This window comes from Streptomyces sp. NPDC091287, assembly GCF_044768525.1.
Taxonomy (GTDB): Bacteria; Actinomycetota; Actinomycetes; order Streptomycetales; family Streptomycetaceae; genus Streptomyces.
Genome location: NZ_JBIVUV010000011.1, coordinates 1 through 57,671, shown reverse-complemented (window position 1 = coordinate 57,671; position 57,671 = coordinate 1). Strand labels below are relative to the sequence as shown.

General features: G+C 70.2%; 40 protein-coding genes and 1 pseudogene (1 of these 41 running past the window's edge). 19 read left to right on the top strand and 22 right to left on the bottom strand.

Going from position 1 to position 57,671, the window contains the following annotated elements:
• The 3 genes and pseudogenes from ACIQRW_RS19770 to ACIQRW_RS19760 all read right to left on the bottom strand — a co-directional run.
• Positions 1–8,049: pseudogene (locus tag ACIQRW_RS19770) on the bottom strand (LamG-like jellyroll fold domain-containing protein) (it extends 2,563 nt beyond the left edge of the window).
• A 109-nt stretch (positions 8,050–8,158) separates the two neighbouring features.
• Positions 8,159–9,673: a DUF6056 family protein gene (locus ACIQRW_RS19765; protein ID WP_403761816.1), complete on the bottom strand. Its 1,515-nt coding sequence runs from the start codon at positions 9,671–9,673 to the stop codon at positions 8,159–8,161.
• A gap of 8 nt (positions 9,674–9,681) precedes the next feature.
• Positions 9,682–11,286 (bottom strand): glycosyltransferase, encoded by a 1,605-nt coding sequence (locus tag ACIQRW_RS19760; protein WP_403761814.1) that lies wholly within the window; start codon positions 11,284–11,286, stop codon positions 9,682–9,684.
• 410 nt (positions 11,287–11,696) lie between these two features.
• On the opposite strand from ACIQRW_RS19760, the gene ACIQRW_RS19755 reads away from it, so the two are divergent.
• Positions 11,697–13,805: a TPM domain-containing protein gene (locus tag ACIQRW_RS19755; protein WP_403762312.1), complete on the top strand. Its 2,109-nt coding sequence runs from the start codon at positions 11,697–11,699 to the stop codon at positions 13,803–13,805.
• Positions 13,806–13,863: 58 nt separating this feature from the next.
• Positions 13,864–14,577 (top strand): PspA/IM30 family protein, encoded by a 714-nt coding sequence (locus ACIQRW_RS19750; protein ID WP_403761811.1) that lies wholly within the window; start codon positions 13,864–13,866, stop codon positions 14,575–14,577.
• 49 nt (positions 14,578–14,626) lie between these two features.
• On the opposite strand, the gene ACIQRW_RS19745 is transcribed toward ACIQRW_RS19750, so the two are convergent.
• From ACIQRW_RS19745 to ACIQRW_RS19725, 5 genes are all read right to left on the bottom strand, one after another.
• Positions 14,627–17,194: a SpoIIE family protein phosphatase gene (locus ACIQRW_RS19745; RefSeq protein WP_403762309.1), complete on the bottom strand. Its 2,568-nt coding sequence runs from the start codon at positions 17,192–17,194 to the stop codon at positions 14,627–14,629.
• Between the two features lie 214 nt (positions 17,195–17,408).
• A complete protein-coding gene (locus ACIQRW_RS19740) occupies positions 17,409–17,852 on the bottom strand; it encodes an ATP-binding protein (protein WP_403761808.1) in 444 nt (147 codons plus the stop codon).
• A gap of 149 nt (positions 17,853–18,001) precedes the next feature.
• The gene (locus ACIQRW_RS19735; protein ID WP_403761805.1) at positions 18,002–18,406 is read right to left on the bottom strand and encodes an NUDIX domain-containing protein; all 405 of its coding nucleotides are present in this window, start codon (positions 18,404–18,406) and stop codon (positions 18,002–18,004) included.
• Positions 18,407–18,735: 329 nt separating this feature from the next.
• On the bottom strand, positions 18,736–18,936 hold the full coding sequence (locus tag ACIQRW_RS19730; RefSeq protein ID WP_403761802.1) for an SPOR domain-containing protein: 201 nt from the start codon (positions 18,934–18,936) through the stop codon (positions 18,736–18,738).
• Positions 18,937–19,162: 226 nt separating this feature from the next.
• Positions 19,163–19,915, bottom strand: a complete 753-nt coding sequence (locus ACIQRW_RS19725) for a GntR family transcriptional regulator (protein WP_403761799.1) — start codon at positions 19,913–19,915, stop codon at positions 19,163–19,165.
• A 401-nt stretch (positions 19,916–20,316) separates the two neighbouring features.
• Between ACIQRW_RS19725 and ACIQRW_RS19720 the strand changes: the two genes are divergently transcribed.
• Positions 20,317–21,726 (top strand): glycoside hydrolase family 18 protein, encoded by a 1,410-nt coding sequence (locus tag ACIQRW_RS19720; RefSeq protein ID WP_403761796.1) that lies wholly within the window; start codon positions 20,317–20,319, stop codon positions 21,724–21,726.
• Between the two features lie 118 nt (positions 21,727–21,844).
• Here ACIQRW_RS19720 and ACIQRW_RS19715 read toward each other — a convergent pair whose 3' ends face one another.
• A complete protein-coding gene (locus ACIQRW_RS19715) occupies positions 21,845–23,431 on the bottom strand; it encodes a S8 family peptidase (protein ID WP_403761793.1) in 1,587 nt (528 codons plus the stop codon).
• Positions 23,432–23,668: 237 nt separating this feature from the next.
• Here ACIQRW_RS19715 and ACIQRW_RS19710 point away from each other — a divergent pair, with 237 nt between their 5' ends.
• The gene (locus tag ACIQRW_RS19710) at positions 23,669–24,778 is read left to right on the top strand and encodes a threonine synthase (protein WP_403761790.1); all 1,110 of its coding nucleotides are present in this window, start codon (positions 23,669–23,671) and stop codon (positions 24,776–24,778) included.
• Between the two features lie 290 nt (positions 24,779–25,068).
• Positions 25,069–27,777, top strand: a complete 2,709-nt coding sequence (locus tag ACIQRW_RS19705) for a discoidin domain-containing protein (RefSeq protein ID WP_403761787.1) — start codon at positions 25,069–25,071, stop codon at positions 27,775–27,777.
• A gap of 55 nt (positions 27,778–27,832) precedes the next feature.
• Here ACIQRW_RS19705 and ACIQRW_RS19700 read toward each other — a convergent pair whose 3' ends face one another.
• The 4 genes from ACIQRW_RS19700 to ACIQRW_RS19685 all read right to left on the bottom strand — a co-directional run bounded on the left by ACIQRW_RS19700 (position 27,833) and on the right by ACIQRW_RS19685 (position 31,926).
• Positions 27,833–28,822: a hypothetical protein gene (locus tag ACIQRW_RS19700; protein WP_403761784.1), complete on the bottom strand. Its 990-nt coding sequence runs from the start codon at positions 28,820–28,822 to the stop codon at positions 27,833–27,835.
• Entirely contained in the window at positions 28,812–30,137 is a 1,326-nt protein-coding gene (locus ACIQRW_RS19695) for a hypothetical protein (protein WP_403761781.1), read from the bottom strand. The genes ACIQRW_RS19700 and ACIQRW_RS19695 overlap by 11 nt, the downstream gene beginning before the upstream one ends.
• Positions 30,138–30,341: 204 nt before the next feature.
• On the bottom strand, positions 30,342–31,439 hold the full coding sequence (locus tag ACIQRW_RS19690; protein ID WP_403761778.1) for an SPFH domain-containing protein: 1,098 nt from the start codon (positions 31,437–31,439) through the stop codon (positions 30,342–30,344).
• Positions 31,440–31,488: 49 nt separating this feature from the next.
• The gene (locus tag ACIQRW_RS19685) at positions 31,489–31,926 is read right to left on the bottom strand and encodes an NfeD family protein (protein WP_365543534.1); all 438 of its coding nucleotides are present in this window, start codon (positions 31,924–31,926) and stop codon (positions 31,489–31,491) included.
• Positions 31,927–32,072: 146 nt separating this feature from the next.
• Here ACIQRW_RS19685 and ACIQRW_RS19680 point away from each other — a divergent pair, with 146 nt between their 5' ends.
• Both ACIQRW_RS19680 and ACIQRW_RS19675 read left to right on the top strand, forming a co-directional pair.
• Positions 32,073–32,339, top strand: a complete 267-nt coding sequence (locus ACIQRW_RS19680) for a type II toxin-antitoxin system Phd/YefM family antitoxin (RefSeq protein ID WP_403761775.1) — start codon at positions 32,073–32,075, stop codon at positions 32,337–32,339.
• Positions 32,332–32,595, top strand: coding sequence for a type II toxin-antitoxin system RelE/ParE family toxin (locus tag ACIQRW_RS19675; RefSeq protein ID WP_403761771.1), 264 nt, complete (start codon positions 32,332–32,334; stop codon positions 32,593–32,595). The genes ACIQRW_RS19680 and ACIQRW_RS19675 overlap by 8 nt, the downstream gene beginning before the upstream one ends.
• A gap of 354 nt (positions 32,596–32,949) precedes the next feature.
• Here the strand turns inward: ACIQRW_RS19675 and ACIQRW_RS19670 are convergent, their stop codons facing one another.
• Positions 32,950–36,546, bottom strand: a complete 3,597-nt coding sequence (locus ACIQRW_RS19670) for a Z1 domain-containing protein (RefSeq protein WP_403761768.1) — start codon at positions 36,544–36,546, stop codon at positions 32,950–32,952.
• Positions 36,547–36,714: 168 nt separating this feature from the next.
• Between ACIQRW_RS19670 and ACIQRW_RS19665 the strand changes: the two genes are divergently transcribed.
• Positions 36,715–36,903, top strand: coding sequence for a hypothetical protein (locus ACIQRW_RS19665; protein ID WP_403761765.1), 189 nt, complete (start codon positions 36,715–36,717; stop codon positions 36,901–36,903).
• 216 nt (positions 36,904–37,119) lie between these two features.
• Here the strand turns inward: ACIQRW_RS19665 and ACIQRW_RS19660 are convergent, their stop codons facing one another.
• From ACIQRW_RS19660 to ACIQRW_RS19645, 4 genes are all read right to left on the bottom strand, one after another.
• A complete protein-coding gene (locus ACIQRW_RS19660) occupies positions 37,120–39,387 on the bottom strand; it encodes a hypothetical protein (protein ID WP_403761762.1) in 2,268 nt (755 codons plus the stop codon).
• Positions 39,353–41,143 (bottom strand): hypothetical protein, encoded by a 1,791-nt coding sequence (locus ACIQRW_RS19655; RefSeq protein WP_403761759.1) that lies wholly within the window; start codon positions 41,141–41,143, stop codon positions 39,353–39,355. Before ACIQRW_RS19655 ends, ACIQRW_RS19660 begins: the two co-directional genes overlap by 35 nt.
• 87 nt (positions 41,144–41,230) lie before the next feature.
• Complete coding sequence (locus ACIQRW_RS19650) at positions 41,231–41,728, bottom strand: NUDIX domain-containing protein (protein WP_403761756.1); 498 nt, start codon at positions 41,726–41,728, stop codon at positions 41,231–41,233.
• A 35-nt stretch (positions 41,729–41,763) separates the two neighbouring features.
• The gene (locus tag ACIQRW_RS19645) at positions 41,764–43,119 is read right to left on the bottom strand and encodes a tetratricopeptide repeat protein (RefSeq protein WP_403761753.1); all 1,356 of its coding nucleotides are present in this window, start codon (positions 43,117–43,119) and stop codon (positions 41,764–41,766) included.
• A gap of 203 nt (positions 43,120–43,322) precedes the next feature.
• On the opposite strand from ACIQRW_RS19645, the gene ACIQRW_RS19640 reads away from it, so the two are divergent.
• From ACIQRW_RS19640 to ACIQRW_RS19620, 5 genes are all read left to right on the top strand, one after another.
• Positions 43,323–44,072 (top strand): hypothetical protein, encoded by a 750-nt coding sequence (locus ACIQRW_RS19640; protein WP_403761750.1) that lies wholly within the window; start codon positions 43,323–43,325, stop codon positions 44,070–44,072.
• A gap of 79 nt (positions 44,073–44,151) precedes the next feature.
• The gene (locus tag ACIQRW_RS19635) at positions 44,152–45,063 is read left to right on the top strand and encodes an aminoglycoside phosphotransferase family protein (RefSeq protein ID WP_403761747.1); all 912 of its coding nucleotides are present in this window, start codon (positions 44,152–44,154) and stop codon (positions 45,061–45,063) included.
• Positions 45,064–45,756 carry an SAM-dependent methyltransferase gene (locus ACIQRW_RS19630; RefSeq protein WP_403761744.1) on the top strand — a complete coding sequence of 231 codons (693 nt, stop codon included), beginning with the start codon at positions 45,064–45,066 and terminating at the stop codon, positions 45,754–45,756.
• Positions 45,757–45,771: 15 nt separating this feature from the next.
• Positions 45,772–46,293, top strand: a complete 522-nt coding sequence (locus tag ACIQRW_RS19625; protein ID WP_403761742.1) for an HAD domain-containing protein — start codon at positions 45,772–45,774, stop codon at positions 46,291–46,293.
• A 303-nt stretch (positions 46,294–46,596) separates the two neighbouring features.
• Complete coding sequence (locus tag ACIQRW_RS19620) at positions 46,597–47,283, top strand: hypothetical protein (protein ID WP_403761739.1); 687 nt, start codon at positions 46,597–46,599, stop codon at positions 47,281–47,283.
• A gap of 99 nt (positions 47,284–47,382) precedes the next feature.
• On the opposite strand, the gene ychF is transcribed toward ACIQRW_RS19620, so the two are convergent.
• Positions 47,383–48,471, bottom strand: a complete 1,089-nt coding sequence (gene ychF / locus ACIQRW_RS19615) for a redox-regulated ATPase YchF (protein WP_403761736.1) — start codon at positions 48,469–48,471, stop codon at positions 47,383–47,385.
• A 523-nt stretch (positions 48,472–48,994) separates the two neighbouring features.
• Here ychF and ACIQRW_RS19610 point away from each other — a divergent pair.
• Positions 48,995–49,546 carry a DUF6542 domain-containing protein gene (locus ACIQRW_RS19610; protein ID WP_403762306.1) on the top strand — a complete coding sequence of 184 codons (552 nt, stop codon included), beginning with the start codon at positions 48,995–48,997 and terminating at the stop codon, positions 49,544–49,546.
• Positions 49,547–49,598: 52 nt separating this feature from the next.
• Here ACIQRW_RS19610 and ppgK read toward each other — a convergent pair whose 3' ends face one another.
• Both ppgK and ACIQRW_RS19600 read right to left on the bottom strand, forming a co-directional pair.
• Positions 49,599–50,351, bottom strand: coding sequence for a polyphosphate--glucose phosphotransferase (gene ppgK, locus ACIQRW_RS19605; RefSeq protein WP_403761733.1), 753 nt, complete (start codon positions 50,349–50,351; stop codon positions 49,599–49,601).
• A gap of 38 nt (positions 50,352–50,389) precedes the next feature.
• Positions 50,390–51,379 (bottom strand): 4-hydroxy-3-methylbut-2-enyl diphosphate reductase, encoded by a 990-nt coding sequence (locus ACIQRW_RS19600; protein WP_403761730.1) that lies wholly within the window; start codon positions 51,377–51,379, stop codon positions 50,390–50,392.
• A 93-nt stretch (positions 51,380–51,472) separates the two neighbouring features.
• Here ACIQRW_RS19600 and ACIQRW_RS19595 point away from each other — a divergent pair, with 93 nt between their 5' ends.
• From ACIQRW_RS19595 to ACIQRW_RS19580, 4 genes are all read left to right on the top strand, one after another.
• On the top strand, positions 51,473–52,954 hold the full coding sequence (locus tag ACIQRW_RS19595) for an APC family permease (protein ID WP_403761727.1): 1,482 nt from the start codon (positions 51,473–51,475) through the stop codon (positions 52,952–52,954).
• Between the two features lie 205 nt (positions 52,955–53,159).
• Complete coding sequence (gene xseA / locus ACIQRW_RS19590) at positions 53,160–54,371, top strand: exodeoxyribonuclease VII large subunit (RefSeq protein ID WP_403761724.1); 1,212 nt, start codon at positions 53,160–53,162, stop codon at positions 54,369–54,371.
• Positions 54,372–54,538: 167 nt separating this feature from the next.
• Positions 54,539–54,784, top strand: coding sequence for an exodeoxyribonuclease VII small subunit (locus tag ACIQRW_RS19585; RefSeq protein ID WP_403761721.1), 246 nt, complete (start codon positions 54,539–54,541; stop codon positions 54,782–54,784).
• 306 nt (positions 54,785–55,090) lie between these two features.
• Positions 55,091–55,681 carry a malonic semialdehyde reductase gene (locus tag ACIQRW_RS19580; protein WP_403761718.1) on the top strand — a complete coding sequence of 197 codons (591 nt, stop codon included), beginning with the start codon at positions 55,091–55,093 and terminating at the stop codon, positions 55,679–55,681.
• An 81-nt stretch (positions 55,682–55,762) separates the two neighbouring features.
• On the opposite strand, the gene ACIQRW_RS19575 is transcribed toward ACIQRW_RS19580, so the two are convergent.
• Positions 55,763–56,311: a DUF4245 domain-containing protein gene (locus tag ACIQRW_RS19575; protein ID WP_403761716.1), complete on the bottom strand. Its 549-nt coding sequence runs from the start codon at positions 56,309–56,311 to the stop codon at positions 55,763–55,765.
• Positions 56,312–56,470: 159 nt separating this feature from the next.
• On the opposite strand from ACIQRW_RS19575, the gene glpX reads away from it, so the two are divergent.
• Positions 56,471–57,502 carry a class II fructose-bisphosphatase gene (glpX, locus tag ACIQRW_RS19570; RefSeq protein ID WP_097870696.1) on the top strand — a complete coding sequence of 344 codons (1,032 nt, stop codon included), beginning with the start codon at positions 56,471–56,473 and terminating at the stop codon, positions 57,500–57,502.
• Positions 57,503–57,671 lie beyond the last annotated feature (169 nt).

Below are 57,671 nucleotides of genomic sequence, written 5' to 3'. Positions count from 1 at the left end.
TCGGCGATGTCCTGGGCCGCCTTGTCGTAGCGGGTCGTCCAGGTGCGGTCCGCGGGCGCCGGGTGGGCGGGGGTCGCGGGCTCGACCGTGGATTCGGGCAGGTTCCAGGAGTTGAAGGTGTACGTCGTGGTGTTGTTACGGCCGTCCGTCAGCCGGGTCCGGTTGCCCTGGGCGTCGTAACCGAACGTCGACGTGATGGTCCTGCCGTCCTTCACGGGCTCGACCTGTTCGGTCATACGCCCCAGGGCGTCGAAGGCGTAGGTGGTGCGGGCCCGGGTCGCGGAGATCCCCGCGGTCCGGTTGCCGTCGGCGTCGAACTCCGCAGCCACCGTGCGCAGCGCGCTCTGCCCGGTGCCGTGATCGGCGGCGGCGGTGATGTTGCCGAGGGCGTCGAACGTGAAGGTGCTCCTCCGGTCGGTCGGGTCGATCGTCTGCGTCTGGCGGCCGAGCCTGTCGTAGCCGAGCCTGGTGACGCCCTGGCCCGGGTTGGTCGTCGTCGTGGCCTCTCCCGCCGCGTTGTAGGTGGCGCGGGTGGTACGGCCGCCGGGGGTGGTGGCCGAGGTCTGGTTGCCCGCGTCGTCCCAGACGTAGCGGGTGGTCAGGTTCTGGAGGGACGGGTAGCGCTCGACGGTGGTGTCGGTGACGCGGCGGCCGAGTTCGTCGTACGTGGCTTCGGTCCGGGCGCCGGTGGGGCCGGTCGCGGAGAGCTGGAGGCCGGTCGGGGTCCAGGTGAACTCGGAGACGCCGGCGCCGTCGAGGTCGGTGGAGACGGTGCCCGTCAGGCCGGACGGCTCCTGGCCCAGAGTGGTGGGCAGGGTCCCGGCCACGGGGTCGGTGCTGGAGATCAGGTTGCCCAGCTGGTCGTAGGCGTAGCGGCTGGTGCGGCCGAGCGGGTCCGTCGTCGTGGCGGGCCTGCCGAGCGCGTCGTAGGTGGTCGTGCTGACGGCGCTGAGCTTCGTCCCGCCCGGCGGGGTGTAGTCGGGCAGGGTGACGGCGGTGGGCGATCCGAGGTTGTCCACCGCGGTACGGGTGACGGCTCCGCGTGGGTCGCGGCTGTCGGTCGCCTCGCCGAAGGTGTTGTAGCCGGTCAGGGTGGTGGGCCGGGCGGGAGTCGCCGTCCCGCCCTTCTCCTCGACGGAGACCTCGGGCGCGCGGGTCTCGACGAGCCGACCGAGCGCGTCGTGCCGGTAGGTGGTGGTGTATGCGGCGGGGTCGGCGCCGTCGGCGTTGCCGCGCGGTGTGACGGTGGTGCGGGCGAGCCCCCGCTGGTCGTAGCTGCCGGTGGTGATGTGCGTGGACGTGCCGTCGCTGAGCTCCTCGCGGACGACGTTGCCGGCGTCGTCGTACGCGGCGGTCCTGGACAGCCGCTTGCCGGTCGCGTCGACGGGGCTGCTCTCCTTGGTGACCCGGTCGTCGTCGTCGTACTCGATGTCCGTGATCCGGTTGAGGTCGTCCGGGTCGAGAACGGTGCGGGTGGTCCGTCCCGTGGCGTCCACGGTGTGGTTCACCGTGGTTCGGCCGCCGCCGGTGACCTGGCGCGTCAGATGGCCCGCGCCGTCGTAGCCGTTGGCCTCCAGGGTGATGTCGCGTCTGCTGCCGTCGGCCCGGGTGACCTGGCGGGCCGTGCTCGTCGCCGGGAGGCCGTCGTCGAAGTAGGTGAAGGCCGTGGTGGCGCCCATGGCGTCCGTCGAGGAGGCCAGGCGGCCCGCCGGGTCGTAGGCGTTGGAGAGCAGGACCAGGTCCCGGGCCTCGTCGCCGGGCGCACCCGTCCAGTCCTTCAGGACGGTCTCCGCGTGGCGGCCCTGCGGTGTGTAGGCGTAGGTGTGGCGGGTGCCCACGGGGTCGGTCGTGCCGGTCACCCGTCCCAGGGCGTCGTGGGTGGACGTCGTGATGTTGCCCTCCGCGTCGGTGACGGTGTCGTTCCGGCCGTGGAGGTCGTAGTGGTAGCCGGTGGTCCGCGGGGCGTCACCGCCGGAGGTGTCCTTCACGGACTCGCTGAGCAGGTTTCCGTCCGGGTCGTAGGTCCTGGCGATCTCCGCGGTGTGGGTGCGGCCGGTGAGTTCGTTCTTCACGCCGACACCGGACTCGGAGACGGTCCGCGACATCTCGTCGTGGGCGAACGTGGTGGTGACCCCGTCGGGGAAGGCGTCGGATATCTGCTTCTCCGCGACCTTCCGGCCCAGACCGTCGTAGGTGAACTCGGTCGTCAGACCCGACGGCGAGACGATGCGCGCGAGGCTTCCGGTGGCGAAGTACTGGTGGGACGTGACCGCGCCACCGGGGGTGGTCTTCCGGGCGACCAGCCCCGCCGGGGTGGTCCCGCCGCCGACGGCCGGTTCGGTTCCGGTGGTGTAGGTGGTGGTGCTGCCGCGCGCGTCGGCGAGCGTCGTGGTGCTGGGCAGACCGAGCGCGGTGTAGGTCAGGGTCGTCCGGTAACGGTTGTCGTCGGGGCCGCTGGAGCGTGCGTCGCGTACCGCGACGGGCTTGTCGTTGCGCGGGTCGAGGGCGTCGTCCGGGTTGAGGTGGTGGTCGGTGTAGGTGGTCCAGCAGGAGTCGGCGTCACGACACACCGTGCGGGCGACGGTGTTGCCACGCTCGTCGTGGCCGGTGATGGTCGCGTGGCCGTTGGGGTCGGTCACGGTGTGCCGGAACCCGCCGGTGTCGTAGCGGTAGGTGGTCGTGGCTCCGTCGGAGTCGGTGACGGCGGTGGGCCGCATGCCCTTGAGCGCGTCGTACGAGGTGCGCACGGTGTTCTGGAGGGGGTCGGTCACGCTGATCGTGGCGGCCAGCGAGGAGAGTCCCGAGCGCTGACGCGCCTGGTAGTGGTCCGCGACCTGGTCCGCCGTCAACGCCTTGCGGTACAGGGCCGCTTCGTCGATGCGGCCGGTGAACCGGTAGGTGCCGCTCGGGACGCCCATCCAGCCGGAGCTGGCGTAGCCGCCGCCGAGATAGGAGTAGGCCAGGGCCTGGTCGGTGATCGTGCCGGCCAGAGTGCCCACGAGCACGCCGTCCAGGTACAGGGACTGCGTGGTGCGCGCTCCGGTGAGCACGACGTGGTGCCACTCGCCATCGGTGACCGATGAGGTGGAGGTGATCGGGTTTGCTCCCGGGCTGCCCGTCAGATACCACTCGCCCCGCAGTTTCCCGGCCTCGTCGATGTTGAGCGCGGGGCGCCAGGAGGTCGGTACGTCACCCAGCTTGGCGTTCTGGAAGCCGAGCAGCACACCGGGCTTCGTCGTGTTGAACCACAGTTCGGCGGTGAGGTCGGTGGTTCCGGCGAGCAGGTTGCCGGGCACCGAGACCGCGCCGTTCCCGGAGAGCTGCACCGCCTGGCCGTCACCGACGCCGAAGATGCCGGTGGCCCCGGGGGCCGCGCCCGTGTAGGTGCCGTTGCCCCCGGCGGCCGTGACCCTGCTGACGGCGGTGGTCGCGCCCTTGCCCTCGTCCAGCGGCCAGTACGCCGTCGGCGCGTCCCCGACGATCTGCCCCCGGTAGTGCGTGCCGTCGCCGGCGATCAGGGCGGAACGGGCGGCGAAGTGCTTCCTCACCGTCGCCGCGCTCATGGTGTGCTCGTACAGCGCGACCTCGTCCATCTGACCGGTGAAGTGGTAGGTGCCGCTCGGTACGCCCATCCAGCCGGAGCTGGCATGGCCGGCGCCGAGGTAGGCGTAGGGCCGGCCCTGGTCGGAGATCACGCCGGCCTTCGAGCCGACCAGCTCACCGTCCAGGTAGAGGGACTGCTGGTCGACGGCTCCGGTGAGCACGACGTGGTGCCACTGGTTGTCGGTCACCGATGTGGTCGAGGTGATCGGGTCCGCGCCCGGGTTCCCGGCCAGGTACCACTCGCCCCGCAGCTTCCCGGCGGTGTCGATGTTCAGCACCGGCCGCCACGAGGTCGGGGTCTCGCCCAGCTCGGCGTTCTGCAGCCCGAGCAGGACGCCGGACTTGGCGGTCCTGAACCACATCTCGATGGTGGGGGTGTTCGGGCTGGTGGGCAGGTCGTTCGGCAGTTGGACGTAGGAGTCGACTCCGCCGTCGAAGGTGACGGCGGTGTCGTCGCCGTCGGCGAAGACCCCTGCGGAGCCCAGGGAGACACCGTCTCCGTACGAGCCTTCGGACCCGTCGCCCACCGTGCTCACCGCCTTGGAGCCGGTGGCCTCGCCGAGCCGCCAGTAGCCCTCGGGGGCGAAGGCGCGCACCTCGTCGGCGTACGAGACGGATCCGGCGGAGAACTCGGGAGCCGACACCTTCCACGTCCCGCCGTTCTTGTCGGTGTGCTCGGTCAGCCGTCCGGTGGCCGTGTCGTAGACGGCGGCGGCATGGGCCCTGCCGGAGGGGAGCGTCACCTCGGTGATGCGCCCGGGCCGCGAAGTGGTCCTTGACGGTGGCCGCGTCCAGCGGGTGTCCGTAGACGGCGACTTCGTCCAGGGAGCCGTTCAGGCGGTGCGTGCCCGCGGCCACGCCCATCCAGCCCTCGTTGCCCCAGCCCGCGCCGAGCAGGGCGGTCTGGTTGTCGCGCATGCTCACGGTTCCGGCGAGGCTGCCGACCTTGGCGCCGTCGAGGTAGAGCGTCTGCGTTGTGCCCTGGCTGGTCAGCACGGCGTGGTGCCAGGCGTTGTCGGTCACGGTGTTCGTGGAGACGATCGGCTTCGTGCCCCCGTGCTCCACGGTGTAGAACTGGCCGCGCAGCTTGCCCGCGCCGTCGACGTTGAGGAAGGGGCTGTACCGGTTGGGCTGCGATCCCGCCCCGGCGTCCTGGAGGGTCGCGAGCACACCGGACGAGGTGGTCCTGAACCAGAGCTCCACCGTCAGGATGTCGGACGACTCCAGCGCCTGTTCGGGGAGTTCGACGACCGAGTCCTGGCCGTCGAACGATGCCGCGGAGTCACTCGTTCCCGCGATCGCGGGCCCGGCCCCCAGGGTGACGTCCTGGTAGAGGGCGTCGTTGAGGCCGGAGCGGGAGGGAGCGCTGCTGCGCGCGATGGACCCGTCCGTCTCGCCGAGGGCCCAGTAGGACTCGGGGCTCGCGTCGAGCACCATGGAGTGGTAGAGCGATCCGTCCTCATAGGTGTAGACGGTGCAGCGCGACGTCGAGGTGGGCGGGCACACCTTGGTCAGCCGGTCGCCCGTGTAGCCGTAGGTCCAGGCGAGCCCCGGCTTCCCGGCGCCCACCGGGCTGGTGGTCACCGAGCCGATCCGGCCGCCGGTCCAGGTGAAGGAGAGGGAGCGGCCCGAGAGCTGGTCCGTGACCTTGCTCAGGGTGCGGCTGGCGCCGGTGCCGGAGTAGGTGAGGGTCTGGGCCCGGCCCGCACCGTCGGTGACCGACGTCAGCAGGCCCGTGGTGTCGAACCGCAGGGTCGTTCCCGTGCGCTGGCGCAGAAGCCAGCCGGACGCGTCGGCGACGAGGTCGGTGGTGCTGCCCGACGGCCCGGCGAGTGTGCCGTCGGGGTTGCGGCCGAAGCGTGCCTGCGAGCCGTCGGCGTGCGTGATCAGGACGGTGCCGGCGGCGGGTTCCTGGACCAGCCGCATGTCCCAGCGGGTCGCCCAGCCGATGCCGAAGGCGTTGGTCCTGCGCGGGTCCAGGGAGTTGTAGGTACGCGTGACGGAGAGTTCGGGGCCGACGGTCGACACGGCGGCGTCGGTGGCGGCCGTCACGTAGTTGCCCGACCGTGCGCCGATCTCACCGGTCCCGTCGGCGCCGCCGAGGTGGCTGGTCACCGCGGGCTGCGGGACGGCCGTCGTGACGAGTGACGCCCCCGGCAGGGCGGACGTCGCGCTGCCGTCGTACACGTAGGCGTACCAGGCGTACGTCCTGCCCCAGGACAGCCAGCCGGCCGGTACCGTCCACCGCTGGTTGGCGCTCCGCGTTCCCTTCTTGCAATTCTTGCGGCTGTTACTCCCTTCGATCTCGCACACCTCGAAGGTGTACTGGAGCGCCGACTTCGGGTAGCGGTCCGCGTCACTGCCGTTCGCCCAGAGCGCCGGGGTGAGGGAGTCGACGGGCGTACCGCTCGGAGGGGAGGTCGCCGTCAGGTTCGGGGGTATGTTGACCGCGGATATCTTGACCGACGCCCCGGGCACACCCGCCGAGGTGAAGCGGCTGACGCCGAGGTCGGTCATGGTCCACTCGATGGTGTACGAGGCGGGGGCCAGCGGAGCGATCTTGGCGTCCACCGTGACGCTCGCCCCGGGCGCTACCGCGCTCGGCATCTCCGTGTACGCGATCTTCGCGCTGTCGGTGATCTCGGTGCCCGCGGCGTTGTACAGGTTGTAGCGCAGTTTGTAGTCGCCGCCCTTGGGCCAGGTCGCCTGCCCCCGGTTGGTGAGCGTGATCTTCATCGAGCCCTGGGTGGTGGCGGTGACGGGAGCGGTGAAGTCCCCGAGTCCGTAGGTCGCCCCGTACGGCGTCCAGGTGACGTCCAGGCTGGGCTTTCCGTTGGGGTAGTCGTCCGATCCGAACTGCTTCCAGCCCTTGGAGTCGGACGTCGACGCCTTCACGGCCAGTCCGTAGTTCTTCTTCCGGCCGTGCGTCCAGTCGTCCACCAGCTTGCGTCCGGCCGAACCCAGCTTGATCGATTCCCACTTGGCGCCGCCGCAGGGGTAGGCGGTCTGGCCCGCGGGCCGCCAGCCGTGCGCGAAGCTCTTGGAGGCGAGCGCCGAACCCGTGGACGGACCGGGGTACTTGGTCGTGGTCGACTCGGCCCAGTTCGAGGTGATGGGGTGGACCGTCACCGGGCGGGCGGTGCAGGAGTAGGAGTACGTGTTGTAGAGGGCCAGCCCGGCGTTGACCACCCAGGCGTTCTTGAGCGTGGTCTCCAGGCCGGAGAAGCGCAGGAACGCGGCCGCCTTGTGCCCGCCGCCGTCGTAGGTTCCGGTCTTGAGGACCGTGTCACTGGAGAAGTTCTGGTTGTACGGGGACTGGACGTACGTACCGGAGGTCGCCGCGACGGACTTCAGCGAGGGGTCCACCCGGACCGGGAACACCCGGTCGGGCGCGTGGAGCCACTCCTCGTCCAGGTCGACCACCAGGACCTGCCCGCCGGCCTCCTCCACGAGGCTGAACCGCACCCCTGAGGAGATCTCTCCCTGACCGGAGTTGTCCTCGCGCCGGGAGTCCTCCATCCAGCCCGCGGGCATCCACGCCTGTTCGACGCCCTGGGCGTCGGTGAACGACACCCCGCCGTGGTCCGCGATGCTCGCGGTGAGTCCCTGGACGTGGAGCGGGAAACGCCAACGCGACGGCGCGTCCTTGCTCCGCAGGATCATCGTCTCCTTGAGCGATCCGCTTCCGGCGACGAACTCCAGGTCAGAAGCCTCGTGCACGTCGGGATACGTGATGACGCTGCCGGACACCCGCCCGCCGGACGGCTGGGCGTCCTCGACGCCGTAGCCCACCGACAGCCGGTCGCCCAGCTCCATCCGCACCACGGGGCCGGCTGCCGCGTCCGGGGCGAACGTCAGCGGCGCCTCGGCGGACCTGGTCTGCCAGCCCGGGCCCTCGTCACTCCCGCTCATGGTGCGTGGACCGGCGTCCTCGGCACGCACGAGGGAGGAGTCGGCCTTCTGCCAGCTTCCGCTTTCCGTACGGAAGTTGACCGGCTCGTTGTAGAAGCGGGTGGTGTAGGTCCCGTCCTCGTTGCGGAAGGTGGACTCGCGCTCCTTGCGCGCGTCCTCCACCTCGACACTGCGTTCCGCATCGAATCCGGCGGGGGCCACCGGGTCGGGCGGGTCCACTTCCACCACCGGCCCCGGGTCGGGCAGCACCATTTCGCGCTCCTGCGGCCGCCGCTCGGTCGAACCTCCGTCGAGCGGAAGTTCACCCGGTGCGGCCACGGGCTCGCCACGCCCGCCGCGCACCGTGGCGTCGGTGGCGTCGGTGGAGGCCCGGTGACTGCGCCCGTCGGCCGATCCCCATTCCTGGTCAGGGGCTTCCCCTGTGGGGACGCGCACAGCATCCGTGCGGTCGAACGCGACTGCGGCGTGCTCCGTTCCCACCAGCCCCGTCAGCACCAGAGCAACAGCGAAAACGACCGGACGCAACGCACGCACCGAGAACTCCCCCGCAGATCAACAGAACATGAGAGTTCTATGAGAAGGGGTTCCGCTTGAACAAGATCTACGAGTTTTCCGTGACGATCATGTGATCATTGGACATTTTCTAGGAGCTGCGTCCCTCGACCCCGTCCGTGACCCGGTCGAGCCCGTAGAGGTCGGCGACGCAGCCGCCGGGCCAGTACGAACGCCCGCCCTGGCTGAACGGCTCCAGCATGTTGCTGATCACCAGGCGCTCGTACGGCAGGACCCGCCTCCCGGCCTCCGCCCCCTCGCGGAGCCGGCGGTCCTGGGCGTCCCACTTCTCGGCCCGGGCCCGCATCGCGGTGTCCAGGTTGCCCAGCGCCACGGCCGGGCCGACGCAGACCAGGACGCAGAGCGCGGCGCACACCGCCTTCGCCGGGGCGGTGCGGCGGGTGTGCCGACGGAGGGTCAGGCCCAGCAGGGCGCCCGCGCCGACGAGCAGGACCACGTACAGCAGGAGGTAGTCGTTCCACAGCCGGTTGGCGCTCGGGTCGCTCACCCGGTCGCCGAACACCGGATAGGCGATGACCGTGCAGAGGTAGCCGGAGACGAGAAGCGCGAGCACTCCGGCGGCGGCGAGCAGGGGGCTGTGCGCGGGCGGGCGGGGCGGTGTCCCGTCCGCCCGTCGGCACAGCAGCCCCAGCAGTACGCCTACCGCGACCGCCCCGGCGTACTGCCAGGTCGTGGCCACGGTGACGGCGATCTCGGCGAACGCGCGCAGCGACGCGGTGAGGGAGTCGGGGGCGAGCAGGGAGGTGGTCTCCGCTCCGAACCGCTCCCTTCGGCGCGTGGAGCCGGGTGAGGTGATGAGGACGAGCGCCCCGGCCGCCGTCCCGGCGATTCCCGCCGCACACCAGCGCCGGACGAACCCCCGTTCGAGGGCGGGGACGACGCGGCCGGACAGGAGGAGCGCGGCCAGGAGCACCGTCACGACGACGATCGCCGTCTCCTCGGACAGCGTGGCGAGGAAGGCGCCCATGAGCGCGGCGACGGCGAGCGCGACCGTCCGCCCCCGGCGGGAGCGGGCGAGCAGGAACGGGATCAGGGCGGCGCAGGCCAGGACGGGCGGCAGGGTGTGCGAGACCGACGCGGCGGGCCAGTAGAACGTCTTGTACGTGTTCGGCGTGACGAACAGGAAGAGCGCGGTGGTCAGGGCCGCGAGCAGGAGCGGCAGCCCGCGCGGGGTGCGCAGCCGGGCCCGGCGCAGGGCCAGGACGGCCACCGCCCAGAGGACCGCGAGCACCAGAACCCCGCTGACCAGGGGGAACCACTGGTGCCCCGCGACCTGGAACCTCGCGTACGCGCCGACCATGAGGGCGTTGGCGACCCGCCCGTTGTCGTCGAAGTAGAACTTCCCCACGAGGCCGGTGATGCCGTCGTCCCGTACGGCGGGCAGGAAGCACCAGTCGTCCGCGCCGGGCCTCACCCACCGCCCGAACCAGGACGCGGCGGCGAGCAGGGCGAGGGGTGGGAGCGCGAGGGCGCTCACCCAGAGAGCGGTCCAGGAGCGGTCCGAGGGGCGCCCGGTCGGGTCCGACGTCTCCTCGCCCCTGCGCGGTCTCTCCGGGGCGGCGGTCACGGGAACGTCGTCGGACATCGCGGACGTCACCTCTCCTGGGACGAGCGGGTGGGCAGCGGTTCGGGCGCCGGACGGCCGGGCAGCGGTTCGGCCTGCGGCACCGCCGTGGCGGCCTTGTGCTGGCCCGAGGTGATCGCCCATCGGGCCAGCAGGAACGAGACCGGGGTGACGAGGACGCCCGCCGCCAGCGCGGCGAGGTTCTTGTCCATCCCTAGACCGCTCACCGCCCCGTAGAGCAGCGCTCCGGACGCCACCAGGTTGACCAGACTGGAGAGGGGGTAGCGGACGAACGCGTGCCAGGTCGGTCTCGTCCGGCAGGTGACGTAGGAGTTGAGCAGGAACGAGCACACGATGCTGACCGCGTAGCCGATGACATGGGCCGTCAGGTAGGGGATCCAGCGGTTCAGCGAGGCGTAGACCCCGAGGTAGACGGCGGTGTTCACGCAGCCGATGAGGATGAAGCTGCCGAACTGGCGGACGGTACGGGACCGGCCGGGGGTGCCGGTCGCGGCGTCCGGGGCGGGGGCTCCGGTCGCCGCCGCGGGGGCGGGGGCTCCGGTCGCCGCGGCGGGGGCGGGGGCTCCGGTCGCCGCGGCGGGGGCGGGGGCTCCGGTCGCCGCGGCGGGGGCGGTGGTGGCGGCGTGCCCGCCCGGGCCTCCGGTGAGTTGCGGGCGCGGCGGCGGGCTGTCCGGCAGGGCCCGCCGCGTCGCGTCGGTCTCCCGCACGACGTAGGGCGGGCGGTGCTTCGCCTCGTGGTAGATGCGGCCCACGTACTCGCCGATGACCCCGAGCGTCACCAGCTGGATGCCGCTGAGGGCGACGACGGCGGTGAGGAGGGTGGCGTAACCGGGGGTGTCCGCGCCGTGCAGGACGACGCCCACGACCGTCCACAGGGCGTAGACCAGGGCCGAGACGAAGACCCAGAAGCCGGTGTAGATCGCGAGGCGGAGCGGACGGTTGTTGAAGGAGAGCAGTCCGTCGATGCCGTAGTTCAGCAGCCGTCTGCTGCCCCATTTCGACCGGCCCGCCACCCGCTCGCTGTTGCGGTAGCGGAAGGTGACCGTGTCGAAGCCGATCCAGGAGAAGATCCCCTTGGAGAAGCGGTTGCTCTCGGGAAGGGACAGGACGCTCTCCACCGCCCGCCGGGACAGCAGCCGGAAGTCCCCCGACCCGTCGATGAGCTCCACGTCCATGCAGCGGCGGACGAGCGCGTAGTAGGTGTGGCTGAGGGTGCTGCGGAGCATGCCCTCGCCCGCGCGGTCGCGGCGCGGGATGACCTGGTCGTAGCCGTGCCGGTGCAGTTCCAGCATGCGGGGGATCAGCTCGGGCGGGTGCTGGAGGTCGGCGTCCATGATCACCACAGCCGCTCCCCGCGACATGCGGAGGCCGGCGAGCATGGCGGCCTCCTTGCCGAAGTTGCGGCTGAAGGCGGTGTAGTGGACCCGTGGGTCGCGCGCGGCGAGGGCGCTCAGCAGGAGGCGGGTGCGGTCCCGGCTGCCGTCGTCCACGTAACAGATCTCGAAGCTGTCCCCGAGGGGTCCCAGGACGCCGATCAGGGCGGCGTGGAAGGCCTCGATCACTTCGGCCTCGTCGAAACACGGCACGACGACCGACAGCTGAAGGCCAGTCACACGCCACCTCCGGACTTCGGGCCCCTCGTGGGTGCCGGGCCTCACCGGCGCGGCACCGTCGGCCTCCGGCACCGGGCTCCGGAACGCGCCACGTCCGCCCCATCTGACGACGGGCGGCGGCCTCCGTCTCTCCGTACACGCGCGGGGGTGTCTCTTTCCCGCGCCCTTTCATGCGAACAGCCGACGCGGGTCGGCAGAACGCCGGGTCGCGGGGGCGAAAAAGCGCACATAACCTCGCAAAGGTGATATCTCCTCGACTGCCACGGATCCGGAGCACCGCCCCCGGCAGCGTCCGGCTTCCGGGCCGGGCCCGGCTTCCCGGCCGGTCCACCGGGTTCCTCGCCGGGCCTCCCACCGGGTCTCTCGCCGGGCCGTCCTCCAGGTCTCCCGCCGGACCGCCCCTCACCGGCCTGCTCGCCGGGCCTCTCACCGGCCTCCTCGCCGTGCTGTCCGCCGTGTGCTGGCTCGTGCTCCCCGCCGCCGCGACCGCCCGCGCCGACGACCCCGTCGAGCTGTCCCGGGACGGGCAGATCACCGACCGGGTGGGGGCGCTGGGCGACCGGACGGGGCGGGTGGAGGACGCACTCGACCGGTTGTACGCCGACGAGCGCATCCAGCTCTTCGTGGTGTACGTACGTGATTTCTCCGGCCGGTCCGGACAGACGTGGAGCGACGAGACCGCCAACCGCAACGGCCTGGGCCAGGACGACGTGCTGCTCTCCGTCGCCACCCACGACCGGCAGTACGCCTACTCCGTCGACGCCGGCTCCCCGCTCACCGACGAACAGCTGCGGGACGTGGCGGGCACCGCGATCGAACCCGCGCTGCGGGAGAACGACTGGGCGGGGGCCGCGATCGGCGCGGCCGACGGCTACGGCTCCGTACTGGCCGGGCGCCCGGTGACCGCCCCCGCCATCACCCCGGGGCCCGCCGACCCGGGAACGGGCGGCTCCGACTCCACCGGCGCCCGCGACTTCATCCTTCCGGTGGCCGTCGTGGTGGGCGTGGGCGCGGTCGGCGCCTACGCGTACGCCCGGCGCAAACGGCGCACGACGACCCGCACCACCCCGGCGGCCGCCGGCTGGGGGCGGGGCGCGGGGGCGGGCGGTGCGCCGGAGCCGCCGACGCCGCTGCCGGAGCTGGACGGGCAGGCCAAGGAGGTGCTGGTGGACACCGACGACGCGGTGCGCACCAGCGAGGAGGAACTCGGCTTCGCCACCGCCCAGTTCGGCGAGGAGGCGGCGAAGCCGTTCACCGAGGCGGTCGCGCGGGCGAAGGACGAGCTGACGCGATCGTTCCGGTTGCGCCAGCAGCTCGACGACGCCTTCCCCGAGGACGACGCGACCCGCCGCCGGATGCTGGAGGAGATCCTGCGGCGGTGCGCGACCGCGAACGAGGGCCTGGACACCGTCGCCGAGGACTTCGACCGGCTGCGCGCCCTGGAACGTACCGCTCCGGAGGCCCTGGCCACCGTGGACGCCACGCACCGCGACCTCGCCGGGCGGGTCGCGGCGGCCGAGTCGGGCGTCGCCGGGCTGCGCGAGCGGTACGGGGAGGGCGCCGCCGCACCCGTGGCGGCCGATGTCGAGCAGGCGAAGGACCGGCTCGTCTTCGCGGCCTCGGCCGTGGAGCAGGCCCGTACGGCGGTCGAGGGCGGCGAGAACTCCCGGGCCGCGGTGTACATCCGGGGAGCCGAGGGCGCGGTGGGCCAGGCGGGCACGCTGCTGGACTCGGTGGACCGGCGGGCGGCGGAGCTGGGCGAGGCCGCGCGGAAGCTGCCCGCCGCGCTGACCGAGACGGAGACCGACCTCGCGGACGCGGGCGGGCTGCTGGAGGGGACCCCCGAGGGCGCGTCGACCGCCGATCTGCGCGGCCGGATCGCCCGCGCCGAGGCCGTGCTCACCGATGTCCGGGCCGCGACGGCCGCGGGACCGTACGACCCGATCGACGCGCTGCGCCGGGTGGAGGAGGCGGACGCGGCCCTGGACGAGGCGCTGGCGGGAGCCCGGGACCAGGAGCGGGGCGAGGCGAAGGCCCGCTCCCTCCTCGATCAGGCGATGCTCACCGCGCGGTCCGCGATCGGGGCGGCGGCCGACTACATCACGACCCACCGGGGCGCGGTCGGCAGCCAGGCCCGTACCCGGCTCGCGGAGGCGCAGCGGCGGTGGGAGCGGGCGCGGGAGCTGTCGGCCACGGACGCCCAGGGGGCGCTGGCCGAGGTGCGGCAGGCGGACGCGCTGGCCGGGCAGGCGATGAGCCTGGCCGAGCAGGACGTCCGCGGCTTCGGCTCCATGCAGGGGCCCGGCTCCGTGCGGGGCGGAGGCGGCGGCATGGGCGGGGCGGTACTCGGCGGCATCATCCTCGGCGGGCTGTTCGGGGGCGGCGGCCGGGGCGGGGGCCTGGGCGGCGGCTTCGGCGGAGGGTTCGGCGGCGGCCGGTCCGGCGGTTTCGGGGGCGGGCCGGGCAGCTTCGGAGGGGGCGGAACACGGGGCCGCCGGGGCGGTGGCGGCCGCTTCTGACGACCGGCAGGGCAGGACCACAGCACATGACCCGTCTCGATCACCAAGGAGCCATCCCATGTCCAAGCAGACCATCCTCGGCCGCGTCACCCAGCTCGCGAAGGCCAACATCAACGCCCTCATCGATCAGGCCGAGGACCCGCAGAAGATGCTGGACCAGCTGATCCGGGACTACACGAACAACATCGCGGAGGCCGAGCAGGCGGTCGCGACCACCATCGGCAACCTCCGGCTGATGGAGCAGGACCACAAGGAGGACGTCGAGGCGGCGGCCGAGTGGGGCGGCAAGGCGCTGGCCGCCAGCCGGAAGGCCGACGAGCTGCGCGGGGCGGGGTCGGTGGCGGAGGCCGACAAGTTCGACAACCTGGCGAAGGTCGCGCTGGGCCGCCAGCTCCAGTCCGAGCAGGAGGCGAAGACGGCCGGGCCCACGATCGCCTCGCAGAGCGAGGTGGTGGACAAGCTGAAGTCGGGGCTCGACCAGATGAAGGCCAAGCTCTCCCAGCTGAAGGCCAAGCGCGACGAGTTGGTGGCGCGTTCGAAGTCCGCGCAGGCGCAGAACCAGATGATGGACGCCGTGAAGAACATCGACGTCCTGGACCCGACGAGCGAGCTGAGCCGCTTCGAGGACAAGGTGCGACGCGAGGAGGCGAAGGCGCTGGGCAAGCAGGAGCTGGCGGCCTCCTCGCTGGACGCCCAGTTCGAGGAGTTGGACGGCCTGGGCGACAGCGCGGAGGTCGAGGCCCGGCTGGCGGCCCTGAAGACGGGGGCGTGACGCGGGGTGCGCCGGGCAGCTCCCCGTGCCCTCCCGAGCCGGGTGGGGGTCAGTACATGCTCAGGAGCTGCTCCACGGAGAGTTCGGCGGCCGGGGCCCCGTCCGGCAGGGCCAGTTCGAACCAGACGGTCTTGCCGCGCGGGGTGCGGCGCGAGCCCCAGGCGGCGCTGAGCAGGCCGACGAGCTGGAGGCCGCGTCCGCCTTCGTCGGTGTCGCGGGCGCGGCGGCGGCGCGGCTGGACGAGACCGGCGTCCCACACCTCGCAGACCAGGGTGCGGTCGCGCAGCAGCCGGAGCCGGATCTCGCCCTCGCCGTAGCGCAGGGCGTTGGTGACCAGTTCGCTGACGAGGAGTTCGGTGGTGTCGACCAGGTCGTCGAGGTCCCAGGCGACCAGCTGGGAGCGGGCCAGCTCACGGGCGCGCCCCACGGAGCGGGGTTCGCGCGGCAGCGTCCAGTCCCCGACCGCCTCCTCGGGGAGCCCCTGGATGCGGGCCATCAGCAGGGCGATGTCATCCTCGCCGTGCCGGGTGTCGAGGGTGCTGAGGACGTGGTCGCAGGCGTCCTCCAGCTCCATCTGCGGACCGGTGAGGACGGCCCGCAGGGCGTCCAGGCCCTCGTCCAGCGGCTGGTCGCGGGACTCCACGAGGCCGTCGGTGTAGAGGGTGAGCAGGGCGTTCTCCGCCAGCTCGACCTCGACCTCCTCGAACGGCTCGCCGCCGACGCCCAGCGGCATGCCCGGTGGTACGTCGATGAGCCGGGCGGGCCGGCCGGGCTCCACGACGGCCGGGGGGAGGTGCCCGGCGTTGGCGAACGTACATCGCCGGGTGACCGGGTCGTAGACCGCGTACACACAGGTCGCGAGATACACCTCGGAGAGGTCCGCCTCGCGGGACTTCTGCGCGGCGCGGGAGGGCCACTGCGCTCCCCCGCTGCCGCCGAGGCCCTCGCTGCGCTCGCCGGCGCCCGGGGAGCCGAGGCCGCGGGCGACCTCGTCGAGGGCGGAGAGCACTTCGGCGGGCTCCAGGTCGAGGAGGGCCAGGGTCCGCACGGCGGTGCGCAGTTCGCCCATGGCGACGGCGGCGCGCAGGCCGCGGCCCATGACGTCGCCGACGACGAGGGCGGTGCGGTGGCCGGGCAGCTCGATCACGTCGAACCAGTCGCCGCCGACCTCGGTGGCGGTGTTGCCCGGCAGATAGCGGCAGGCGATGTCGAGGCCGGCGGCCTCCGGGTCGCCGGGGGGCAGGAGGCTGCGCTGGAGGATCAGGGCGCGCTCGTGCTCGCGGCGGTAGAGGCGGGCGTTGTCGATGCAGACGGCGGCGCGGGCGGCCAGTTCGGTGGCCAGGGCCCGGTCGCGCTCCCCGAACGGCTCGCTGCCCTTCGTCCGGGAGAACTGGACGAGGCCGACGACGGTGTCGTGCGCGACCATCGGCACGGCGAGCGTCGACTGCACGAAGCCCATCTCGTCGCCGGGTACGTCCTCGACCCGGCCGGAGCGCAGCGCCATGGCGCACGGCGAGCCGAAGGGGAAGCGGTGGACGGAGCCGAGGGCGGGCGGCAGATCGTCCGGGCCCGGGGGCCCGCTGCCGGCCACGGCGGTGGGCAGGGCGTCGGCGACCGCGCTGGCGTGGGCCACCCGGCGCAGCTCCGCCGAGCCTCCGGCGGATTCGCGGTGGGCGGGCGCCCAACTGCCGGGAGCGGCCTCCTCGCCGGTGAGCAGCCCCTGGTAGAGATCGACGGCGGCGAGGTCGCAGAAGCCGGGGACGGCCACGTCGAGGAGCTCGCGGGCGGTGGTCTCCAGGTCCAGGGAATTGCCGATGCGGGCGCTGGCCTCGTTGAGGAGGGCGAGGTTGCGGCGGGCGCTGGCCGCCTCGCGGGCGGCGATGTGCCGGCGAGTGACGTCGGTGGCGAGTCCGGCGACGCCGACAGGACTGCCGGCCCCGCTGTGCACCCGGTAGAGGTTCATGGACCAGTGGCGGCGCTGGGTGCCGCCGGGGGCGGGGCCGACGAGCTGGAGGTCGGTGACCGACTCCCCGGTCTCCAGGACCCGTTTCAGGGTGGCGGACAGCCGGTCGGCCTCGGCCCGCGGCAGATAGTCCTCCACTGTGCGGCCGCGGTGGTCTTCGGCCGCGCCGCCGAAGACCGTGGCGAAGCGCTGGTTGGCCCGGACGACGGCGAAGTCCGTGCCGAACAGCACGAAGCCGAAAGGAGATTGGCCGAATATGGCCTGCGAGGCGGCGAGGTCCGTCTCGATGCGCCGCAGGGCCCGGACGTCCACGACGATACAGAGCGCGGCCCGCTCCCCCTGGCCCGTCAGACTCGGCATCACATAGACCTCGGCGACGCCGTGCGCCCCACCCTCGCCCGGCATCCGGAACGGGACGAGACCCGTCCACTCCTTGCCGTCGAGGATCTCGCCGACCCTCCGATGACCGTCCGAGCGCAGCTCGGCGGGCATGAAGGCGTCCACCGGGTCGCGGCCGATCGCCTCGGTCGAGGACATGCCGAACAGACCGGCGGCCCGGCTGCTCCACTGCTCGATCAGACCGTCGGGGCCGATCGAGAAAGAGGCGACCCTGATGTAGTCATAGATCGAGCCGGGCGGGCTGCTCTGCCACACGACGTCGCCCGTGGTCCCCACGACATCACCCGTTGTCCCAGGTATTTCGCTCACGCGACCGTCCCCTCCAGCTCACACACCGGACCGGTCCTGCCCGCAGTATTCAGCACTACGGCCCCGACCGACACGGCGTTCACGATCACAGCAAGGTCTCAGTCCCTTTCAGCCAGGTTCTGCCCGACCTCTGGTGATCGCTGTGCGTCCCTCCACTCTCCTAACCAGGGAGAGCCAGCTCGAACCACACCGTCTTGCCACTCTTTCCGCGACGGGTCCCCCAGCGACGTGCGGAACAGGCCACGAGCTGGAGTCCCCGGCCACCTTCGTCGTCGGGTCCCGCACTGCGTTCGGTGGGTGGATCCGGAAGCGGATCGGATACTTCCACCAGCAGTACCGGGGCCGGGGGAGCGAAGTCGGCGGGCGGAGTGTCCCCGTCCGCATGCGACTGGACCAGGCGTACGCCGATGGGTCCGGAGGCGTACCGGAGGGAGTTGGTCACCAGCTCGCTGACGAGCAGGACCGCCAGGTCACCCACCGAGGCGTCGAGGCCCCAGGAACCCAGCGTGCCCCGGACGGCGTGCCGGGCGCTCCGCACGGAGCCGGGTTCGGCGGGGAAGGCCCACTCGGCGCAGTCGCCTTCGGTATCGATCACACCGATCACTTCCCAGGGACGACCACGGGCCCACCCCTTGTGCAAATGGGGACTAAATAGCCCATACCCACCATTTGTTGCTCACTACCGCGCAACCTGCCGTTTGGTGCAGACGGGTGTAGGGGCGGGACAGCCCTCACGCGCGCCACGGCCGGGGATCAGCTCAGCGCGCCCGCCGCCCTGAGGTCGTCGAAGAGCAACTGGTCCACGGGCGGCACGAGAGCCCGGTCGGCGAAGGAGAACCACGCCATCTCCTCGATCTCGCTGCTCGCGGCGAGCGTGCCGCGGTAGTCGCCGAAATAGCAGCTCATCCGCACCACGGCGGCGTCGGGCCGGTCGTCCACGGGGGCTTCGTACGTCCCGGCGTGGACGACGGTCTCCCGGATCAGGCCGACCGTCAGCTCCTCCTCGATCTCCCGCAGGAGGGTCTCCAGATCGGTCTCCGTACCCTCGCGCTTGCCGCCCGGGATGTAGAAGACGTCCTTGCCCCGGGGCCGCGCGCAGAGGATCCTGCCGCCCTCGATCCGCACCCACGCCACCGTGTCGATCAGCACCGTCACCACTCCGCCCCGCTCGCCGCTCCTCCGGCGGCTTCCGCACCCCCGGTCCGGGCGGGACCCTACCGCCCGGACCGCCGACGCACGGAACGCGGGGACGGAGGCGGGACGGAGGCAGGCAAGGGAGGCAGGAACAGAAGCAGGAACGGAGACGGCGAGGCAGGGGCGGGAACGCAGACGACACGAGGGCACGACGACACGAGGGCACGAGGGCACGCCACAGGGGAGCGCGGGGGCGCGCAGGCGCCCAGGGAAGGCCGTGGGGCCAGGGAAGGCCGTGGGGCCCCCTGGAGACACGGAACGGCCCCCGGGGCCCCATGGGGCCGTCCACCGCGTCAGGGCCTGGTGCCCTGACCCACGCGCTCCACCCGGTAGACCTGGTGGCGATGGCGGTCGTCGAGGCCGTCGGCGACCTTCTGCGCCTCGGCCTGCGTGGCGTACCTGCCCACGCGGTAGCGGTTGCCGCCGTCGTCCTGCCGTATCACCAGCCAAGGGAGCACGGCGCCGCTGTCGCTCATCGTGTCGCTCCCCCGCATATCGCCCCTCTCCCCACCGGCGTGCACGTCTCTAAGGATCCCCAGGAAACCGCAGTACGCATATGCCCGAGCGTACGCCTGACCTTCACTCAGTGCAGGCGGGTTTACACAAAGAGATACACATCCGGCCATCACGAAAGGGGCGCACCCGCAGAATGCGCCCCCTCGTGACCCAACACCCCCCGGCCGACGCCCCTCAACCGGCCCGACGGGGCGTCACCTCACCTCATCTCACCGGCAGGTGGTACGCGACCCGGTACCGGTCCGCCGGCACCACCACGTCGGCCGTCTCCACGGCCCGGCCCGAGGCGTAGTACGTACGCCCGATGACGATGACCACGTGGCCGGGCACGCCACCCAGCGCCAGGAGCTCCTCCGCCAGCCCCGGGCGCGCGCCGACCTCCTCGGCGACGTTGTCCACGACGACGTCGATCGCGGCCATCCGGTCGACCACCCCGCAGCCGCCCAGCGGGCCCTCCTCCGGCAGCATCACGGGCGTCCGGCCGGTGACGGCGAGCGGCTCCCAGGAGGTGGAGAGCATGACCGGCTCCCCCGCCTCCCGGAAGACGTAGTGCGTACGCATCACACGGTCGCCCGGCTCGATGCCCAGCCGCTCGGCGATCTCGGCGCTCGCCCCCTCCTGCTCACTGCGGGACTCCCAGGTCCCGCGCGCCCCCTCCGCCGTCTGCTCCTGCCGGAACGGACTGGCCCCCTTGTCCGGGCGATTGCCGGAGCGGGCGATCATGCGGGGCACGGGACGCTCGCGCACATAGGTGCCGGAGCCGGAGCGCCCCTCGACCAGCCCCTCCGCCATCAGGACCTTTCGCGCCTCCAGGGCGACGGTGTCCGAGACCCCGTACTCCTCCCGGATGCGAGCCTGCGACGGCAGGCGGGTATGAGGCGGCAGCGCGCCGTTGACGATCTTCTCCCTCAGGTCGCTCGCCACGCGCAGATAGGCGGGCTGCTCACCGAAAGTCACAGGCCACTCCCAACAGGTTGACAGTCTGCGACAGCCTGACAACCGCGGGTTGAACACCGCAAGCATAGGCCAGAGTTTCACTCAATGTGATGACCTTGTGACGGTCCACGCATACATCGAACGTGGGCACCAGATCAGTCCCGGACGTTCTCCGACTCCACTCTGCCCAGCGCCGCACCGCCCGACACGACCACACCGACACCATCGGCATCACCGCACCGACGTCACCGCCGAAGTCCGACAACTCCCGGACTCTTGAACATTGCTGGTCCAGACCAATACATTCCTGTGCACAGCACGGCTCCCGCACTTCCTTCCGCTTTCCTTCAGCTTCCTTCCACCGTCCCTCCGCCTTCCTTCCGCCTTCCTTCCGCACCGGATCACGCACAGGAACGAGCCTCATGCGCCGAAGAAGCCTGTCCCGAATGACCACCGCCGGCGTCGCCCTGGCCCTGCTGGGCGGCATCGCACCCGCGGCCACGGCCAGCGCCGACCACGACCGCGGCAACGGCGGCGACCGCGACAAGGGCCACCACCGCCCCGCGTACAAGAGCATCGGCTACTTCACCCAATGGGGCGTCTACGGACGCGACTTCCAGGTCAAGGACCTGGACACCAACGGGGCCGCGGCCAAGCTGACCCACATCAACTACGCCTTCGGCAACGTCAACGCCGAGGGCAAGTGCTTCACCGGCAACATCCCCGGCCAGGCCGACGCCTGGGCGGACTACGCCCGTCCGCTCGACGCGGCGGGATCGGTCGACGGCGTCGCCGACACCGACACCCAGCCGCTCGCGGGCAACTTCAACCAGTTGCGCGAGCTGAAGGCCAAGCACCCCGGCCTCAAGGTCATGATCTCGCTGGGCGGCTGGAGCTACTCCACCCACTTCTCCGACGCGGCCCGCACCGCGGCCTCCCGCAAGGCCCTCGTCGCCTCCTGCCTCGACCTGTACATCAAGGGCAACCTCCCGGTGGACGGGGCCCGCGGCGGCCAGGGCGCCGCGGCCGGCCTCTTCGACGGCATCGACGTCGACTGGGAGTGGCCCGGCTCGGCGGGCAATGAGGGCACCGTCTTCCGCCCGGAGGACAAGAAGAACTTCACCGCCCTGATCCACGAGTTCCGCACCCAGCTCGACGCCTACGCGAAGAGCCAGGCGAAGGCCAAGGAGAAGGCGGCCAAGGGCAAGGGCCACGGGCACGGGAAGCCGAAGCCGATCCACTACGATCTGTCGGCCTACGTAGCGGCCAACCCGACGGCGATCGACGCGGGCTTCGACGTGAAGCGCCTCATGAAGGACTTCGACTTCGTCAACATCCAGGGCTACGACTACCACGTCTCCGGCGAGAAGAAGACGGCCCAGCAGTCGGCCCTGTACGCGAAGAACGACTTCAGCGTCGATCAGACCGTGCGCGACTGGGTACGCCGCGGCGCGCCCAAGCACAAGCTCGTGATGGGCATGCCGACCTACGGCCAGGGCTGGACCGGCGTGAGCGGCGGCGGCACGGGCATGGGCCAGCCGGCCACGGCCCCGGCTCCGGCCACCTGGGCGGCGGGCTACGAGGACTACAAGGTCCTGAAGCAGCTGGCCGCGTCGGGGACGTACAAGGTCCACCGTGATGTGAAGAACGGCCACGCGTGGCTGTTCGACGGCACGACGCTGTGGACGTACGACGACCCTCAGGTGCTGCGCACCAAGGCCTCGTACATCCGGGACAAGGGTCTCGGCGGGGCGATGTTCTGGTCGCTGGACGGGGACACCGAGAACGGTGAGCTGATCACCGCGGTCGACCGCGGGCTCAACCGCCGCTGACACCGGAGCTGACACCGGCGCTGACACCGGCGCTGACACCGAAGGGGCCGGGGCGGTCGCGCGACGCGACCGCCCCGGCCCTTCTCACGGGGTTCGGTGGTTCACCGCCCGGGCGGACTCAGAACTGGAGCGCCCAGCTGTTGATCCGGCCGGTGTCGGCGTTCGCGTTGTCGCTGACCCGGAGCTTCCAGGTGCCGTTGGCGACCTCGGAGGAGGCGTTGACGGTGTACGTGGTGACCACGTTGTCGCTGCTGCCGCCGGAGCCGTACGCCTTCAGGTTGTAGACCGAACCGTCGGGCGCGACCAGGTCGATCTTCAGGTCGCCGATGTAGGTGTGCGAGATGTTGACCGGGACGCTCAGCGCGGCCGGGGCGTTGCCGGTGATTCCGGTGACGGTGACCGGCGCCTCGACGGTGGCGTTGTCGTTGATCGCGTACCCGGTGGTGTTCTCGAACTTCTTGCCGGGGGGCGGGGTGGTGCCGCCCGGACCGACGTACAGCAGCCGGTTCGGCGAGCCGGTGCCCGGGTTGGTGACGACCCCGGGAGTGGAGGCCGCGACCAGGCCGGCGGAGACCTGGGCGGGGGTCGAGGCCGGGTTGTCGGCGAGGTAGATCGCGGCGGCGCCGGCGACGTGCGGGCTGGCCATCGACGTACCGGAGATGGTGTTCGTGGCGCTGTCGCTGGTGTTCCACGTCGAGGTGATCGAGGAACCGGGCGCGAAGATGTCCACGACCGCGCCGAAGTTGGAGAAGCTGGAGCGGGCGTCGGTGTTGGTCGTCGAGCCGACCGTGATGGCCTCGGCGACGCGCGCCGGGGACTTCGTGTTCGCGTTGGTCGACTCGTTGCCCGCCGCGACGGCGTAGGTGATGCCTGCGGCGATGGACCGCTGGACGGCCGCGTCGAGGACCGCGTCGGCGCCGCCGCCGAGGCTCATGTTGGCGACGGCGGGCTTGACGGCGTTGGCCGTCACCCAGTCGATGCCGGCGACGACCTGCGCGGTGGTGCCGGAGCCCTGGTTGTTCAGCACCCGGACGCCGACGATCTTCGCCTTCTTGGCGACGCCATGGGCGGTGCCCGCGACGGTGCCCGCCACGTGCGTGCCGTGGCCGTGGCCGTCCTGCGCGACGTTGTCGTTGTCGATGGCGTCGTAGCCGTTGGCGGCCCGGCCACCGAAGTCGCTGTGGCTGATGCGCACCCCGGTGTCGATGACGTAGGCGGTGACGCCCTCGCCGGCCTTGTCGGGGTAGGTGTAGCGCTGGTCCAGCGGCAGGCTCCGCTGGTCGATCCGGTCGAGGCCCCAGGAGGGCGGGTTGTTCTGGGTGGCGGAAACCGTGAACGTGCGGTTCTGCGAGACGGACGCGACGGCCGGGTCGGCGGCGAACTTCTTCGCCTCGGCGGCCGATGCCTCGACCGCGTAGCCGTTGAGGGCCGAGCGGTAGGTGCGTTCGATGCTCGCGCCGTACTTCTTCGCGAGGGCCTTGCCCTGGGCGGAGTCGGACTTCGCGGCCGAGTCCTTCAGCGTCACGATGTAGCTGTCGCTGATGGTGCCCGGGGCGCCCGCGTTCAGAATCACGCCTTCGGGTGCGCGCTCGGCCGCGGTCGCCGGAAGCGAGGCGGTGGCGAGTGCGACGGCGGCTGCGGTGGCTATGACGGTCGCCGCGGCGAGTCTTCGACGGGCCTGGGGGGTGTGACGCGTCACTGACATCTGAGGGGTCCTCCTCATAGGCGGTGCTCTGGTGGGGGGTGGTGCCGGAGCCACACGACTCCCGGCAGGGGCATGACAAATCAGCCGGCCGAACGCCCCGTTTTCTGCGTCGTCCGGTGAGCCGCGTGCCCTGCTGCCAGCGAAAGATTGACCGATCCATGGCGAACTCACAAGGGTGCCTTGGGGTGTGCCATACGCGCGCCATTCATCTGCCATACGCCTGACATGCTGGTGACCATGACGGCCTATCACTGCCCCGCGGACGGAACCCGGTCCGAGATCACCGCCCTGACCTGGTGCTGCCCGGTCTGCCGTGGCCCCTGGGACCTCGACTTCGCCCCCGCGCGGGGCGTGGCGTCGAACGCGCGTTCCGGGCGGGTCAATTCATTGTGGCGTTACGAGGAATTCCTGCCGCTCGCCGCCCCGCCGATCTCCCTGGGCGAGGGCCGCACCCCGCTCGTCCCGCTCACGGACACCGTCTCGGCGAAGCTCGACTACCTCATGCCGACGCTCTCCTTCAAGGACCGGGGCGCGGTGATGCTCGCGGAGCTGGCCCGACGGCTGGGGCCGGACGGGGTCGTCGCGGACAGCACCGGCAACGCGGGCACGTCGATCGCCGCGTACTGCGCGCGGGCGGGACTCCCCTGCACGGTGTACGTCCCCGAGGGCACGTCCCCGAAGAAGACCGAGCAGATCCGGGCCCACGGCGCGCACCTGGTCACGGTCCCGGGCGGCCGGGAGGCGACCGCGCTCGCCGCCCGCGCGGCGGCGGACGGACCGGGGGTCTTCTACGCCTCGCACGTCTTCAACCCGTATTTCCTGCACGGCACGAAGACGTACGTGTACGAGCTGTGGGAGGACCTCGGCGGCCGGCTGCCGGACGCGCTGGCCGTCCCGGTCGGCAACGGCACCCTGCTGCTGGGCGCGGCCCTCGCCACCGCCGAGCTGCACGCGCTCGGCCTGATCGAGACCCGCCCCCGGCTGATCGCCGTCCAGGCCGAGGCGGTCTCCCCGCTGGCCGCCGCCTTCCACGCGGGCGCGGACGACCTCCCTCCGGCCGACCCGGCCGCCGTGGTCTCCCCCACCCTCGCGGAGGGCATCGCCATCCCCCGCCCGCCCCGCGCCCGGCAGATCCTGGCGGCGGTACGGGCCTCGGGCGGCACGTTCCTGACGGTGTCGGAGGACCGCGTCCGCGAGGCCCAGCGGGATCTGGCCGCGCGCGGCTTCTACGTCGAGACGACGGGCGTGGCCTGCTGGGCGGCGGTGCGGGAAGGGAGCGGTGCCACGCGGGGCAGTGTGGTGGTGCCGCTGTGCGGTGCGGGGCTGAAGACGGGCATGGCGGGGTGAGGAGACCGCGTTCCCCGGCCGACCCGAGGACGGGCACGGCCGGGCGAGAACGCCACGCCCCCCGGCCGACCCGAGAACGGGCGCGGCCGGGTGAGAACACCACGCCCCCGGCCGACTGGAGAACGGGCACGGCCGGGCGAGGGCGCGCGCGGGGCCGACCCGAGGACGGTCACGGCCGGGTGAGGGCGCGCGCGGTGGTCTGCTCCATCCGGCGGTCGGACTGACGCCCGGTGCGGGGGCCGTGCGTGCCGTGACGGCCGACCGCACCCGCGCGTCCCTACCTTCGTCCTGTGAGCCTCTCGCGCATCTCCGTCCTCGCGCCCCTCGTCGCGGCCGCCCTGATCGCACCGTTGCCGCCCCTCGCCGACGCCACCGAGACCCCCGGCCCCGTACCGCTGCCGGGCCCGGCACACCCGTCCGGCTCCCCCGCACCGCCCACGCCCCCGCACCCGGCCGTGCCCGCCTGCGGCATGACGGCCGGTCAGGGTGGTCCCGGGACCACCTGGGCGCCGACGTCCACCCGCTTCGGGGAGGCCGCCGGCTACGACCCGTACATCGGCAACGGCTACCTCGGCCACCGGGTCCCCCCGGCCGGAGCCGGTTACGCGGCCACCGGCGAGAAGACCGGCTGGCCGCTCTACACCCCCCGCTACGACGGGGCGTTCGTCTCCGGGCTCTACGCCCGGGACAAGGCCGTCTCCGAGGGCCGCGAGGTGATCGCCGCGCTGCCGAGCTGGACGAACATCGATGTGGGCGTGGGCAAGGAGACCCTCGGCCCGAACACCCCGGCGGGCCAAATCTCGCACTACCGGCAGACGGTCTTCCTCTCCTGTGGCCTCGTGCGCACCTCACTGCGGTGGACGACGGCTGACGGCCGGGCCACCGACCTCGTGTACGACCTGCTGGCCGACCGGTCCGACGTCCACACCGGAGCCGTACGCCTGCGGATGACGCCGCGCTGGAGCGGCACCGCGACCGTCACCGGCCGGCTCGACGACCGGGGCGCGCGCCGGATCACGCTGCGCGAGGACGGCACGTTCCGGACACTGGGCACCGGGATCGAGGGGGCCGTCGCCCAGACGATGCGGCGCGACTCGGGCGTGGTCGAGAGCCTGCGGCCGGGGGCCCGTACGCCCCCGTCGGCGACCCAGGTCCGCGCGGGCCGGACGTACACGTTCGAGAAGTACGTCGGCGTCGACACCGCCCTCACCTCCCGCGCCCCCGCCGAGGACGCCCGCGAGGCGGCGCACCGGGCGGCACGGCGCGGCTGGGACCGGGTCTTCGCGGCGAACGAGGCGGCCTGGCGCGAGGCCTGGTCCGCGGATGTGCTGGTCCCGGGGGACCGCCGGCTCCAGGGCTGGCTGCGCTCGGCCCAGTACGGGCTGCTGGCGAGCACCCGGCGCGGCTCCTCCGACAGCATCGCCCCGGCCGGTCTGACCAGTGACAACTACGCGGGCATGGTGTTCTGGGACGCCGAGACGTGGATGTTCCCGGGCCTGCTCGCCACTCGCCCGGAGCTGGCCCGTTCGGTCGTCGAATACCGCTACCGCACGCGGGACGCGGCCCGCGCGAACGCCGAGAAGCTGGGCTACCGGGGCCTGTTCTATCCCTGGACCAGCGCGAGCCGGGGCCGCCTCGACTCCGAGTGCCAGAGCTGGGACCCGCCGCACTGCCTGACCCAGAACCACCTCCAGGGCGATGTCTCGCTGGCGGTCTGGCAGTACTACCTCGCCACCGGTGACCGCGACTGGCTGGCGTCGAGGGGCTGGCCCCTGCTCCGGGGCATCGCGGAGTTCTGGGAGTCGCGCGCCACGGCGAACGCGGACGGCAGCTACTCCGTCACCGACGTGGCGGGCCCCGACGAGTACAGCAACGGGGTCGACGACGGCGTCTTCACCAACGCGGTCGCCGCCACCGCGCTGCGCAACGCGACCCGCGCCGCCCGACTCCTCGGCCAGAGTCCGCCCGCCGCCTGGAACAAGGTGGCGGACGGCCTGCGCATCCCGTACGACGCGGAGAAGAAGGTCTTCCTCCAGTACTTGGGCTACAACGGCTCCACGATCAAGCAGGCGGACACCGTCCTGCTGACCTACCCGCTGGAATGGCCGATGGAGCCGGGCGCCGCGGCGGCCACCCTGGACTACTACGCGGCCCGCACCGACCCGGACGGACCGGCGATGACGGACTCGGTGCACGCGATCGACGCGGCGGCGATCGGGGAGCCGGGCTGCTCGGCGTACACCTACCTCCAGCGTGCGGTGCGCCCCTTCATGCGGGGCCCGTACGAGCTGTTCTCCGAGGCGCGCGGCGACAAGGCGGGCGCCGAGGACCCGCTGTCCGGTTTCCCCGCCGACGACTTCCTGACCGGGAAGGGCGGCTTCCTCCAGGTGTTCACGCACGGCCTGACGGGGCTCAGGCTCCGCGAGGACGGCGTGCGCCTGGACCCGACTCTGCCGCCCCAACTGCACGAGGGCGTCACGCTGAAGGGCCTGCGATACCGGGATGCCGCGTACGAGGTCGCGATCGGCCCGCGGACGACCACCCTCCGCCTGACCTCGGGCGCCCCGTTCACGGTCCACACGGCCAAGGGCCCGCGCCGCCTCTCCTCGACGCTGGAGCTGCCCACCCGGCGCCCCGACCTGACCCCGACGGCCGACGCGGCGCGCTGCCGCCCGGTGACGGCGACGTCCGAAGCCCCGGGCCTGTACGCGGAGGCGGCGGTGGACGGTGCCCCGGCGACGTCCTGGTCCCCCGACGGCGCGGCGGGCTCCCTGACGGTGGACCTGGGCCCGAAGCCCCTCCGGCTCACCTCCGTGACCCCGGCCTGGAGCGACACCGCCCCCGCCTCGCACACCCTGGAGACCTCCCTCGACGGCCGCTTCTGGCGTCCCTACCTGTCGGGCGACACGGCACGCAAGGTCCGCGTGACGGTCCGCTCGGAGGACCCGGAGAAGCCGGCAGGACTGGCGGAACTGCGGGTGGAGGCGGAGGGGCGGTAGGCGACGCTGCAGCTCTTGGGACAGGACCCCCTCACCTCCTACCGACAGGGGTCCATCAGCTCTTGGGGCAGGGCGGCACCTTGCCGCCGCGCCGGTCGCGGGCGTACTCCGCACCGGTCTGCTCGTACCAGTCGTGCAGCGAAGGCGCGCCCGAGGGCAGGCAGTCGAAGGACGGGAAGTAGACCTTCCGGTAGCCGGACGCGTCGGTCATGCGCGCGGTCAGCTCGAAGGGCTTGCCCCCGGGGCCACTGATCGTCATCTCCGCGGTGCTGCCGCCGACTTCGTAGTGCACCCGGTATCGCCAGCGGCAGTAGCCCGTCGAGGCCGTCGCGCGGACGATGAACGCCTCGGTCTCGTTCTGGTTCAGCGTGATGTGCTTGGCCTCAGGGCCGGTGAAGAACGGCTTGGCGTCCTTGGCGCCCTTGCCGGAGATCTTGAGGCGCGGGCGCGGGGCGTCCACCTCCAGCTCCAGCGGGATGACGTCCATGACTCCCTGGGAGGGGAAGTGCGCCAGGCTGCCGCCGAGCGGCTTCTCGCACCTTCCTCCCTCCAGTACGGGGACGATGTCGGTGATGCGGACCTGCTGGGCGGCCCTGCCCTGCACGGTGATCATCCACTCGGCGTTCCCGGCGTCGACGGCCTTCCGGCCCTCCCGCCAGGGGCCGCCCGACGAGATCTCTTCGATGATCTTCCGGTCCGCGTCGTCCCCGGCGCCCTTCGGCTCGCGCACCACGTAGTACCCGATGTCCTTGACGTCCTTGACCTCGACCACGTCGATGGCGTTCTGCGGTGAGAGCCGGTCCGGCACCCGGTCCAGCGGCAGGATCGTCTTCACCGTTGCGGTCAGGACGTCCTGGAACGTCACGGTCACCACGGCCAGCAGGATGCCCAGCAGCCAGGCCGTCGGGCTCTGCACGAACCGCAGCCGGCCCGTCGTCCCCTCGTCCTCCTCCTCGGGGCGCGGCAGGCGCGCCCCGCTCCCCCGGCGTACGCTCGCCCGGGTGAGCGCGCCCGTCCTGCGGGTCCCCCGCCGGTTAGTCGCCATGGGTCGACCCCTCCTCGCGCTCAGGGACCGGCTGGTCCTCGTACTCGTCGGCGCGCGGGACCACGGGGGCCGCTGTGCGCCGCGTCATCAGCAGAACCACGCCCAAGAGCGCGAGCCCCGTGGCCCATCCCCAGGCCGCTCCGAACCGGACGGCGTCGCCGAGAGCCACCCCCAGGTGTTCGGCCGCCGCCCCGCTTTCGCCGCGCGGGGCGAACCAGCGCATCAGCCGACCGTCCACGACCGCGGCGACGACGGCCGCCAGGACCGTGGCGTACCAGCCCTTCATGGCCAGGTCGGCGAGGGCCGCCGGGCGCCACCGCCGTACTTCCGCCGTACGCCGCGCCAGGGAGCGGAGCGCCACGGCCAGCACCAGGAGGAAGACGACGCTGACCACCAGGGTCGCGATCCAGCCGCCGAGCAGCTCGGTCCTGAGCGGACGCAGGCGCAGCGCCGGGTAGAGGACACCGCTCCACTCCTCGACCGTGGCCGGCGGCCGGTAGTTCTCCCACAGGTCCGGATCGAAGGTGACCGAGGCGTCCGGGGACCCCGGTGCTCCCTGCGACAGATGCCTGACGCGGATATGGCGAAGGACCGGTCCCCCGGCCACGGCCAGCAGCACGGCCGGGATGAGCCCGGCGCTGAGGAGTTGACGCCGGGCCCGGGCGGAGATCGGCGAGATCGGCGACGGTCCGGACTTCTCATGACGCTCGGAGCCTTCGCCGCCCTCGGGGCTCCCCTCGCCGGCGTCGCTCCCCTCACTCCCGTCACTCCCGGTGTCCTCCGCGGTCCTGAGGTAGGTCCGGAGGGGCTGCCAGTTCCTGTACCGCCACACCACGAGCCAGAGGACGACCGGCAGCCACAGCATGAGCAGCACGAACTGGGCTGCTGCGCCCGGCACTTCACCTACCTGGGCCCGCACCACCCAGGCACGGTAGGTGGGCATGGCGGTGACGGCGTCCGGGTCCAGGGCGGGGCCGATCAGCGTCGCCACTCCCGCGGCGAGCAGCGCGGCGCCGGTCAGGGCGAGGACGGTCCTGAGCCTCGGCCTGATGCCGGCGCTCCAGCGAAGTACCCCGTAGGTGAGCAGACCGCTCAGCACCAGGAAGACGACCTGCGGCAGCCATCCCTGCACGTGGTCCAGGTCGCGCACCGCGAAGCCTTCGAGGGAGAGGCCCAGCAGCCGGACCTCGCCCACGGTCGCCTCGGGCCGCACGAGGTCGGAGACCTGCCGCTTCATCGGATCGAGGAAAAACAGGACGGTCGCCTGGCTCCACACCCCGTAGGCGGCCAGCACCATGGACAGGCGGCGATTCACCGTCGTATTCCCCCGAGTCGCCTGTTCCGTACGTAAGTTGCGCGGCAAGTCTGCCGTACGGGCGCAGCCGTACCAAGGCTTTTACACCGACCCACCGAGCAACCGAGCCCTCCAGCCGCTCAACACCGCAACACCGCAACACCGCAACGGCGGAGCAACGCAACGGCTCGACGGCTCACCGGCTCGCCCTTCGTCGCCGGTGGCCTACCGCTCCCCCGGCAGCCGGGTCTCGCCCGCGGCCTCCGCCTCGGCCTTCGCGTCGCTCACCGCGGCGGCGGCTTGCTTGGCGGCCTCGTCGGCGGCGGCGACGGCGTCGAGTGCGAGGGTCGAGTTCGGTTCGATCTCCGGCGCCCCGACGCTGTCCTTGTCGCTGTCGACGACATCGGCGGCCACGTCCTCGCGCTCCGCGGACGCCGGCGGCCCCGCCCCGGCCGGCTGGTCGCCGAACGCACTGGTGACGGTGCGGATCGCCTCGGTCAGCTCGCCCGGGATCACCCAGAAGGTGTTGTTGTCGCTCTGCGCCAGATGCGGGAGCGTCTCCAGATACTTGTAGGCCAGGACCTTCGCGTCGGCGTTGTTGCGGTGGACGGACTGGAAGACGAGCTCCACCGCCTTCGACTCGCCGTCCGCCCGGAGGATCATGGCCTGCTGCGTACCCTGCGCCTCCAGGATGTCCTTCTGCTTCGTGCCCTCCGCGGTGAGGATCTTGGCCTGCCGCTCACCTTCGGCGTGCAGGATGGCCGCGCGCTTGTCACGCTCGGCCCGCATCTGCTTCTCCATCGCCTCTTTGATGGTGTTCGGCGGATCGATGGCCTTGATCTCGACGCGGTTGACCCGGATGCCCCACTTCCCGGTCGCGTCGTCGAGGACAGCACGGAGCCGGGCGTTGATCTCCTCACGCGAGGTGAGCGTCCCTTCCAGGTCCATGCTGCCGATGACGTTCCGCAGGGTGGTCACGGTGAGCTGATCGATGGCGTGCAGATAGTCGGCGACCTCGTAGGCCGCCGCCCGCGGGTCGGTGATCTGGTAATAGAGCACGGTGTCGATGTTGACCACGAGGTTGTCCTCGGTGATCACCGGCTTGGGGTCGGACGAATACACCTGCTCGCGCACGTCGAGTTTGGTGTTGACCCGGTCCGCTACCGGCAGGACGAAGTTCAGGCCGGGCTGCAGCGTCCGGCGGTACCGGCCGAACCGCTCGATGTTGTAGCGGCGCGCCTGCGGAACGATACGTACGGTGGCGGCCACGAGAAAGACGACGACGATCGCCGCCACAAGAATCGGGATGACAACCGGATCCATACTTCCTCCTTCGTCCTCCCGCCTACTCCCGCGCTACGTGTTCAGCCGTTCACGGAAGGAGCTCGCGGGGATACACGACGGCTGTAGCGCCTTCGATCTCCATGACGTCCACCAGAGCCCCCACCGGAATCACCAGACTCTCGTCGAGAGCGCGAGCGGACCATTCCTCACCGGAGATCTTGATCAGGCCGTGGGTCGCGGTGACCTCCTGCATGACCTCGGCCCGCTTGCCGATCAGCGCATCGCTGCCCTCGTAGGTCAGGGGCCCCTGCGCCATGTGCCGCAGCGCGACAGGGCGGACGAGGGCGAGACCCGCTGCCGCCGCCAGCCCGAGCGCCACGAGCTGGCCGAGCAGGCCGATGCCCACTCCGGCCACGACAGCAGCCACCAACGCCGCGCCGGCCAGCAACCCGAAAACGAGCGTGAGAGTGAAGAACTCCGCAGCGCCGAGCGCCGCGGCGGCGAGCAACCAAGCGAACCACGGCATCGAATCAGCCTCCCAAAGGGGACCTACTCAGCTACTTACCCGTTCTGCCCCCGTGTGGAACGGTCCGGTCAGAAGAAGCTCTGGAGACGAAGGCCCGAAGTCGGCAGCCGTTGTGTACACATGAGACACCCGGTACCTTTGAGCGTATGACGCACATGCCCATAGAGTCCATCCGCGATGTCCGCGCGCACTTGGCCGAGGTCGTCGAACGTGCCGATCGCGACGACACACCCACAGTCATCACGCGACGAGGCAAAGAAGTCGCCGCCGTCGTGTCGATCGAGGTGCTCCGCAAGTACCAGGAATGGGAAGAGCGCGAGATCAACAGCCTCATCGACGAGCGCATGGCGACCCGGTCGGCCGGCATCCCTATCGAGGACGTCATGAAGGAAACGCTGGCGCGAAGTGAGTGAGTACCGCACCGCTTTCCACCCGGAAGCCCAAGCCGAACTCCGCAAGGTTCCGCGCGACGCCGCGCTCCGCATCCTGACCAAGCTGACGGAACTGGAAAGCGACCCGTTCGGCTTCAACACCACCGCGCTCGTTTCCCAGCCCGGGCGCCGCCGCCTCAGAGTCGGCGACTACCGCGTCATCTACACCGTCGGCAACGGCGAGCTGATCGTGTGGGTCATCCGCGTCGGACACCGCTCCACGATCTACACCACCTGAGTCACCCCGCCGGAGAATCAGAGCGTCCACCATCCATCCAGCGCGGGAAAGCCAAGGGCCCACCTCCGAGAAGGTGGGCCCGCCTGACGTGCAGGTCCGCCCCGTGGGCTACCTGGCGCTCATCCACCTGCTCAGACGTTGAAGCGGAACGTCTGCGGCCCGATCCTGACCTGCCGCGGAGCCCCATCCAGGGCTCTGACCTGGGATTGCCTCGTTGGGATGCGTTGGCTCCCGACGGCCGTTTACGGTTGTCCTGCGGACTGGCTGCGGACTGAGCACAGGCCCGACTCCGGCCCGGCATTACATGAGCCGAACCTTGTCCGTCCGTGACTCCAGAGATGGGGCACTGTCTCGCTATACGTCGCCCGCCTGGAAGCGGATAGCCGGCCCGGATCCGTCGGCATCCGTCCTGTCCGGAGTGAGCAACGCGAAGGCGATGGAGACGCGGGCGGGGTCGACAGGGTGCACCAGCGCCTGCTCGGGTTCGACGACGGGATAGAGCAGCGCGATCCCGCGCTCGCCATCACGCAGCAGCTCCCGGACCACCCGACGGTGGCCGGGATCACTGATCGCGCCGAAAGCACCCGGGCGCCGACGAGCACGCCGGAACAGTGAGATCTCAGGCGTCCCGGGGAGGGGTCCCTTCAGAGCGTTCGCCGAGGCAAGCTGCGGGGCCACGATCAGCCATTCCCCCAGGGGCGCCGAGCGAGTGCCGAGACTCCGCAGATAAGCGAGGTGCGGTGCGAAGACCTTCGGACGGTCCCACTCCAGTCCGCCCAGTACGTCGAGCAGCTGTCCGTGTGTGACGATCGCGGTGAGTGCCGAGACCGAGGCGGCCCTCGTCCCGTCATGGGCGGGCACCGAGAACTGCTTCAGCGGTCCACCCAGAGCCGACAGTACCGGCCGCCACCGTTCCGTGTTCCGTGTGATCGTGGCTCCACCGACAGGCAGTGCGCTCGGCTCGATCCATCTTCCGGGCGAGCGGATCTCCACGAGCCGGGCATTCATCATTTTGCTCGCGCTCGTGGGCTTCAGCTCCGGGAGGTACTGGGCCACCAACGGCCTGATCTGCGACGGCATGATCGCCGGGCCGCCGTCCACCGGCTTCGCGTAGTCGGCGAGCTGCGCCCGGAAGGCGTCTTCATCGCGGCAGGCGGCCTCGAATGCCTCGTACAGGTCGATGCCCTTGTCGACTCCTGTGCGACGCCCGATGTACAGCCGCACCAGGTCCCGGTAGCCGTGGCGGAACCCGAACCAACGGCCCATCTGCATGAGTGAGTCAGCTTGGCTGGTGCTGCGCCGGTAGTACGTGACGGTCAGACCCTCGACGGTGAAGCCACGGGATAGTTTGGCGCCTCCCACGAGGATCTTCCACACCGGACGACGGTCGAAGTCCACGGTCCCGCTCTCGATGTCCCTGTCGCCGTTGACCACGACGACGGGGCCTTCTCCCCCTTCGATGCGGGTGCGCGCCGCGCGGAGGTACGGCACCAGGTCACCGAAGTCCGGTGGCCGCACGAACCCGCCGTGGTGGTGGGCCGAGACCGGTGCGAAGTCAAACTCGAACAGGGCGTGCAGCCGTCCGAGCCCACCGTCCCGCTCCTGCTGGTCCGCGTGCCAGAGCTGGGCGATCCGCTGCGCGCTCTCGCGGTGGTCGGCCATCCGTACAGACTCGTGGACGAGCATCGTGTGGTGGCGGTAGCCAATACCGCTCGGGTCAAGCGCCTCGCGGTAGAGCTTGACTGCCGCCGACAGGAGAAAGGCGTCCATTGCCTGCCGCAGGTACGCGTCGTCATCGCCCCCGGTCTCCCCCATGGGTCGGACGTGTGCCAGCTCCTTCGAGTCGGCGACCGTCCGCTTGTGCGCCGGCACGGGTGAGTCGAAATCGTGGAACTCGCGCGCCCCCATATAGCCGGAAGGGCGGGGCAGAGCAATCACGAAGTCCTTGGGGAACAGATCTTCCTGATCAGTCGGGTCGATCAGGACATTCGCGAACGGGGTGGCGGTGTAGGCAACGTACTGGGCGCGCGGGAGCAACCCCAGCAGTGCGGAGACGAGGCCGTTGATCGCCGTGCGTTCGGCACCTTCCCGTCCTCTCCCGAAGTGTGCCGTGTTCACCGATCCGTGGTCTGACTCATCGTCCACGATCAGGACGGGAACCTCTTCGAGCTGTCGCCCCAGCCTCCGAAGGTCGCGGACGACCCGCGCCAGAACAGCCTTGTTCTTCTTCACCACCATGAGTCGCGCCGCGCTGCGGTGCAGGTTGCGCGGGTCGTGGAACGGCAAGGCGGGATCGGCCTTCTCGAATTCGAGCGCGGTGATGCCCTGGCGCAGCGCCTGATAGTCGTCGTCACGGGTAGTGAGACGGATGACGTCGAACGCGCCGAGACGCGACGGGAGTTCGCCATGCGAGAGAAATCCGCCCCGCTGCCAGTCCGGGTCGTCGGCGTACTCGGAGTACTCCTCGGGAGCGCCACGCAGAATGTTCTCCTTGCCCACCAGTTCCATGTCGAGACGCCGTTGCGTCTGATAGCGCAACAGGTTGAGGGAGCCACTGAGCACGATTACCAGCCGGTAGCCGCGATCGACCGCCTTGGCGATCACGCCGGTGAAGTTCGCGGTCTTCCCGGACTGGACATGCCCCATCACCAGGCCCTTGGTCTGATAGGCGACCGCGTCCGTGGGGTCGGCGAGCCGCTCGACCACTCGGTCAGCAGCCTCGTCGATACCGGCCACAGCCTCGGCCGACCAGCCCTTGAGGTCCCTCAGGCACCGTTCGTAGGCGGGCCAGTACCAGCCGTCGGCGAAGTGCGCCGGAGTGGCCCACGGCGGCGGCGGTTCGCCGATAACGATGGGGCCGACGGCGAAGGAGATCGGGACCAACTCGGTCAGGATCCGGCGGGTGGCCGGCTCCAGGGCGAGCGCTTCGTACAGCGCGATCCGGCGCTCGGCACTGCGGGGCGGGCTGTTCGTCCACTGCCGGCCCGTCTCGTGGTCCCACCGATTGATGTTCCGTCGCCAGGAGTCGACCAACGGGCCTGCGGCGGCTCCGGCGGTCAGCTGGTCACGCAGCACGTGCTGTGAGGTAGCGGGCCGGGCCGACAGATCGGGGGATACGTACATGAGTGCCCGGGCGAAAGGCCGAGGACCGGAACCGACCATGGTCTCGAATGCCAGGTCATGCAGCTCGACCGTTGCCTCCCCCAGCGGTCCGGCATCTGGATCGCCCAGCGGAACAAGGGCATCCAGCACATCGCGGTGGCGCTGTTCGAGTTCCAACCGATCATAGGTCGCGCATCGGCGATCCCATGTACCAGGCAGGGAGTCGGTTCCCGCCACGGTGGGTGCGGAGTCCGCACCCACCAAGATGGTGCGCCAGGACGCCAGGACGGTGGAGCGCACGCGGACCGGCATGTCACGGGCCCCGGTTGCGTGCTGTGCCGCGTAGCGGTCCAGTTCGGTCAGGAAGGCGTCGCCACGGTCCTCCAGCGATCCCGTGGAGAGATGCAGTTGAGTACGCAGCCGACGGAGGTCCGAGTGGGCCCGGTTCAGGGCGGCCTCCGCTTCCCGGCTTCTGCGGTCCGCTTCCTTGGCCTGTTCGACCGTGCGGCGGACCTGGGCGCTCAACGTCCTTATCTGGTGCTGCGGGTCCTTGCGCCCCTTCTTGGCGGCGCCATGGAAGTGCCGCAGCTGGTCGGCATCGGCTGCGGAGAGCCCGTCTCCGGCAAGCCCGATGAGCTGTTCGACAAACTCCACAGGCGGAAAGCTCCTACACCTGAGGTACCTGCTGATCGTCGCGAAGTTCCACGACAGCTTGCGGGCGACGGCCCTGCGCGATAGGCCCAGCGCGTCGAAGGCCGCGCGCATGGCCCCTACGAGGTCCAGTTCGGCGGCGGACAGATCGGCGCGAGACTCATCGAGTGTGCCGTCCGCCCGGTTGTCTGACAGCACCCACCATTCCTACCTGCTACCTCTGACACCCGGGGGTGTTGCGCGGAATCCTGCAACACCCCAACTGTTGCTGCCGACTCAGCAACATGTTGCCCCGTGCGCAACATTCTTCGAGTACCGGAACGTCGTCACCGGAACTGCCCGACCTCACCACCAGGACGACGAAGAATGCGCAAGCTCAAGACGATCAAGAAGGACATGAAGACGACCCCGAAGTGGACGGTCCGCACCCGGCGGCTACGTCGGTACGCCCGCCGCGCCTGGTCGGGTCTCATCAGGCACATGCTCCGCGGCGCGGCTTCGGCGCTGGGTTCGACACTCATGGCGTGGCTCATCTGGTGGGCGATGAACCGGTGAAGCGCAAGACGATTCCCTTCGTGCCGATCGGCGTCGTCGGAGAGTCGGCTCCCAACCGCACTGGCTGAAGCCGGAACCACACGTCGGCACCGCACGAGGGAGGGGGGCCCAACAAAGCCCGACCCCTCCCTCCGCACATTCGGCGAGTCATACGTCGAAGCGACTCCCTGTCCTTGCTGCGGGCATCTCGTTCAGCGATCTTCACTCGGATGCCGCCTAGCTGTCGCCCATCGAAGTGGAGAGAAGTTCGCGGGCGCGACGTGCCACGCTGTCGAAGTTTCGCGCAGAGGCGATCACCGCCTCAAGGTCAGGCCGTGCTTCAGATGGCGTGCCACTACCAACGGTCCATTCGGCTCTCTGCAGACGTGCCGCCATCTTCGGCTCCATCACGATGTCGATCGTCGCGAGAATCGACTCAATGTCCCGGTGGGCACCAGCGCGGTCTCCGCTCGCCCAAAGAGCACGCGCCCTGCGAGCCAGTGCGATGTAACGGCGGTTGTAAGTCGTCTCTGCGAGGCCAAGCACCGCCGTGCGATCCGCGACGGCGGAGGGCACATTGCCGTCGTCATCGTGGAGGTCTGCCCGGTTATTGAGCGCACAGGCACGTGCCTCGTCCTCCGCGGAAGAGTCTTCGATGACCGCTGTGAAATCCGCCATCGCGGCGTCCCGATCACCGGTATCCAGCCGCGTGATGCCGCGGTTGTTCAGGATGTCCGAGCGGACCGACCAACGCGGGTCGCAGTCGGCAAGCGCCTTCGTGAAGAGTTCATTCGCCCTGCGTGCGTCGCCCTCTTTAAGAACGAGATTGGCGAAGCGGAAGCGTGCGGTCACAGCAAGTTCATCAATGCTTCGCTCAGAGATCGATTCTCGCAAGGTGTCGAACCGGGAGAAGATCCACTCGAGCGCAGGATGGTCGCTCCGTTGAAGGAGTGGCACGGTGTCCGCCGCCATTCGCGCACACGCCACCGGCGACTCGAGCCAGTCGCCGGCATCGAGCAGGTGCACCAACTGCTCGTGCTCGCTATGGTCGCCGGCGGCACGTTCGACGAAGGCTTGGTACGCCTGCTGGTCGGCCCGCCATGCAAGCTGCAGCAGGCCCACCGCAGCAGCGCGGTCTGTGCCAGTTGTGGCCAACCGGTCGAGGACGTACAGCTCGCCGAGGATATCGGGGCGGACCCCGTCCAGCAGATCATCGAGCGACACCGCAAGGAAGTCGTCATACACGTCAGGCAGAAGCCCTGCCGGAGGCGACAGCGTCAGCAGGAGGCGGGCATATGCGTCAGCCGAGACACCACCAAGCGCTGTCGCCAGGGTTCTCACGTTTCGCGCACGGCGGGCTGGAGAGAATCCACCGACGCTCTGCGCCATCTGACCATCCAAGCGTGCGATGAGGCGCCTCAGTGCCGCGTCGCGGTCGACGCTCACGCCGTTCTCATCGAGCCAGTCCATCGTCGCAACGAGCGCAAAGAGTGGACGGCGCTCGGCATCGATCTTTTCGGCGTGATCGGCGATGTCCTCAACATTCGTTGACGACAGTTCGGTTCGGGCATGCGTGGCTACGGCCTTGATCAGCCTACGAATGTCTGGGCGAGATAGGCCGCCAAGCTCGCGTGGTAGGCCGTACTGGCTCGCCTGTACGTGGAAGGACTCCTCCATGCGGTGTGTGCGCTGCAATGTATCCCACCACGTACCCGCAGCCTGACGTTCTAGAACGAGTACGCGCACGGGTGCACTCAAGGCTCGCTGACTGAGGCGGAAGAGTGCCTCTGAGAGCCATGCACTGCGCTGAGCCGCGTAGTCGACTACTACGAGTGTCGGCCGCGTCGGTTGGAGGCTGCCCAGTGCCGACTGGAAATCGTCACGAAGGAATCCTGCATGCCATTCACCTGCCACCGCCCGGCACAGTTCGATCGTCAGGCGACTTTTCCCTGCGCCGGCAGATCCAGTCCACAGCCACCACGAGAAGGCTTGATCTGCTTGCAGGAATTCTTTCAGTTCTCGAATTTCGGCATCACGACCGACACGAGCGATGACGGTGTTGGCGAACGCAAAGAGAGACTCGGAGGAGTCAAGCTGCGGCAAGGCCAGCACGAGGGTGTCGTCTGATTCCCCGACGCCGGCCTCGAGCATCTTGAGGGTTTCACGCTCGGCCTCAGTCTTCCACTGTCGAAGTGCCGACGCGGTGTAGCGAAGCACGTCGCTGTCAATGAGCTTTCCGCAGTTCTGGCACAGCCAAATGCCATTATGTTCGGAAGCGCGCTCGACCGGGGTGAGGGCAGGATTGTAGCGTGGGCCACCCGGGCTAGCAGCCATGATGTGCGCGGCGACACCGACGTTGACAGCGCCGCTTGACTGCAGCTTGGGCCCTGACGTAACCGCCCGGCAATCGGGGTTGCTGCACCTGGAAGCAACCCGCCGGGCGAGAGCATCCTTCACTACCTTGGCGAAATCATCCCTTGAGGTGCCGAAAGTCTTCCCGGCCATCTGGTCCCCCAGAATCATTCGTTGAGCAATCTGACGAGCTGCGGTGACCCAACCACGACGAACCGGCGAACCCGTTTGGCGCCCTCATCGCACGGATACCGGAAATTCGTTGACATACATCATATACCCGCTTCGCGAGATCGACTACGGGCGTGGTGGGGACAGGCTCTGCAAATTCACTTTCGAGCTTCCCTCGAAGGACCGGCCACAGAGCCTCAGCCATGGCAACTTTCTCGACCTTGATCCTCATTCGGCCGATTGGGACCTTAATGTCCTGATGTACCGCGCGAGCCTCCTCAAGGAATTGGCGCATGCTCGCTCGCCACTCCAGCGAGTCTGCCTCGGGCCCGCGATCAGCAACTTGAGCAATGACAGGAAGCAGCTCATCGTCCGTAAAATTGGCCAGTTCGTACTTGTCTTTGCCCCAGACGTGCACAGTCACCAGGAAGTCAAGGTAGTCCTCTGGAATTTCTGCGCCTTGACTTCGAGCCTCTTCCTGCACCGCCGCAAGCAACGCCTGACGCTCCGCCTCGCACTTTTCGGGCGTCGCCCATTTATTCTCGGCATCCATCGCAATAACCAGCGCCGTAGGGGTGGCATCCAAAAGCCAGACGTCACCTACCCGGCGGCCGACTCGTGGCGTAACCCCGTATCTCGCAATCAGCTGAGGGCTAACCCTCGACCCTTTGCACCGCTGCACTCGCACTTGCTGAGGGTCCGTAAGGCCGAGCTCGGCAAGCAGACGCGGGACGTGAATAAGTTCAGTCTCCCCCTCGACCAGCACAATAACTCTGGGGTGGGGGGACAGGCCGAAATCTCCGAGTGCCCGCTCCAGAGTCGCAGCTTCCTCATATCTCGGGTTCAAGCGGTCATGAAGCGCCGTCCAATACCCGTCCCCGGTGAGATCAGGGAGCGGCTCAACCAAACCGTCCTCAGCCAGGTCATCGTGGGCCTGCAAGAGCACTTCGGCGGCCACTCGCTTCCACATGCAGTCAAGCGGATCGCCCTTAAGCTTCGACCAACCCGAGTAGCTGGTATGGCGGATCAGCGGCAACCACTTAACCAGAGGGTCACGAGAGTGCGCTTGTGCGAGAAGGGTCTCGGCATGCCCCCGAAGGCCAGCTGGGTTGAATCCGCTAACGCTAAGAAGATCTGCCACCGAGAATCCCGAACGAAATCGCCAGAGGCCCTGCTCGTCTGCCCCACCCAGAAGACTGATCCGGCCGAGAACGCCGCCGAGGTAGTGTGGCGACAAGGCCGCCAGAGCAAGCACCATTGAGTGGGATCCTGTGCCCGGATGACGGATAGGCCAGATATCGCCCTGCCGAACGAATCTATACCGCGCTAGTGCTTCATTCAGCCCAATCAATTGCCAAGACGAGTAAATGAAGCCATTCCACCAACTTCTCGCGTCGACTCCGCCAGGGCGCTCATAAGGCCAGGCGACACTATACCCTTCTTGCCTTGGGTCACGCAAGCGCCCCTCTAGCGCGGCACCCATCACCCAACCTCGTGGGTTCTTTTCAAGCAACACGTTGCCGATATCCACCCGACGACCCTCCGCTGGCGCGTCACTCACCCTATAAAGCGGAACGAGCAGACCGTGAATATGGAGCGCTTGCAGGTCCTGCGAACGCAAGTTGTGGCCGCGCTCTTTAGCCTTCCGAATAAACGAACCAGTATCGAGAAGCTCATCCTGCGTGAAAGCAAATGGAATTTTCAGCAATTCGAGCGACGATCGAACTTGATGTCTCACGGCGAAGTCCCCTTAGCCACGCATGAACAGGACCCTTACCAAGAGTATGGACTTCCTCCATGCGCAAGACGTACGGGAAGTAGCGAATCACTCCCATCCGTCGAGCGAGACATCTTGGCCTCCGTTCAGGTACCCGGTTAGAGCATTGGCCGTGGTATCAACGAAGGCTTCGGGGATGGCATTGGCATCGACCCAGCGGACCTCAGAGTGCTTGCGGGGTTCGCGGTTTTCTGGTTCACCGGTCCATTCGTGGGCGGCGAAAACGACCGTCACGAAGCCGTTCGGGGCTTCGACGCCCCAGGCGCCGTGGATGATGTGGGCGACCTTGAGGGACTCAGGCTTCACCGTGAGCCCGGTCTCCTCGTAGAGCTCGCGGACCGCGGTCTCGGTGATGGGCTCGCCCGGCTCGCTCTTTCCGACGGGGAGGTCCCACAGGCCCTGGGCGAACTTGGCGTTCTCGCTGCGCTGGAGGAGGACGACGCGGTTGGTGGCCTTGTCGTGGACGATGACGGCCGCGACCAGCAGGGTCATCGATTCGAGCGCCGGCTTGAGGGCTTGGGAGCGGTCGTCGGTCTGCTGAGCCACGGGGGTTCCCTTCGTCAGGCGGGTTGTTGGGCATGTTAGGCGAGGGCCTCGCGAGCGCGGCGAGCGAGATCGGCGGCACCGGGTACCTTGCGCCGCTGGTAGACCGCGAGCGTGGAGCGGATCGAGGTGATCGCCTTGCGGGTGCGGTCGGAGGTCATGCCCTCCATGAGGACCAGGGTCTGGGTCCAGGCCGCGACAGCTTCATCGGCTCGGGCCTGGGCGGCGAGGCTGTCGCCCAGGTCGGCGTGGGTGAGGGCGTGGACGCGCTTGTACTTCTCCGGGTCCCAGCGGGTGAGGGCGTCGCGGTGCTGCTGTTCTGTGCCGATGTGGTCGGCGAGGTCGGTCAGCGTGCGGGCGGTGTGGCTGGACACGGTGGCGGCCGCTGGGCCGCTGACGCGGGAGAAGCTGGGCTGGGGCCCGTCTTCGCGCAGGAGTGCATCTTCGGCGGCGAGGAGAGCACGGGCTGCCAACGGGTTTTCGCCAACGGCTGCATAAGCGCGGGCGTGCGTGATGTGCAGGAGCGCTTCCGTCTGGCCGTCTACGTGGCCGAGGCCGCGGGTGAGGGCTCCCTTAACGAGGTCCACGCAGTGGTGGGGTTGCTTGAGGCTGAGGGACTGGTGGGCGAGGGCGCGCATCATCCAGGCGGCATGGCCGTGAGGGTCGGCTTCGCAGGCGAGCTGGTAGCCGACCTGGTAGTAGCGCTGGGCAGCGCCTTCGTGTCCAAGGTCGTGGTGCTTCCACCCTGCGAGGTAGGCGAGTTCGGCGACGGCGCCGAAGGCGGCCTGGCGTAAGGCTTCTGTGGGGAAGCGGCCGCGCAGAATGGGGGCTGCCGTGTCGGCGAGGTACGCAGTGACCGTGGTCAGGCCGTGCCCGCCACCGAGGCGTTCGTCGGCGGCGCTGAAGGCTGCCGTGATCTGTCGTACGACGTCGATGTCGTCGCTGCCGACGAGGGAGCGGGCGGTGCGGGCGCGGAGCATCCGCGAGGTGGCTTCGTGGTCGTGCAGGAGCGGCATGGCCACGCCGGCCGTAGTGAAGGCGGCGATGGCGAGGAAGCGGCGGCGCTCGACGTCCGCGCGGCCGAGGTCGGTGACCGCGGTGACGGGGTCGGTGTCCGGTGGCGACTCCGTGTCGGGTGAGTGGAGGCCGAGCTCGGTTCGGGTGACGACGCGTCCCAACCGCCGGGAGAGGGCTTCGGCGAGGTACTGGCCTGCCTGGCCGGTCGGTGTGCGGGCACCGACCACCCAGTGGGAGATGGCCGACTTGTTCGTCTGGAGCAGTTCGCCGTTCTCGGCGGCGATGCGGCGTACGTCCTTGGCGAGCGCGTCATACGTGCACCCGGCGGCGTTGATCGTGTCGCGCAGGCGGGAGTTGGCGCTGGTCGGTGCCGGCACGATCGCCTCCGCTCCGGATCCGTAAACCGTGTATACCGCTTAGCCTCGGTCACACCGTACCCACTCTGCGTAGCGAGCGGTTCACTTATCGACAGCCGCCCCACTCACGGCATCGCGGGCCGGGCGGCCCCCAAGTTCCGTACGCCCTAACGGGCTCGGGCATTCCTGTGCCCCGGGCCCGGACGATCAGAGACGGAGACACGGTGACCACCATCGACACCGCGACCATCACGGTCGAGCTGCCCGACGCCTTCGACCCGCGCTGGAACCGCCTGCCCGGCATCCAGGTGGACGGCCGGCGCATCATCATCAACCCGGCCGAGTACTTCTTCCGCTTCGAGTCCAGCACCTGGCTCGTCGCCGACTGGGACTTGGTGAAGGCCCAGCTCCTCGACGTGGACGAGACGACCGAGAGCGCGGTCGAGCAGCTCGCGCTCGACTTCATCAAGAACCACGGCGAGTCCACCTCCGATGCGGCCCGCGTGCTGGCGACGGCGTACGGGGTGCACACGTACCTCTTCCGCGAGGAGCACTTGGCCGGCCTCGGCCTCCCGCAGATCACCGCCGACCACCTGCGCATGCTGCGCGAGGCAGCTACGTTGATGGCGCTCAACAAGGTCGAGCTGGACGGGCACATCTCCAACGTCGGCCCGTGCTGGTTCTTCCCCGCCGCCACGTCCGTCGTCTTCGACCTGGACGACGAGACGGGCGGAATGCTCGACGAGGTCTACCACGGAGGCTGGTTCAACGAGCACCGCCGGATCGAGTCCATCAAGGCCCACGCCGCCCTTGGCGGACGGCTCGTGCACGGCTGCCAGTCCGTGCCGGACCAGTCCGGCGGCGTGGTCGCACCCTACGGTGCCTCGATGGCGAATTTTCGCGACGACCTCGCCGCGTTCAAGGCTGGCTGGATCGAGCAGGTCTACGCCCACCGCGTAACCGCAGCCGAGTAACCCTGCCCCCAGTACGGCTCCGGGGCGGGCCAGCTCGCGCGCGCCCGCCCCGGAGCCCACCAGTCTCCTGGAGACCCCCATGGCCCAGAGCCTGTCCGCCACCCTGCTGAACGACCTGTGCGCTCTCATCGGCAAGCCCCTCCCCGAACGTACCGAGATTCGCGTCTGGGGCATGTCCGGCGTCGAACGCGTCACCTTCCCTGACAGCACCACGGCCGTCTTCAAATACGCCAAGGAACCCTTCGACCGCGAGGCCCAGGCCCTGCGGGTGGCATACCAGCGCGGGCTTCCGGTCCCCGCCCTCCACGCCACCGCGATGCAGGACAAGTGGCTCGGGATGCTCATGGACGACCTCGGCACTCCCGTACGGGACGCCGACGACCTCGACGGTGTCGCCGCCGCCGTCATGCTCCATGCCGCCCGCCCGGCGGGCGGTCTACCCCTCCTCGACGGGGCGGGCCTCGCGGCCCTGCCCGGCCGGGCCCTCGATCACCTCCAGCGGCTCCGGAGAGCCGACCGATGGACGGACTGCGACGACATCGAGACCGCGCTGGGGAAGATCTCCGCCGCGGCCGAGACTCGCGTCGAAGGTGCGACGCTCGATCCGTTCGGCTGGGTCCATTCCGAGTTCCACCCCACGAGCGTCCACATCGGGGAGAACGGCTGGCACCTCCTCGACTTCGCACGCGCCTTCACCGGCCCCGGCCTGATCGACCTCGCCTCGTACCACGGCACCACCGACGTACCGAGCCCCTTCCGAATGCGCGTGCTCCTGGAGCAATACGTCACCGCAGGCGGTCATGAAGACTCCCTCGCCTCCCGGGGCGGCCTCGCCGCCGAGGCATGGGCCCTGGGCTGGCACCGCATGTGGGCCGTGGAGTGGTTCATGGAGCAGGCCATCCGCTGGATCGACGACCCGGCCAAGGACCCCGCGTACATCCCCGTCGTCCGCCGCCACCTGAACGACGTGGTCCAACTCCTGGAGGTCTAGGTGCTCGCCCAGGTCTCCCCTTGGTACGCCCACGCAGCCCAGCGCACAGCCGCTGCTCCCGCGCACGCCCTCAGCGCACCGGCCCGGATGGAATGGAGCACCCACGCGGGCATCGGTCCCGGCGCCGAGATCCTGGGCCAGGGCCTGTGCGGCAAACGCGTCCTGGAGCTGGGCTGCGGCCCCGGCCACAACGTGGCCCACCTCGCGAAGCACCACCAGGCCCGCGTCACCGGCGTGGACCTGGTCGGCCTCCAGGTACGCCGCGCCCGCTCCCACTATGGCCACATCGACGGCGCCACGTTTGCTGCCGGTCACGCACTGCACTACTTGCAGGCCACCGGCCGGACCTTCGACGCGATCTTCTCCGTCTTCGGTGCCGTCGGCCTCGTCGCCCCCGAGCTCCTCCTCACCGCCGTTTCCCGACGCCTGAAGCCTGGCGGTGTCCTGGCCTTCTCCGTCCCTCACCCGGCACGGGCCGGAAGACATCCATCCACGGACGACCGTCCGCGCGAGGACTACGTCACCATGCCCGACCACACTCGATTGCCCCTCACTCGATGGGAGTTCGACGCCCGCCGCTGGGGAGCCCACCTCTCCAGGGCGGGCCTGGGCGTCACCTCGACGGTGGAGCTGCGGCACCCGCGCCGTGACCCGTGGCCCACCACCCTCCTGATCACCGCCCGCAAACGCTGACCGACGGAGGCACCGATGACCCTGCCCTACCTGCTTCTCGACATCGACGGCGTCCTCATACCGTTCCCGGCCGCCGACGGGAGCACCCCGCCCACCCACGTCCGCCACACCGTCCTGCCCACCGGCCGGCACCCCGACGACCCTGTCGCCATCTGGCTCGACCCTCGACAGAGCAGCATTCTCACCGACCTCCTGACCAGCGGACTCGTCACCCCGGTGTGGTGCACGAGCTGGCGCAAGGACGCCAATACGATCATCGGCCCTCTCCTGGGACTGCCCGACTTCCCTTACCTCGACCTGCCTCGTCCCCAGATCACCACCAGTCACCCCGACGGCTACCTCTGGAAACGAGACCACGTCGACGTCTGGCTGGCAGACACCCCCGCTGTCTGGATCGACGACGACTTCACCAGCCTCGACCATGAATGGGCAGCAGAGCGCACCGGCAAGGGGACGCCGACCCTCCTCGTTCAGCCAGACCCACACCTCGGGCTACAGCCCGAACACCTGACCGAGCTCACGACATGGATCTCGTAGTTACCCACAGCCCGCGCCGTCTGACGACTGATCCCCTCGCTGCCACGAGCAGCGAGGGCACCAGCGTGTTGCTCGAGCGTCTACCGTCTGCGGTCAGTGGCGGGGATCGGCACCGCTGATGTCGGAGTCGGCTGGAACACTGCGGCCGTGATCAACGAAACAACCCCGGACCTTCCTGATACTCCCGCCGGTTCCCTGCCACGCACAGCACAGGCTGAACTCGCCGACATCGCCTGAGAGGAGCTGTCGCACGTCTGTACGGGCCAGCACAGTGTGCGTGACACACCGGACATCCTCGGCGCTGTGCTCGCCACCGACCCGGCCCGCCGTGTGCGGGCTGTGGAGGACCTGTATCGGCTGCTCCTCAATCGGGAGCAGGTTTTTCCGGCGACCGCTCCGGCGGCCTTGGTCCTCGCTCGTCTTCTTGACGATCCGCGCACCCTCGCCGAAGACCGGTGGGAGCGCAGGGCCGGCCGGCGGTCGCTTCGCGCCGAACTGCTGAACTGGCTTGCTTCGTTCGCCGACATCGCCCGCCTGGACGGCGAAGACGGCGTCGGCACGGCGCAAGATCTGGCTGCCGCCCGTGCGGCAAGGCCAATACTCCACGACCGCATCGCGGATTTCTGCGACGACGACGATCCACTGGTGAGGGAGGCCGCACTTGCGGCTACAGCCCTGCTCCTGGCCGACCCCGCCCTCACCTCGTCCGTACCCCGATACACCCCCGCCGTCCGCGAGGTCCTTGCCGTGAGCGCGGACTCGTACTACCGGCGGATCGCCCGGGAACGGCTGGCCGCCTGGGGGGAGGATGTCACCGGTCTCGTCACTGCGGAGGAGGAGCGCCGCGCAGCCCTGGACCGTGCAGGTGAGTTGGCGGAGGACCCATTCGGCCAAGACCAGGAGTCGTATCTGGCGAAGGCGGCTGATCTACTGCGGGGCAGCATCGATCAGGCGGACTTCAAGGCGTACATCTTCCCGTTGAACGAGTAGTGATCGAGTGGGGTCGAGTGGGGTCGAGTGCGGTCGTGCGGACCACAAAGGCCGCCCAACCCGCTCCGTCGCAGGTCAGACGGCCTTTGGCCGAACGTATTAGACGTTGAAGCGGAACTCCACCACGTCCCCGTCCTGCATGACGTAGTCCTTGCCCTCCATGCGGGCCTTGCCCTTGGCGCGGGCCTCGGCGACCGAGCCGGTCTCCACCAGGTCGGCGAAGGAGACGATCTCCGCCTTGATGAAGCCCTTCTGGAAGTCGGTATGGATCACACCGGCCGCCTCCGGGGCCGTGGCGCCCTTCTTGATGGTCCACGCGCGGGCTTCCTTCGGGCCTGCCGTGAGGTAGGTCTGGAGGCCCAGGGTCTCGAAGCCGACGCGGCCGAGGGTGGCGAGGCCGGGCTCCTCCTGGCCCATGGACTGGAGCAGTTCGAGGGCCTCGTCGTCGTCGAGCTCGATCAGCTCGGACTCGATCTTGGCGTTCAGGAAGATCGCCTCGGCGGGGGCGACCAGGGCGCGCTGCTCGTTCTTGAAGTCCTCGTCGACCAGCTCGTCCTCGTCGACGTTGAAGACGTACAGGAAGGGCTTGACGGTGAGCAGGTGCAGCTCGTGGAGGAGCCGGCCCTTCTCGGTGGCCGCCGTGATGCCCGCGGCGAACAGCGTCTCGCCGGACTCCAGGATCTTCTGGGCCTCCTCGACCGCGGCGAGGACCGCGACCTTCTCCTTCTGGAGGCGGGATTCCTTCGTCAGGCGCGGGACGGCCTTCTCGACGGACTGGAGGTCGGCGAGGATCAGCTCGGTGTTGATCGTCTCGATGTCGTCCTTCGGCGAGACCTTGCCGTCGACGTGGACGACGTTCTCGTCCTTGAAGGCCCGGATGACCTGGCAGATCGCGTCGGACTCGCGGATGTTCGCGAGGAACTTGTTGCCCAGGCCCTCGCCCTCCGAAGCGCCCCGGACGATGCCGGCGATGTCGACGAAGTCCACCGTCGCCGGGAGGAGCCGCTGGGAGCTGAAGATCTCCGCGAGCTTGTTCAGGCGCGGGTCCGGGACGCCGACCACGCCGACGTTCGGCTCGATCGTGGCGAACGGGTAGTTGGCCGCCAGCACGTCGTTCTTGGTCAGGGCGTTGAACAGGGTCGACTTGCCGACATTCGGCAGACCGACGATTCCGATCGTGAGCGACACTTTGGCGACTTCCTGGAGTGAGGAGGGGGTCAGGGGCGTCCGGGTCCGGCTCGGCTGTTCGGCCGGGTCCCGGAGTGGACCGATTCTCCAGTTTACGGGGCAGCCTGGTGGGTCCGGACAGTGCGGTTTCGCGGGTCCCTCCCACCCACCGGTCGGGGCCGTGCCTCCGCCCGGGTGCCTCGCCCGCCGCCATCCGAGCAGTGCGGTGCCTCCGGGCCCTCCCTCGGTTCAAACCGTGCTGTACCTCCGGCCCGTCCCCGCTTCGAACCGTGGGGTACCCCGGGTCCGCCACCGGTTCGAACCGTACGATCGGCCGGGCCACTTCCGGCCGTCCGAACAGTGCGCCTTTCGGCCGTGTGACATCGAACGCAACGCCAAGGTCGGCCAAAGCGCGTGTCCAACGCCTGATTCCCCGCCCCCCGCGACCTACGTTGTGCAGGTGGAGCAGCACAGGACACGTCCCCCGCAGCGCAGGCAGCCCTCGCAGGCCGCGCCCGCCCCGCCCGCGCCGGGTGGTTCCGCCGTGTACCGGGTACGGGTGCGCAGCGTGCCGCCCGTGGTTCTCGCGTTGCGGCGGTTCCCCAACCCCCGGCTCACCGGGATCGGGGCCGGGCTGTTCGCCGCCCTCACCATGTTCGTGCTCGCCTGCGTCGACCGGCTGCTCTTCGACAGCTCGGAGCTCGTCTACGGGCTGCTCTTCCTGCCCGTCAGCGCTCTGACCGCCCTCTGGGTCCGGCCCGCCGACCTGGTCACCGCGCCGATCAGCGTGCCCATCGCCTTCGCCGTCGGAGTGTTTCCGATTTCCGGAGGGTCCGACGGGTTCGGCGGGCAGACCATGGGCCTCGTCACCGCCCTCGCCGTGCACGCCGGCTGGCTGTACGGCGGGACGCTGGTCGCGGGGCTCATCGCCTCCGTACGCAAGGTGCGCCAGATGCGGGCCCGGCGACGGTATGTGCTGGCCCAGGGGCGTGGCGCCGCACCCGAGCGGGCGCCCCGGGCCGCCGCCGGGGCCGCGGCGGCGGACCCCGTACAGGCCGGGGCGGGCGCGGTGGCCCGTCGTCCTCAGCGGCCCTGAGCGGCTCTCGGCCCGTCTCCACTACCGGTGCCCGTGGTGCCGACCGGTCCGTTCAGCCCTTGCTGTGTGCCTGGCCCGCCGCCGCCATCGCCGCTCCCACGATGCCCGCGTTGTTCTGAAGCCGGGCCGGGACCATTTCGGCCCGGACCTTCTCGATCAGGGGCAGGAACTTCTCCGCCTTGCGGCTCACCCCGCCGCCGATGATGAACAGTTCGGGCGAGAACAGCATCTCCACGTGCAGCAGGTACTTCTGGACCCGGTGCGCCCAGTGCTGCCAGCTGAGGTCCTCGTCCTCCTTGGCCTTCGTGGAGGCGTGCTTCTCCGCGTCGTGGCCGTGCAGTTCCAGGTGGCCCAACTCGGTGTTGGGGACGAGCCGGCCGCCGGTGAAGACCGCGCTGCCGATGCCCGTGCCGAAGGTCAGCAGAATGACCGTGCCCGCCCGGCCCTGGCCCGCGCCGAAGGTCATCTCGGCGACCCCGGCCGCGTCCGCGTCGTTCAGGATGGTGACGGGCTGACCGATCCGCTCGCCCAGCAGCGTGCGGGCGTCCGTGTCGATCCAGCCCTTGTCGACATTGGCCGCGGTACGCGTGATGCCGTCCGTGACGACCCCGGGGAAGGTGATGCCGACGGGGCCCGACCAGTCGAAATGGCCGACGACCTCGGCAACGCCGTCGGCCACGCCCTGGGGCGTGGCCGGGTGCGGTGTCAGCACTTTGTGGCGCTCCTGCGCCAGGTCTCCGCGGTCCAGGTCCACGGGAGCGCCCTTGATCCCGGATCCGCCGATGTCCACGCCGAAGATCTCCATGGGACCCACGGTACGGGCAGGCCGGGCCCCTTGCCCGGCTACTCGGCGGAAAGGGCGGCGGCCTCGGCGCGCAGGTCGCGGCGCAGCTCCTTGGGGAGGGAGAACGTGATCGACTCGTCGGCCGTCTTCACCGTCTCCACGTCCGCGTAACCGCGCTCTCCGAGCCATTCCAGGACACCGTCGACGAGGACGTCGGGGACGGAGGCGCCGGACGTCAGTCCGACCGTGGTCACGCCCTCCAGCCAGGCCTCGTCGATCTCGTCGGCGAAGTCGACCAGGTGGGCGGCGGGGGCTCCGGCGTCCAGGGCGACCTCGACCATGCGAATGGAGTTCGAGGAGTTCTTGGAGCCGACCACGATGACCAGTTCGGCGTCCTCGGCGAGCTTCTTCACCGCGATCTGGCGGTTCTGCGTGGCGTAGCAGATGTCGTCGCTGGGCGGCGAGAGGAGGTTGGGGAACTTCGCCTTGATGGCGTCGACCGTCTCCATCGTCTCGTCGACGGACAGGGTGGTCTGGGAGAGCCAGACGACCTTCGACTCGTCGCGGACCTTGACGTTCGCGACGTCCTCGGGGCCGTCGACCAGCGTGATGTGGTCGGGGGCCTCGCCGGAGGTGCCGATGACCTCCTCGTGCCCCTCATGGCCGATCAGGAGGATGTCGTAGTCCTCCTTGGCGTACCGGACGGCTTCCTTGTGGACCTTGGTGACCAGCGGGCAGGTCGCGTCGATGGTGGCGAGCTTGCGCTCGGCGGCCTCCGCGTGGACGGCGGGCGCGACTCCGTGCGCGGAGAACATCACGATGGAGCCCTCGGGCACCTCCGCGGTGACGTCCACGAAGATCGCGCCCTTCTTCTCCAGGGTCTGCACGACGTACTTGTTGTGCACGATTTCGTGGCGGACGTAGATCGGGGCCCCGTACTGCTCCAGGGCCTTCTCGACGGCGATCACGGCACGGTCCACGCCCGCGCAGTAGCCACGGGGTGCGGCGAGCAGGACACGGCGGGCAGGAGTTGCAGTCATGCGTCCCATCGTAAGGCCGTGGCGAACAGGCGCGAGGACGGCCGGGTCGGGAGACTGGTCGCGGTGCGTTCGTGAGGAATGACGGCTGGTGATGGAGGGGCGATGACGTCGGTGCCGGAGAGCGGTTCGGGCAGCGCGGCGGGGAGCGGTTCGGGCAGCGGGGCGGGGAGCGGTTCGGGCGGCGGGACAGGGAGCGGTACGGGCAGCAGTACGGAACCGGGCAGGCTGCGTCGGACGCTGGGATTCCGGGATCTCGTCGTCTACGGGCTCCTCTTCATCGCTCCGATGGCCCCCGTCGGGGTGTTCGGCACCCTGGACGCCAAGTCCGACGGCGCGGTCGCGCTCGTCTATGTGGTGGCCACGGTGGTCATGGGGTTCACCGCCTTCAGTTACGCCCAGATGGTGCGGGTCGCCCCCTTCGCCGGATCGGTCTTCACGTATGCCCGCAAGGGGCTCGGGGAAGGGCCGGGGTTCATCGCCGGGTGGATGGCCATGCTCGACTACCTGCTGATCCCGGCCGTCGCCTACCTCTTCTCCGGGATCGCGATGAACGCGCTGGTCCCGGAGGTCTCGCGGTGGGTGTGGACCGCGATCGCCGTGCTCGTGACCACTCTGCTCAACCTGTGGGGCGTGCGGGCGGCCGCCCGGGTCGGCTTCGCGGTGCTGGCCATGGAGATCGTGGTGCTGCTGGTCTTCGTGGTCTCGGCCGTGGTCGTCCTCGTACGGGACGGGGCGCAGCGCGGCTGGCTGACGCCGCTGACGGGGGACGCCGGGTTCTCCATGGCGGCGGTGCTGGGGGCCGTGTCGATCGCCGTGCTCTCCTATCTGGGCTTCGACGCCATCGCCTCGTTCGCCGAGGAGGTGACGGGCGGCTCGCAGAAGGTGGCGCGGGCGGTGCTGTTCTGTCTGGTGCTGGCCGGCGTCCTGTTCGTGGCGCAGTCGTATCTGGCGGCGCTGCTGGAGCCGGTGAGCTCGGCGGAGCTGGCGGCGGACCCGGCGGCGCAGGGATCGGCGTTCTACGACGCGGTGGACGCCTCGGTGGGGACGTGGCTGCACGATCTGGTGGCGGCCAGCAAGGCGATCGGCGCCGCGTTCGCCGCGCTGGCGGGGCAGGCCGCCGCCGGGCGGCTCGTCTTCGCGATGGCCCGGGAGCGGCGCCTGCCGCACTTCCTTGCGAAGGTCGACCCGTCGTCGGGCGTGCCGCGGGTGGCGATCCTGTGCGCGGCGATCGTGACGCTGGTGGCCGCCGTGTGGGCGGCCCGGCGCGACGACGGCCTGGACCATCTGGTCTCCGTGGTGGACATCGGCGCGCTGACGGCGTTCATCCTGCTGCACGCGTCGGTGGTCGGCTGGTTCGCCGTGCGCCGGATGGAGGGCCCGCCGGTGTGGTGGCGGCACGTCCTGGTCCCGGTGGTCGGCGCGGGGGTGCTGGTCGCGGTCATCGTGGAGGCGACGACGTCCTCCCAGGTGGTGGGTCTCTGCTGGCTCGGGGTGGGGCTCGTGGTGCTGGCGGTGCAGGGGACGGGTCGCCGGGGCGGTACGGAGGGCCCGGGTGGCGCGGAGAAGGGGGCCCCGGTCCCGTAGGGCTGCTAGGACTTCGCGTTCTGTACGGCTTCGTGTCGCGTACGGCCGCGCGTTCTGTACGGCTTCGTGTCGCGTACGGCTTCGCGTTACGTACGGCCTCGCGTACCGCACCGCCTCGTGTCCCGTACCGCTTCGCGTGGCGCCCGGACGCGGGCCTCCGCGCGGAGCGGGGGGTCTGTCGGTGGCTGCCGATACGCTCGCCCGTATGGCTCTCAACACGTCCGCGGAAGCACCGCTGCCCGTCGGCGAGGTGTCCCGGCTCATCGGCGGCTGGATCGACCGGCTCGGCGCCATCTGGGTGGAGGGGCAGATCACCCAGCTGTCGCGGCGCCCGGGCGCCGGGGTCGTCTTCCTGACGCTGCGTGATCCGTCCCACGACATCTCGGTGAGCGTGACCTGTTTCCGGCAGGTCTTCGACCGGATCGCCGATGTCGTGACGGAGGGCGCGCGCGTCGTCGTGCTGGCCAAGCCCGAGTGGTACGCGCCCCGGGGGCAGCTGTCGCTGCGGGCGACGGACATACGGCCGGTCGGCATCGGTGAGCTGCTCGTGCGGCTGGAGCAGCTGAAGAAGTCGCTCGCCGCCGAGGGGCTCTTCGCCCTGGACCGCAAGAAGCCGCTGCCGTTCCTGCCGCAGCTCGTCGGGCTGGTCTGCGGGCGTGCTTCCGCCGCCGAGCGCGACGTCCTGGAGAACGCCCGCCGCCGCTGGCCCGCCGTGCGCTTCGAGGTCCGCAACACCGCCGTGCAGGGGGTGAACGCGGTCGCCCAGGTGGTGCAGGCGGTCGAGGAGCTGGACGCGCTGGAGGAGGTCGACGTGATCGTGGTGGCGCGGGGCGGCGGCAGCGTCGAGGATCTGCTGCCGTTCTCCGACGAGCAGCTGATCCGGACCGTGGCCGCCTGTCGTACGCCGGTGGTCTCCGCGATCGGCCACGAGCCCGACTCGCCGCTGCTGGACCTGGTCGCCGATCTGCGTGCCTCCACGCCCACGGACGCGGCCAAGAAGGTCGTCCCCGACGTCGGCGAGGAGCTGGAGCGGGTGCAGCAGTTGCGGGACCGGGCGCTGCGGACCGTACGGGGGCTGCTGGACCGTGAGGAGCGGGGGCTCGCGCACGCGCTGGGCCGCCCCGCGATGGAGCGGCCCCACCGCCTGGTGGACGAGCGCGCGGCCGAGGTGGACGCGCTCCTGGGGCGCGGTCGCCGGGTGCTGGGCCATCTGCTGGACCGGGCCGATTCGGAGCTGTCGCACACGCTCGCCCGGGTCGTCTCGCTGTCGCCGGCCGCGACCCTGGAGCGGGGCTACGCGGTGCTCCAGCGGACCGACGGGCACGTGGTCCGCTCCCCCGAGGAGGCCGGGGCGCCCGGCGAGCCGCTGCGGGCGCGGGTGTCGGAGGGCGAGTTCACGGTGCGGGTGGACGGATGAGGCCGGGGGATCGGGAAGGCCGGACGGCCGCACCCGCGAGGGAACGGGGGGTGGGTCGGCCCGGGAGCCGCGCCCGCCGGGACCGGGAGACAGGACGGCCGGGCGGCCGTATCGCAGGGGCCGCAGCGCCCACATGGTCGTAACAGCTCACGCTTAGGGTGGATCACATGACGGACGACGACGGGACCATGGGGGCTGCCGCCACGGGCACGCTCGGGTACGAGCAGGCGCGGGACGAGCTGATCGAGGTCGTACGCCGGCTGGAGGCGGGCGGCACGACGCTGGAGGAGTCGCTGGCCCTGTGGGAGCGGGGCGAGGAGCTGGCGAAGGTCTGCCGGCACTGGCTGGAAGGCGCCCGCGCCCGGCTGGACGCGGCCCTGGCCCGCCCGCAGGAGGACGACGACCAGGACTGAGCGAACGACCGTGCCCGGTGGTGGCGCGGTGATGGTCTGCGGTGGCGCAGTGGTGGCGGCCCGGGCGGCGTCGCTCAGTGGTGGCCCGGCAGCGGTGCGGGGCGCGCCTAGGGACGGCCGTCGCCGCCCGGCAGCGGTGCGGGGGCGCCTCGGGGCGGCCGTCGGCGTTCCGGCCGGGGGCCGTCGCGCAAGACAGATGTACTGTGCAATGGATCACTCCCGGCCGGTTTTAGTTGAAAGTTAACCTATCTCTGGCGTACGTTCGGGCCATCTCCCCACCGCGTACGTTCGGAAGGTTTGCACCAGATGTCCCTCGTTCTCGACCCCGCCGCCCAGGACCTCCTCTTCCGTGAGGCCCGTACCGCCAACACCTTCACCGACGAGCCGGTGACCGACGAGCAGGTCCAGGCGATCTACGACCTGGTCAAGTTCGGGCCGACCGCCTTCAACCAGTCGCCGCTGCGCGTCGTCCTGGTCCGCTCCGCCGAGGGTCGCGAGCGCCTGGTGCAGCACATGGCCGAGGGCAACCGGCCGAAGACCGCCACCGCCCCGCTGGTCGCGATCCTGGCCGCCGACAACGAGTTCCACGAGGAGCTCCCGGCGCTGCTCCCGCACTTCCCGCAGGCCAAGGACATGTTCTTCGCGGAGCGCCCGGTCCGCGAGTCGGCCGCCGGCCTCAACGCCGCGCTCCAGGCCGCCTACTTCATCATCGGCGTCCGCGCCGCCGGCCTGGCCGCCGGCCCGATGACCGGCTACGACGCCGCGGGCATCCAGAAGGAGTTCCTGGACGACGACCACACCCCGCTGATGGTCGTCAACATCGGCAAGCCGGGCGAGGACGCCTGGTTCCCGCGCAGCCCGCGCCTCTCCTTCGACGAGGTCATCACGACCGTCTGAGGCCCGTCACACGCGAAGGGGCCCCGGAACACCTGGTGTTCCGGGGCCCCTTCGCGTACGCGGTTCGGCGCGGGCCGCGCGTCAGGAAGCCGGCGCGGCGGGCGGCGTCGTCTTCAGCGCGGCGGCCATCTCGACCAGGCTCTCCTTCGGAGCCGAGCCGGTCACCACCGTGGTGTGCCCCTTGCCGGGCAGGACGAGGGCGTTGTACTTCGCACCCTCCCAGTACTGCCACTCCCGGCCGGCCACCGTCTCGGTGCGCCCGGTGTCCTTGGCCTTCCTGCTGACCTCGGGGACGTACGTACCCGCGGCAACGGTGGACTGCTCGACCGCGACGTACCTGCGGTCCGCGTCGAGGAAGCCCAGGTGCCAGGCGTCGCCCGCGACGTCGTCGTACCGGACGGAGGTCGCCTTCCACTCCTTCGGCAGCCCCTCGGGCGCGGCCACCGGGTAAGGGGCGGCGGTCCGCACGGTCGCCAGTTCCACGGTGAAGTCGACGGCCTTGATCGGATCGGCGTGCTCGTCCTTCGGGATGAACAGGTAGATGACGCCCGCGCAGGCGGCGATCACCAAGGTCGACAGGAGCATGTCCCGGACTGTCTGCTTGCCTCGCTTGCTTGCCACGGGATCCATGGTGGCACGCGGCCTGACACGCCCGGCCGCAGGGTGCCGCTCACAGGCGCGACGCCGGGGGGCGCTCATGCGTGACCCGGCCTGCTCATTTTATCGACCTACCGATAGAGTCACAGCACCCTCATATCCGGTCGTCGCCGTACAGAAAGGTGCGCTCCGATGTCCGAGCATCATCTGCCGTCCCAATTGGAGGTCTCCCCGGAGGCCCCCGACCGCAACCTGGCCCTGGAGTTGGTCCGGGTCACCGAGGCCGCCGCCATGGCTGCCGGGCGCTGGGTGGGCCGCGGCGACAAGATCGGCGCCGACGGCGCCGCCGTGAAGGCCATGCGGACCCTCGTCTCGACCGTCTCGATGAACGGCGTCGTCGTCATCGGCGAGGGCGAGAAGGACGAAGCCCCCATGCTGTTCAACGGCGAACGGGTCGGCGACGGCACCGGCGCCGAGGTCGACATCGCGGTCGACCCGATCGACGGCACCACGCTGAACGCCAAGGGCATGCCGAACGCCATCGCCGTGCTGGCGGCGGCCGACCGCGGCGCGATGTTCGACCCGTCCGCGGTCTTCTACATGGACAAGTTGGTGACGGGGCCCGAGGCGGCGGACTTCGTCGACATCAACGCGCCCGTGTCGGTCAACATCCGGCGTGTGGCACGGGCGAAGAACTCCATGCCCGAGGACGTCACCGTCGTCATCCTCGACCGACCCCGGCACGAGGGCATCGTCAAGGAGATCCGGGAGACGGGCGCGCGGATCAAGTTCATCTCCGACGGCGACGTCGCGGGCTCGATCATGGCGGCCCGCGAGGGCACCGGCGTCGACCTGCTGATGGGCATCGGCGGAACGCCCGAGGGCATCATCTCGGCGTGCGCCATAAAGTGCCTCGGCGGCGTCATCCAGGGCAAGCTCTGGCCCAAGGACGAGGCGGAGCGGCAGCGGGCCCTGGACGCGGGCCACGATCTGGACCGGGTGCTGTCGACCGACGACCTGGTCAGCGGCGACAACGTGTTCTTCGTGGCGACGGGGATCACCGACGGTGAGCTGATGCGCGGTGTGCGGTACCGCGCGGAGGAGGCGACCACCGAGTCGATCGTGATGCGCTCCAAGTCCGGCACGATCCGGACGATCTCCTCGACCCACCGGCTGTCGAAGCTACGTGCCTACAGCGCCATCGACTTCGACCGCGCGAAGTAGTCGGCAGCCAGAACGGCTGCCGGAACGGGGAGGGGTGGGGGGGGGGGGGGGGGGGGGGGGCCCCCCCCCCCCCCCCCCCCCCCCCCGGCGGGGGCGCCGGGGGTGGTGTGGGGGGGGGGGGGGGGGGGGGGGGGGGGGGGGGGGGGGGGGGGGGGGGGGGGTTGGGGTG

Coding starts and splice junctions, on each gene's coding strand:
- ACIQRW_RS19765 (WP_403761816.1), bottom strand. CDS start 9,673: ATGTCCGACGACGTTCCCGTGACCGCCGCCCCGGAGAGACCGCGCAGG.
- ACIQRW_RS19750 (WP_403761811.1), top strand. CDS start 13,864: ATGTCCAAGCAGACCATCCTCGGCCGCGTCACCCAGCTCGCGAAGGCC.
- ACIQRW_RS19730 (WP_403761802.1), bottom strand. CDS start 18,936: ATGCGGGGGAGCGACACGATGAGCGACAGCGGCGCCGTGCTCCCTTGG.
- ACIQRW_RS19720 (WP_403761796.1), top strand. CDS start 20,317: ATGCGCCGAAGAAGCCTGTCCCGAATGACCACCGCCGGCGTCGCCCTG.
- ACIQRW_RS19715 (WP_403761793.1), bottom strand. CDS start 23,431: ATGTCAGTGACGCGTCACACCCCCCAGGCCCGTCGAAGACTCGCCGCG.
- ACIQRW_RS19710 (WP_403761790.1), top strand. CDS start 23,669: ATGACGGCCTATCACTGCCCCGCGGACGGAACCCGGTCCGAGATCACC.
- ACIQRW_RS19700 (WP_403761784.1), bottom strand. CDS start 28,822: ATGGCGACTAACCGGCGGGGGACCCGCAGGACGGGCGCGCTCACCCGG.
- ACIQRW_RS19690 (WP_403761778.1), bottom strand. CDS start 31,439: ATGGATCCGGTTGTCATCCCGATTCTTGTGGCGGCGATCGTCGTCGTC.
- ACIQRW_RS19685 (WP_365543534.1), bottom strand. CDS start 31,926: ATGCCGTGGTTCGCTTGGTTGCTCGCCGCCGCGGCGCTCGGCGCTGCG.
- ACIQRW_RS19680 (WP_403761775.1), top strand. CDS start 32,073: ATGACGCACATGCCCATAGAGTCCATCCGCGATGTCCGCGCGCACTTG.
- ACIQRW_RS19665 (WP_403761765.1), top strand. CDS start 36,715: ATGCGCAAGCTCAAGACGATCAAGAAGGACATGAAGACGACCCCGAAG.
- ACIQRW_RS19660 (WP_403761762.1), bottom strand. CDS start 39,387: ATGGCCGGGAAGACTTTCGGCACCTCAAGGGATGATTTCGCCAAGGTA.
- ACIQRW_RS19635 (WP_403761747.1), top strand. CDS start 44,152: ATGGCCCAGAGCCTGTCCGCCACCCTGCTGAACGACCTGTGCGCTCTC.
- ACIQRW_RS19625 (WP_403761742.1), top strand. CDS start 45,772: ATGACCCTGCCCTACCTGCTTCTCGACATCGACGGCGTCCTCATACCG.
- ppgK (WP_403761733.1), bottom strand. CDS start 50,351: ATGGAGATCTTCGGCGTGGACATCGGCGGATCCGGGATCAAGGGCGCT.
- ACIQRW_RS19600 (WP_403761730.1), bottom strand. CDS start 51,379: ATGGGACGCATGACTGCAACTCCTGCCCGCCGTGTCCTGCTCGCCGCA.
- ACIQRW_RS19595 (WP_403761727.1), top strand. CDS start 51,473: ATGACGTCGGTGCCGGAGAGCGGTTCGGGCAGCGCGGCGGGGAGCGGT.
- xseA (WP_403761724.1), top strand. CDS start 53,160: ATGGCTCTCAACACGTCCGCGGAAGCACCGCTGCCCGTCGGCGAGGTG.
- ACIQRW_RS19585 (WP_403761721.1), top strand. CDS start 54,539: ATGACGGACGACGACGGGACCATGGGGGCTGCCGCCACGGGCACGCTC.
- ACIQRW_RS19580 (WP_403761718.1), top strand. CDS start 55,091: ATGTCCCTCGTTCTCGACCCCGCCGCCCAGGACCTCCTCTTCCGTGAG.
- ACIQRW_RS19575 (WP_403761716.1), bottom strand. CDS start 56,311: ATGGATCCCGTGGCAAGCAAGCGAGGCAAGCAGACAGTCCGGGACATG.
- glpX (WP_097870696.1), top strand. CDS start 56,471: ATGTCCGAGCATCATCTGCCGTCCCAATTGGAGGTCTCCCCGGAGGCC.